Genomic DNA, 57,671 nt, shown 5'->3' on the forward strand with positions numbered 1-57,671 from the left:
TGTAGGCGATTTTAGATTTAAATTTAGTTTCTCTTTTGTTCGTTTTTATTTTACTGGTTAAGGAAAAAAACAGTTCGATTTTGGTTTTATGCTACAATCCTAACAGACGTATCACTGATTTAGATTTAGATTTTGGTTGCAATACTATTTGTTCTCCACGTTGACCACTTCTCAATAGGTTCGAATAAAAATATAAAAAAAAATCCACCTCAATATACTTTCTATTTCCTGGTGAACGCAAACCGGCTAAAATTTGATTTAATATTAATGAAGATGAATATGTTACATATTATAAAGCCGACAAAATATTTTTTTCTATCTTTATTCAAAGTTAGGAAATGACCTACGACAAAAATACACTTGGCCATACTACTTCCCAGGGTTGGGAAATGGGTGTAAGACGTACTTTCGCCCTTACACCGGAAGCCGCCTGGGAAACCCTTTTTACGCAGCCTATCCTGGGTATATGGCTGGATAAAGCCGCCCATATCGCTTTTCAGAAAAATGACACCTACACCACCGCATCCGGTATAACCATTACCGTTACCAGCGTTACAACGGTAAAAGTAATCCGGATGAAATGGCAGCAGCAAGGACAACCCAACGCCTCTACATTACAGATCCGGGTTATCCCCGCAAAGGATAAAACGACCATCAGCTTCCATCATGAATGGCTCACCGGCCAGGCAGAACGGGAAGCCATGAAAACCTATTGGACAAGGGTGCTGGACGCCATCGGACAAACACAAAAAAACAGCTAATACAGGGCTTCACCGATGATTATGGCATTTTGGGCGTGCTTAACGTCGTATTCACCCATAATAACTTATTTTTAAGCTAATTATAAGGCACTCCTATCACTGTACCCTGTAACTTTGTTAATACCAAGACCAATGAATACTACGGGAAGCAAAATTATGAATGGCTATAGTATAGTAAAAGGACCCCAGCTGCAGGAATTATTACATCAGGAAACACTGGCGGATATCTTCAGACATGCTGTTAAAGAACATGCACATCATACGGCACTGATCTTTCAACACCAATCCCTCACCTACGCAGAAATGGATCACTGGAGCGATGCTGTGGCTGCTATGTTGCAGGCCCGCGGAATAGGCCCCGGCAGCGTAGTAGGGGTATGGTGGCCACGCGGACTGGAACTGCACGCTGCCATCCTGGGCATCGTAAAAGCCGGAGCTGCCTATGTGCCGCTGGACCGCGAAATGCCGGCGGAAAGAGTGGAAGGCGTACTCACCGAAGTGAAGGCTGCCGCCTGCTTCAGTGAAGTGTCCCTCCACCTGGATGCGGCCATCCTTTCCGTACCACCGGTACCAGACATCACCGAAACATTTACGCTGACAGCCGGTCCCTCCCCTGACAATATCGCCTACGTGCTATATACCTCCGGCAGTACCGGCAAACCCAAAGGCATCCCTATCTCCCACCGGCAGATATGCCACCTGGTAAGAGCGGAACAAACCGTGCTCAAAATTACGTCCCACGATAAGGTATACCAGGGATTCTCCGTGTCTTTCGATATGTGGTGCGAAGAAACATGGGTCAGCTATTTCGCCGGCGCTACCCTCTGGGTGGCAGATGCCACCACCGCTAAAGCGATCGATGAACTGGGTACCGTACTACGCGACGAAAAAATTACCATCCTCCATGCCGTACCCAGCCTGCTGGCCGTGATGGAAGACGATATACCTACCCTCCGCCTGATCAACGCCGGCGGAGAAGCCTGTACACCACAGGTACTGGCCCGCTGGGGCGTTCCGCCCAGGGTATTTTATAACAGCTACGGCCCTACGGAAACAACGGTCAGCGCTACTTTCGCTGCACTGAAACCCGGCGACCCGATTACGATCGGTCACCCGCTGCCTAACTACAACATGGCGGTGGTAGATGATAAACTCAACATCCTTCCGATGGGAGAAAGAGGCGAACTGGTGATCACCGGTCCGGGTGTAGGCTACGGTTATATCGACCGCCCCGAACTTACCCGTGAGAAGTTTGTACCGAAACCGGCATCTATGGACCTCCTCCCCGGCGATATGGTATACCGCACCGGCGACGCTGCGATCATCCTGCCGGATGGTAACATCGACTTCCAGGGCCGTCTCGATGATCAGATCAAACTACGTGGCTACCGGATAGAACTGGGCGAAATTGAAAACCGGCTCAACGCCATCACCGGCGTTGTAGCGGCTGCCGTAGCCGTTAAAAAAGATAATAACGAACAAGACCAGCTGGTAGGCTATGTAGTCATGGACAACGGGCAGGCCTTCGATGAAGGCTTCTTCCGGGCCGAACTGGCGAAAGTACTGCCGCCCTATATGGTACCCGGCCTCATCCTCGAACTGGACGATATGCCCCGGCTCCCCAGCGGAAAAATTAACCGGAAAGCATTACCACTCCCTGCGGCTTTCGCACAACCGGTTACACATGAGGCCATCGATGCCAACGCTCCGCTGCAGGATAGGGTGATAGCGATACTGACCAAAGTATTTCCGGACAAAACCATCACCCTGCAACAGGATTTCTTTACTGACCTGGGTGGCCACTCCCTGCTGGCTGCGGCCTTCGTTTCCCGGCTACGCCGCGAAGCCAACGTACCACAGGCATCCCTGAAAGATATCTATATCCACCGCCCGCTGCAATCCCTGGTAGATACCTGGAACGTACAGCCGCAAAACGTAAAGAAAAAAGAACGCAGCTTTAATAAAGTACCCTGGTGGCGACACCTGATCTGCTGGGCCGCACAGACTGTATCCCTGATGATCATTTTCGGTTTGTTCGCCATGCAGATATTTTTCCCTTACCTGGGATACTATTATGTAGAACAGGAAACAAGCCATGTAGGATACGCTATCATTACGGCATTGTGCATGTTTTGCCTGCTGCCGCCGGTGTTTTCTATCCTCATCGTTACTGCCAAATGGCTGATTATCGGGAAGATGAAAGCAGGCGATTACCCGCTATGGGGACAATACTATTTCCGCTGGTGGCTGGTGAAAACCATGCAACGGCTCATGCCTTCGCAGTTTCTCAACGGTACTCCGCTGTACCCTGCCTACCTGCGTTTCCTGGGCGTTAAAATAGCCTCCGACGCTCAGCTCGGAGCCGTTACCATCGGCGCGGAAGACCTGGTAACTATCGGCAGCGATGTGAGCATCAGCTCCCAGGCTGTCATTAACAACGCCTGGGTGGAAGACGGCTGGCTCAAACTGCGGGCCGTACATCTCGGCGACCACGCCTACATCGGCAGCAGCGCTGTCATTGCCGGCGATACCGTCATGGAACCCTGGAGCGAACTGCAAGACCTCAGCTACCTGCCAGCCAATAGCCGCATCGGTACCTGCGAAGTATGGTATGGCAGCCCGGCTCAACTGAAACTGAAAAAAGAAATGAGCGAAATGCCGCAGCCATTACCGGTTTCCGCGGCTACGCGCAGAAAATACAGCATCCTCTTCTCCCTGTTTCTGCTGGTATTTCCATTTACCATCCTGCTGCCGCTGCTGCCTACCATCATCACGCTCAACCAGCTGGATAATGCCGCACCGGATTATAACTTCAACTACATGATCATTACGCCGTCCCTGGCATTGAGTTATATCATCCTGTTCACGGCACAAACAGTGGCCCTGAGCCGCCTGCTGCAGTGGGGTATCAAACCCGGCACCTATCCTATTTACAGCATGTTTTATGTACGCAAATGGTTCGCGGATCAGCTGATGTCGCTCACGCTCATCGTGATCCATCCCATTTTTGCGACCGTATATATCTCCAGCCTGTTCCGCGCCCTCGGCGCCCGCATCGGCAAAAACACGGAAGTATCTACCGCCAGCAGCGTTACCCATCCTCTCCTGGAAATAGGCAACGGCGCCTTTATCGCGGACGCGGTAACACTGGGCGAATCCGATGTTCGCGGCCAGCAACTGATACTCGAAAAAACAATCATTCACGATACCAGCTTCGTGGGTAACAGCGCCCTTATCCCGCAGGGATATGAACTGCCCCCCAACATGCTGATCGGTGTGTTATCCACGCCGCCTTCCAAAGAACAGCTGGCCAACAGTACGGCACGCGACTGGTTCGGTTCCCCCGCCATCGCCCTGCCACGCCGCCAGGAAAGCCGTTTCTTTCCACCGGAACTAACGACCAACCCTTCTCCTCAACGGAAGATGGCCCGAGGCCTGGCGGAGTTTATCCGTATCCTCATCCCGGAAACAATGGTGATCTGCTGCAGTATCCTGTTCATCGCCTACTCACATGACCTGGTAACGGAACAGCCCTGGTGGGAAATACTGATCAAATTCCCGGTCTATTACCTCTTTTTCCTGGGATTGCCGGCTTTCCTCTTTACCGTGATCATGAAATGGGTGTTAACCGGTAAATACCACGCTATCCAAAATCCGATGTGGACATCGAAAGTATGGCGCAGCGAAGGTACTACCTCCACCTACGAAGCACTGTCTGTGCCATTCCTGCTCGACTTCCTCCGGGGTACCCCCTGGCTGCCGGTATTGCTCCGTTTCCTCGGCGTAAAAACAGGCTACCGCGTATGGCTCAATACCACCGATATCACCGAATTCGACATGGTGGAAATAGGAACCGATTCTGCCCTCAATGAAGACAGCGGCCCGCAAACCCACCTCTTCGAAGACCGTGTAATGAAAATAGGCGCCATCAAAATCGGGGAACGCACCAGCATCGGCGCCCGTACCATTATCCTCTACGACAGCGAAATCGGTAACGATGTAAATATCACACCACTGTCACTGGTCATGAAAGGCGAAAGACTGCAACCCGGCACCGACTGGACCGGCAGCCCTATCAGACCGGAATAACCTGATAATATGATAACAATAACGCCTATACGCATAAAAGATCATTACGAGCTCCTGGCAAACATGCTGAAGGAGCTCCATTTATCTGAACGGACGTTCTTTCCTAAAACAGCCGCCTGGGAAGATATCCGCACAGATTATATGCAACATGTGATAGAGACGCAGGAGGAATACGACGGCGCCTGCCTCCTGGCTTCCAAAGACGGAGAACCGGCCGGCTTTATCTTCGCCTATATAGAAGAACCAGACGAAAGCCGCATCGAAGACTATACGGGCAATACGCTCTATGTATCCGATGGCTACGTGGCGCCTGCGTTTCGCCGCATGGGCATCTATCGCCGGCTCAACGATGAACTCGAAGCCATGTATATCCGCAAAGGGGTACGCAGGATCGTTCGTTATACGCTCAGCAACAACCAGCGCATGCAGCAATTTCTGGCTTCGCAACAATACGAGCCTGTCAGACTGGTCTACGAAAAATGGCTTTCGCCGGATGGAAAAAACGCGATCAAACTATTTACGGATTTCGGAATTTAGGGATTTCGGGGTTGATGGGTGCGGATAATTGACGAGGATGGCTAATGTGGATAATCTAAGCGGATCATAAATTATCAGAAGCGAATAATAAAGAAGGTCGAAGCCAGACAACTGCTTCGACCTTCTTTATTATTCGCTTAAATCATCCGCACTCATCAACCCCGAAATCCGTAAATCCCTAAATCAAAAAATCCCTAAATATCAATAGCGTGGTCCTTATCCACCGGCAAACCCTTCCAAGCCCGCTGTGCCGTCCACGCTGCTGCCGGTCCGCTCCAGTAAGGATGATGCCCCGGCAACCCCAGGTCCAGGAACCCGGTGGTGCATAAATACAAACTCCCGGTAGAGGTATATACATCGGCTATCTCCGGCTGATGCCCGCAGAAACCAATCTGCAGCCAGCCATTCTTATCAAACGTACCGGCTGATTCAAAAATTCGTTTATTCACTGCCGTTAGTGCGCAACGTACCTGTGCCGGCTGTAATTCCGCCGGAAGTTTTTCTGCCAGTGCCAGCTGCGTCAAGGCCTGGAAAGCGGCATTGCGATATGGCATGGAACGGCCTACTACGGGGAAAGTCGCCTCAGGGGAAATCTGCCTTTCGAGGATAGCGCCATAACGTTGCATCCGCTTCAAGGCCAGCTCATATTGCTCTTTACTGCCTTCGTTTTTGTTGACCAGCACTTTCAGTATATCCACCAGCATCGGCTGTATTACAAAGGAATTATAGTAATCGTAATGAAAATTTGCACCATCGCCATACATACTATCCCCTTTGTACCATGCCATGATTTTTTCAATGGCGATGTCCACCGGCTTGCGGTCCCACCCGCCATCAAACTGCAGCAAGGCGATTTCGATCATAGCGGCAAACAGTACCCAGTTGTTGTTAAACGCTTTGATACTGCGTAACCCTTTTAAACCATCAATAATCTGTTGTTTGGTACGTCCGGAAGATTGCTCCCATAGCTGCTCCGGCGCTCTCAGTAACCCATGTGCCAGGAAAGCGCCGTCTACCAGTGGCTGCGAATCATACTTATGCGTGAAGTTCATAAAATCCGGAGAAGCCGGATCTACCGCCTGTGCCAGGGCTTTACGGGTAAGCCCCAGCATTTCGATACGTTTACTGCCTTCCATGGTATTGTCTGGCCCCAGCTCCAGCCAGGGGGCAAGCCCCGCCAGCGTTCTGCCAAATGCTTCCAGGTAGGTCACTTTCTGTACCGGTTTGCTGTAATGCGGCGCCACCTCGGTAGGCATATGGGCGACCAGTTTCCCCTTACTCAGGTTCTCGATAACGGGACGGCATATACGTAAAAGTAAATCCAGGTTATAGGCACGGTCATTCACAGGCGGCCGGGCAGACAAGTCAGCCAGCATACTTTTATCAGTCTTCAGCGAACCGGCTATACCAGCCATCGGAACTGCTTTCAGGAAAAAACGTCTGTCCACGGTACTCGTTATTTAGCCCACTGTTTGTAACGTAACAGCGCTTCTACAAAATAATAATCAGCATAGGTAAGCGGCACATCCACTTCTGAATTATGCGGCAGGGAACCTACGCTATGCATCAGAATAAAGTCGTTATTGGCGCCTTCTTTTGCCAGGTAGGCCGGGCTGCAAAGGCTGGTCAGCATTGTCTCCGCAGCATTCCAGTAACGTTTGCCTTCTGCTTTACCGGTATAACGGCTCAGCTCCAGCAGAGCGGATGCGGCTACAGCGCCGGCAGAAACATCGCGCGGTGCATTGGGAATATCCGGTGCATCATAATCCCAGTAAGGAATCAGGTCTGCCGGCATATGTTTGTTGTTGAGAATATAATCGGCAATATGACGCGCTTCATCCAGGTATGATTTGTCTTTGGTTTCACGGTACATCATAGTGTAACCATATAACCCCCATGCCTGCCCGCGTGACCAGGCAGAACTGTCCGCCAGGCCCTGATGTGTTTTTTTCTGCAAAACATTACCCGTAGCAGGATCATAATCTATCACGTGGTAAGAACTGTAATCCGGACGGAAATGATGTTTCATGGTGGTTGTAGCGTGGGTACGTGCAATTTTTTCAAACCGCGGATCGCCGGACTCACGACTGGCCCATGTCAGTAACTCCAGGTTCATCATATTATCGATGATAACAGGGAACTTCCAGGTACCGTGGTCCCAGGATTTAATACAGCCCACTGTTGGATTAAAGCGGGTAGACAGCGACCGGGCACTGTTCAGCAGAATACGTTTGTACGCGGTATCACCGGTGATGCGCAGCGCATTGCCATAAGGGCAATACATCATAAAGCCCAGGTCGTGCGTACGGGTATTGAACTGGTTCTTTTTGCAAAGCTCCATCCGTTTAAGCGCTTCTGCTTTCAACACCGGGTCTTTCGTGTATTCGTAGAGGTACCAGGTAGTACCGGGATAAAATCCGGATGTCCACCAGTTGGCATTGGATGTCATCAGGCTACCGTCTTTGTTCGTACTGCGGGGCAGTAAGGTATCCGGTACATGCGTCATCATCAGTTTATATTGTCTGGCGGCAAATTGCAGTGTTTCATCGGCTTTGCGGAGCAAGGCCTTATTGGCTTTACCTGTTTGTGCATACGATTGCATAAGTATCGCGGGCAACAGCAGCAGGGTAAAGAACAGGTTCTTTTTCATAATAAGTTTGTTATAGGTTGACTTATTTCTTTTTCGTGACGGGCTTAGTGGCGCCCGCGCTGGATTCTCTTGCTATCAGCTGAATAGGTATTATTTCCTGTGAATAACGCGGCGCGCCGGTTTGACGGCTGGTCACCAGTTCCATCAGGGCGGCGACTACACGCTCTCCCATCATAGCGGGGTATTGGTCTACGCTGGTGATAGGCGGTGTTACGATTTCGGTTCTCGGGTCATTGGAATAACCCACAATTTTCAAGTCTTCCGGTACCCGCAGGTTGATCTTCCGGCAGTACTCCATGATGGTAATGGCGGTGGTATCATTCGAGGCGAAGATACCATCCGGGTAAGGCTTTTGAGCGAAAATTTTCTCGCAGGTCTGCCAGGCGTTATCGCGGGTAAGTTCCTGGTAAAAAATCCTGCTTTTACGGAAAGGCAGTTTATGTTGCTGTAAGGCGCTCTTATAACCGGCCACCCTTTCCAGGTAAAGATTACAGGTCAGCGGCCCGGAGATATGCACGATGTCCCTGCAACCTCTTTCTATCAGGTGACTGGTGGCGGTAAATCCTCCCAGGTAGTCATCTCCCTTAATCACCTTCACGTTATAATCTTTCGGCACACGGTCAAAAAATACCAGGGGAATATGATTGTCCCTGAAAACGTCAAAATGGGAGAAGTCGGTGGTATACAGCGTAGTGCTGACTACCAGGCCATCTACACGGGCAGAATACAGGGTATTGACCAGGGCTACTTCCTGTTCATAGGAGTCGTTGGACTGGCAGATGATCAGGTTGTAGCCATGTTCCTGTAATTTATTCTGGATAATGGTACTAATGGCAGCAGGAAAAAACATCGAGATACGCGGAACAATCAGGCCAATGGTTTTGCTTTTATTGTTGCGCAAACCGGCTGCCAGCGCGTTAGGGCGGTACCCCAGCTTGCGGGCCATCTTTTTCACTTTGTCTTTCGTACGGGCACTGATGTTAGGATTGTCGTTCAGGGCGCGGGATACAGTAGATACCGATAATTTCAGTTCTTCTGCAATATCAACGATTGTTTTTTCTGTACGTTTACTCATGTAATAACCATTAACGGTAAATATGATTGTTATCTGCCCATCCAGCCGCCGTCTACTGTGAGTATGGTACCATGTACATAGTCTGCAGCTTTGGAAGCCAGAAATATAACGGGACCGGCAAAATCTTCCGGTTCGCCCCAGCGTCCTGCGGGTATCCGTTCGAGTATGGAGGTACTGCGTTTATCATCGGCCCTCAGGGCAGCAGTATTGTCTGTAGCGATATAGCCGGGAGCGATAGCGTTAACGTTCACTCCCTTACCGGCCCACTCGTTGGCGAAGGCTTTCACCAGCGAGCCTACAGCCCCTTTACTGGCGGCGTATCCCGGTACATTGATCCCACCCTGGAAGGTGAGCAATGAGGCTGTAAAGATAATCTTTCCCGAGCCTCTTTCAATCATCCCTTTACCGATTTCACGGGTAAGGATAAACTGGGCATTCAGGTTGATGTTGATCACCTCGTCCCAGTACTCGTCCGGGTGCTCTGCTGCCGGCTTACGGAGGATAGTACCGGCATTGTTCACCAATATATCAATCCCTTTCACCTCCTGCTGTACTTTGCTGATAAAGGCATACAACGATTCGCGGTTGGAGAAATCACTCTGATACGCCTTGAAACGGCGGCCCAGCGCTGTCACCTCTTTTTCCACCTCGCTGCCCTGTAATTCGAGGGAGGCAGACACTCCAATGATATCCGCCCCGGCGGAGGCCAGCGCCACCGCCATGGCTTTTCCGATGCCACGCTTACAACCAGTGACAAGCGCGGTTTTTCCTTTCAGTTGAAACAGGTCCATATAGTCAGTTTATTGAATCGTTACTTTAAGTGGTGCTTTAACACGTTGTGCAAATTCTTCCAGGTATTTAAACCATTCTTCCGCATTGGTAATACGGCCTCCTTTACTCCAGGCGGCGCCGGCATAATATACGTAAGGCTGTTGACTGCCGGCTGTACCAGGACTCAGCAAATGCACGTTGTCGGTTTTCATGCCGGGTACCGCTGCGGGAAATACACAGGCTACGCCCAATGTACCGTCTTCTCCATGCTGTGGCTCCCAGTAACCCATCACGCCATTCTTCTCGTCCAGTAATATTGCGCCGGGTTCCTTCCGTTTTACAATACCTGTCACCACCGGCAATTGATCACCTTTGAAACTGTATTGCACCTGCATTTTGTTCAGCTGTGAACCGGCATCCAGGGAGATGGTCTTGGTAACGGACACGGGTATGTTCCCCGCCTGCCACGTATCATAGGTGAGTGCAAAAGTGGTACGCAACGGCCCGTTGTCCAGGCGTTTCCAGTGACGGTAGTTCTTCGGGAAATAAATGGTGTCCTTGCCGGCAGGCGCGTTATCACCGGCGCCCAGGGTCAGGCCTACACTGTAATAATCAAGCCCCTGGCCGTTATCATGGTGGTAGTTATCTAACTTATACCAGTTGTCGATCACCATATCGGTGGTACGTTTAGCCCATACGTCAATACCATAGGCCATTTCCTTGGGTGTTTTTTCCAATGCGGGGCCATACATACGGTAAGCCATACGATCGTTCTCCCAGGCATAATCGTCTTTTCTTTCCGGCACAAAACGGCCATAGGCTTTGGCTTTAACAGCTTCGGGCTTGCCCGCTTTCACGCCCAGCTGGCGGCTGCCGGCGGGTGTTACGTCTACCTGCAATAATACTGCTTTGGGCGACTTACCGCCTTCATACAGCAGCTGATAAGGGATTTCCTGGTCAGATAACAGATCTGTTACCTTAAAGGATTTCCGGGTTTCTTTATCCAGTTTGGCCACAAACTGATCGTAAGGAATCTCAACAATCTCTCCTTCGCGGTTCAGTCCTGTGGAATTGGTAATAGTGATATCACCCGGGCTGTTCTGGCGCAGGTTATATTTGATCAACTCCGAACCGGCTAACAGGAACGCGCCCACGCCATATACTTCTGAATCATCGGCGGTAGCTTTACCCGGTGCGGCGGCCACGACCTGCACAAATCCCAGTTTACCGTTGGGCTGTACACAACTAACCAGGGCTTCCCATCCTTTATGGATAACAGGCAGGAAATCTTTCTCCGGTAAAATACCGTTGTTCACTCCCCACATGAGCGCATACACGTAAAAACCGGTACCGCTGGTTTCTTTGGAAGGATAGTTGTCGGGGTCCAGCAAACTGGCGTGCCAGGTGCCGTCCTCCGTTTGCAGTGCGGCTATACGATAGGCCATCTTTTTGAACAGGTCCACGAAACGGGCCCTGTTGGCGTAATTGGCCGGCATGTTATCCAGCAAACGGGCCAAACCACCCATTACCCAACCATTGCCACGGCTCCAGAATACTTTGGCGCCGTTTTTTTCTTTCTGGTCAAAGTAACGGGCATCGCGGTAGTACAGGCTGTCGTTTTTATCGAACAGGAAATCGGTGGTTTTCCACCACAGCTTGTCGGCTGTTTCCAGGTAGCGGGGATCGCCGGTAGCGGTGGATAAATACCCCAACGCCGGCGGGCCCATAAACAGGGCATCGCACCAGGCCCATTCCCGGTGATGGATACCGTTTTTCCAGTCCAGCGGCTCAGTATGCGGCGCTGCCACAATACTGTCTGCCAGTTTCCTGAATTTATCAATCATGACGGGGTCCTTGTAGTAGGGATACAGTTGTGCATACAGCTGACCAATGCAGTATTCATCTGCAAAAAAACGGTCCGGTCCTGTATTCCAGTTGTTATCCCTGCCTACCTGCACCAGCCGTTGTATAAAAAACGGATTGTCAGTAACCTGGCTCAGGGCCATCATACCGGCATACATAGCGCCGTTGGTCCAGTTGGTTTGCTCATTGGCCCAGCCTGTTCGTTCAATGGATTTCCACTGCCAGGCCGCCACTCTTTCCATATAACTACGGATAAACTGCGCCGATATTGTATTCAGCGATGGCGCCACAACGGCCGTTTTCTGCGGCGCAGCACCCGCATCCGGCCCGAAGTGCAGGGCCGATAACCCCAGCAGGCTTCCTGCAATGATGTTCTTCATTTTCATGATAAATATGATGATCGGGTTTTAACGTAATTCGTTGATCTTACAGTGGTCCATATCGCCATAATCCAGGTTCTCTCCGGCCATACCCCAGATAAAAGTATAGTTGCTGGTGCCGGCGCCGGAATGCACGGACCATGGCGGAGAAATCACTGCCTGTTCGTTCTGCATCCAGATATGACGGGTCTCCTGCGGCTGTCCCATAAAATGGCAGACAGACTGCCCTTCCGGTACTTCAAAATAAAAATAAACTTCCATTCTTCTGTCATGCGTGTGTGCCGGCATGGTGTTCCATACACTGCCGGGTTTCAGCTCCGTCATGCCCATCTGCAACTGACAGGTCTCCAATACGGAGTTGACCAGCAGTTTATTGATAGTACGATGATTGGATGTTTCCAGGGCGCCCAGGGTTACCACTTCCGCTTCGTTTCTGGCCACTTTACGGGTAGGATAGCTGTGATGCGCAGGGGTGGAGTTCAGATAAAATTTAGCCGGCTGTGAGGCATCTTTACTGTGGAATACTACCTGTTGTTTGCCTTTACCCACATATAAGGCTTCTTTAAAACCAATCTCAAACTGTTCTCCGTCTACTTCCACCATACCCGGACCGCCCACATTGATCATGCCCAGCTCCCTGCGCTCCAGGAAATACGCGGCTTTCAGCAAATTAATCGTTTGCAGAACCAGACCGCCTTTTACCGGCATCGCACCTGCGGTCAGGTAACGGTCATAATGTGTGTGCACCCACGAAATACGGTCAGCCTCAAAAACTTTCTCTATTAAAAATGCCTTTCTCAACGCTTCGGTATCCATGCTTTTCACCTCTGACGGGCTGCTGGCATACCTGGATTCATACTGTGTACTCATATCGTTATGATTATCTTTTTTATATTATTAATTGCAGTTGATGTTGATTTCACCGGATGCTTCAGGAAGATGTCCGCACTCCGGCTTTGCCTGTTATGTAGCATAACGGCATGCACTAACGTGGTACTGCCTTTCCTTAAAGCAGCAATTACTACATTGTTCACCGGTAAAATTTTACTCCGCACTCATGGCCATCGCCGTTCATCTTCGCTCTTTTTCGCTCTTATCTTCCCGAATCAGCGAAATCAGCAATAATCATGGCTATCACAGTTCTAAAGTAATGCAAACGTTTGCAAAATACAAAGCTTTTAAAGAAAAAGATCGCGTTAATTTTATTGTAAAAATTACACTTATTACATTAAACCATTTCCCCTATTGGGTTTCAGGATACAGGGCAAAGAAATACATAATAAAAACAAACTATATCTTACCAGGGATACCGGCGGCGCTTGATTTCAAAATCAATATTGTTTTTACCCTGCAATGCCTTCCCCCTGGCTTTGAGCGTAATACGATATACGCCATCCCCCCAAACCGGCGACAAGCGGGCATCATCAATAGCCTGCTTTTCTATGGTGGCTTCAAACCGGGATGCATCATAGGTGATCTGCAGGTTAGCAGGATCATTGTCCAGCACTATCTTTCCGGGAGTGTCGACATGCGCAGGCAAACAGGTCATAAAATGCAGCTGGTACGGCGCTTTCCAGTATTGTAGTTCATACGCCTCGGTCAATTTCAATCGGGAATCTGCCGGCATAAAGGTAAAGGTGCGTTTTAAAGTCTTTACCATAGCGGCTTCAGGGTAAGCGGCCGCAATATCCATACTCAGCATTTGGGTATTTCCCTTCTCTGAAAAAACAACATCCTTCGCCTGAAACTTACGCCCATCCTGCTGCTGCACGCCATTAACAGTAGGACAATTATGCCACTGTGATTGCATATACCACAACTGGTAACGGTCTTTACTGAAAGTCTGTTTGGTATAAGTCCCCACCCCTACATCAATGATAGCCGGCTTTCCATCTACATACAACACAAAATTGCCGATATCATTATGATTATGGCTTTCTGCATTATGCCCTCCTTTAGCGGCGAAGAACAAACCACGCGAGCTGCCATTAACGGAACGCAGCGTTAACACCTGTAGATCGGGCAACCAGTTGGTGGCGGTGAAAGGCGCTGCAGGTGCAGTACTCAGCAAAGTCTTGCGGCTCTCCAGGTCATAAATAAATAAAGGCAGCGAACTGGTATTGATATGCGTAGTATCCTTATTGCCCAACCGGTACAGGTAGGCGGCAAATGCTTTCATTTGGGGATCTTTAAAAAGCTCTCCATAAAGCAGTACTGTATGCGGAGGAGGAATAACACTGGCGGAGGCATCGGCAAAGTTGACAAACCGCGTACTGTCAATATGCATCTTGTAAATATATGTGCCTATCCGGTGTATCAGTTCATTTTTGGTCAGATCAGCCCTGCCGCCGGAAGCCCAGCGCAACCAGTTCACAAACTCGATCAGTTTACCGCCGGCATGCCCCCAGTAACTGGGACCTTCATCACAGCCCCCGTCTTCCGGATAACCGTTCAGGAAAAAGTCCGCGCTCCGAACCGCTTTCTCGATCACCCGGCTGCGTATATCCGTATCATTTACTGCCAGCAGCGCTGTCTGTAATACATTGGTATTAATCCAGATATTCCAGTTATTCATCGGACGGCCATTGAAGCCCATCCACCAGAAGTCGGTCCGGTCAAGGAACGGAGCGATAATACGCCGGTTCAGCTCATAATTGATCCGTTTGTTGATCATGGGAGAATACCGGTCCAACTGCCTGCCCACCAGGAACTGCGCCCAGCTGATGGTTGCTGCCGTTTCCCCGGCAAACAGGTCCACGATCTGCTCTGCCGGGTCTGCCAGGCCACTGCCTGCTTTCTGTACACCTATATGTGCCGGTAATACCCAGGTGCTTTCCTCAAGGATAGCCCATAAACCATTCGCTATCTGCGGAATATATTTACCACTACCATCTGCCAGTTCACCTGCTACCAGGGTCGATAATACCTTCCGCCGCTCAAACTGCGCATTCTCAAAATTAACCCGGTTCCCGTTATCGCGGAACTGTAAGTATAAAGAGGCCGGCAAGGCGGGCCAGGTAAAAGCCATAGCCTGATCTGCTTCTCTCAGCATAGATTGACGGGTAATCGCCGGCAACTGCTGTATCACCTCCAGAATATGGGAACGTTGTTTCTCCCGCCAGCTCATATTCCTGAAGGCTGTTTCGCCATCAGCCTCGCTCCAGGCGGTGTACAGGTAGTTCCGGGGTCCTTGTTGCGCTGTTGCATATAAGCTGCAGATAAGGAAGGTTAACAGTAAAAATCCAAAGGTCCGTGGATGACGCATACGACAATATTTCGGGTAAGATATAAAAAATATGCCGCATGTTTTTTGTCAAGCCTCCTATACAACCAGCCATTTTATCAAAAACATATCAGGATACGCTCAAAAAATACCAGTACAAAAATCACCTTCATTTTTTACTATCTATGCGCCCACAACAAATGATAAATCATTCGTAACTTGCTACCATCAAACGTTCCAGCGTATCAGGCAAATAGTCAAAATGTTATCAAGGATTAACATTATAGTATTAACAGCCGGTAACGTTATTTACTACTTTAGCTTTTATGAACACTTACTTACAAATTCATCCGAATGATAATGTGCTGGTGGCCCTTCAAGATATCTCCGCCGGTACCAATATTTCATTTAACGGTCAAGACATACAGCTCCTGCAAAATATTTCTGCGAAACATAAATTCCTGATCAACGATATCGACGGCAACGCACCTATCACCATGTATGGCGTGCTGGTTGGGAAGTCCACCCGTCCGCTGAAAAAAGGAGAAAGCATCACCACGGAAAATGTGGTACACGATGCCAATGCCTTCCATGAAAAAGACGGCGCCATGCAATGGGAAGCACCCGACGTGAGCAAATGGAAAGACGCCACTTTTATGGGCTATCAGCGCGCAGACGGACAGGTAGGTACCCGTAACTACTGGCTCGTTATTCCATTGGTTTTCTGTGAAAACAGAAACGTAGGCGTGATCAAAACCGCTTTTGAAAAAGGACTGGGATTCGCACCGGCAGAGGTTTATAACGAACAGGTGCAGGACCTGGTATCGCTGTATAAAAGCGGTAACATCGAAGCCATCCGGCAATATGAAGCAGGCAATGTAACGGAAACGGCTAAACGCAATACCATTTTCCCGAATATAGATGGTATCAAGTTTCTCACCCACGAAGGCGGATGCGGTGGTACCCGTCAGGATTCCGACGCACTCTGCGCCCTCCTGGCCGGCTACATCCACCACTCCAACGTGGCGGGAGCTACCATCCTCAGCCTCGGTTGCCAGCACGCACAGGTATCTATCCTCCAGGAAGCCCTGAAAAAGCTGAACCCGCAGTTCAACAAACCCGTACTGATATACGAACAACAGAAAAGCGCTTCCGAATTCGCCATGCTGTCTGCCGCCATCAAAGACACTTTCCTGGCGCTGATAGAAGCCAATAAACAAGTGCGCCAGCCCAGCCCGTTGTCTAAACTGGTAATCGGACTGGAATGCGGCGGCTCCGACGGTTTCTCCGGTATCTCAGCCAACCCGGCAGTAGGACATACCTCCGACCTGCTAGTGGCACTGGGCGGTACTTCCATCCTCTCCGAATTCCCCGAACTGTGCGGCGTGGAACAGGAACTGATCAACCGCTGTGTAACCGAAGAAACTTCCGATAAATTTATCCGCATCATGCGGGCCTACGCCAACCAGGCAGAGTCTGTAGGTTCCGGCTTTTATATGAATCCTTCTCCCGGCAATATCAAAGACGGCCTCATTACCGATGCGATTAAATCTGCCGGCGCTGCCAAAAAAGGCGGTACTTCCCCGGTCACTGACGTACTCGACTATACGGAATACGTTACCAAACCAGGGCTCAACCTGCTGTGCACACCTGGTAACGACGTAGAATCCACTTCCGCGGAAGTAGGCTCCGGCGCCAATATCGTACTTTTCACCACCGGCCTCGGCACCCCTACCGGCAACCCGATCGCTCCGGTAGTGAAACTGGCTACCAACACCCGCCTCGCTACCCGCATGAAAGATATCATCGATATCAATACCGGTACTATCATCAGCGGCGAACACAGCATCGCTGAAATGGGCGAACAGATCCTCGATTACGTGATCAAAGCAGCCAGCGGTGAGGTACATACCAAAGCAGAACAACTGAACCAGGATGACTTTATTCCGTGGAAAAGAGGGGTGTCACTATAGCCCCCGGAGCTGAGGTGAAGACCAACATTATTTATTCACTTATTTCTGAGCATATCGTAATAGAAAGGCCGGCTGAATATTCAGCCGGCCTTCTCTTTTCTGTTTGTTAGTTGTGTAAAAACGTTATTAAAATATTTTCAATCTCCGCACCCATCTTCGCTAATCAGCAAAATCACAGTTTCACTTGTTCCATCTTCGGTGCAAAGAAATGCATCACGGTCCAGGCCAGCAAATACGCCACGCCACACATCACAAAAAGGATATTATACCCGATACCGATATTGCCCAACAGTTTGTAATGCTCCAGCATGGAACCAATGACAATAGGGAATAACGTACCGCCGATAGAACCTGCCATACCGCCAATACCTACTACAGAGCTAACAGCCCGTTTAGGGAACATATCAGAGGCGGTGGTAAAGATGGTGGCAGACCAGGCCTGGTGTGCTGCAGTAGCGAGACTGATCAATGCAATGGCCAGCCACAGGTTGTTGATATATTGTATCAGTACAATAGGCGCTACGCATAGGGCAAAGATCAGCATAGATACTTTACGCGCTTTAAAAATAGGCCAGCCGCTTTTGATCAGGTGGGAAGATAACCACCCGCCACCGATACTGCCAAAGCTGGTAACGGAATAAATAATGATGATAGGTAAACCCAGGTTGGCTTTCAGGTCTACATGGAAAATAGATTCCAGGTAGCCGGGTAACCAGAAAAGGAAAAACCACCATACCGGGTCGGTGAGCAATTTGCCAAATACAAATGCCCAGGTTTGTCTGATACCCAGCAGTCTTCCCCATTTTACCGGTTGAGGCGCCGCTTCTTCCACTTCCTGGTCGGAGTGAATATGGTCGTATTCTGCTTTACCCAGCCTCTTCTGACGGGCAGGTATTTCATAATAAATCCACCACAATACCAGCCACACAAAACCAATGGCGCCCGTCCAGAAGAAGGCGTGACGCCAGCCATGGTTGCGGGCCAGCCAATATACCATCACCGGACCCACCACTGCGGCGATATTGGAACCGCTGTTGAAAATGCCGGTAGCCAATGCCCTTTCTTTTTTGGGAAACCATTCAGCGGTAGCTTTAATCGCTGCCGGAAAGTTACCCGCTTCACTCACCCCCAGAATAGAACGTACTACGCCAAAACCCAGCGTGGAACGTACCAGGGAATGCGCCATGGCAGAAAGACTCCATACGATAATAGAAATGCTGTAGCCGTTTTTGGAACCCATTTTGTCTACCAGGCGCCCAAAAAACAATAAACCGATAGAATAGGCCGCAGAAAAAATCATGACCAGGTTACTATAGTCCTGCTCCGTCCAGTGGAATTCGCTGGAAAGATCTCCTTTCAGCAAACCCAGCACCTGCCTGTCAATATAGTTAATCGTGGTCGCTACAAAGAGAAGGGCGCATACACGCCAGCGATAGTTACCTAAAGTTGTGGAATTCATTACGGCTGATTTGGTATTTTAATAGTTGGCTTTAATTTACGGCTTACTGCCGAGAAATGCAAACGTTTGCAGAATTTTCTCTTTCAGCGATGCCCAGTCACGGCTATCGATCAGGGATTTGGAAAGCAAATTGCTGCCCATACCCACACAAACAACACCGGCATCAAACCAGGCATCCATACTTACGCGGGTAGGCTCTACACCACCGGTAGGCATAAATTTCAAATTCGGGAACAACGGCTTAATCGCTTTCACATAACCAGGACCGAGTACATTGCCGGGAAACAGTTTCACCAGCTTCGCTTCATTTTTTTCTGCGATGGCGATTTCCGTAGGCGTCATACAACCCGGTATCCACAAGATCTGCTGTGAACGGCAATAGGCGCCGGTTTCAGGATCGGTAACCGGGCATACGATGAAGTCAGCGCCCAACTGCGTATAGGCGGCGGCGGTAGCGGCGTCTTTGATAGTGCCGATACCCAGGTATAAATCAGGCATCTTGGCCCGCTTCAACTCCAGCATCTTAGCGAAATTCGGCTGCGCCTGCGCTCCCCTGCTGGTAAACTCAAATACACGCAGTCCGCCATCATAACAGGCTTGCAATACTTCACAACATACGGTTGCATCATCATGGTAAAACACAGGAATAATACCGCTCTGCTCAAATGCAGCTATTATTGTATCCGGGTGTGGTGCCTTCATTAGATCAATTTTATAATATCCTCGTAAGAGGTGGTGTTAAAATCTCCTTTCACAAAAAACTTGGAATAAGCGGCAGCAGCGGCATACGAGATAATCCCCTGATCATCCCTGCCCTGCAGCTGTGCATGGATAAGCCCCGCCATAAAACAATCGCCGCTACCTACACGGTCCACAACGGCATGGGTTTCGTATTCCTTTGAAATACTGACCTGCCCGTTATGATAGTAGAACGTATAATATTGCGCATGCGTAGTATCCTTACTGAACCGGAACGTAAAGGCAACGCGCTTACAACGTTTATGCCTTGCCGTTATCTCTTCGGCTACTTTCAGCGCCTGCTCCAGGTATACAGTTTTGGTATCCGCTTCCAGGGCCGTATTGTCCAGCGTGGTATCCAGCATGGTATGCGCTGCCCAGATATTCCCCATGATCACATCGCAATAAGCGGCCAACCCAGGCATCACTTCATGCGGTTGTTTGCCGTACTGCCATAATTTACTGCGATAGTTAAGATCGGTGGAAATAGTCATTCCTTTGCGGGTAGCGGCTTCCAGCACTTCTTGGCAGATAATGGCAGCATCGGGGTTCAGCGCGGGACTGATAGCGCTCCAATGAAACCACTCGGCATCACCCAGCAGCTCGTCCCAGTTAACGGTTCCCGGTACTATCTGGCTAAAAGAAGAATATTTACGGTCGTATACTACCTCCGCATGCTTCAGGTCACTCCCCTGCGCCAGGTAGTAAATACCGATACGGTCACCACCCCACAACATTCTGTCGGTGGCAATGCCCCGGTCGCTCAACTGCCGGAGCACATCCCGGGAAAAACCGTTTTCCGGTGTTTTACTGATATAGGCCACCGGCGTACCCCAGCAGGCCAGGGCCGCCGCTACGTTGGCTTCGGCGCCTCCTACAAAAATAGCGGAACTATTGCTGGCCAGGTCGGGAGACAGGCGCAACAATAGTTCCCCGAAAGTGATAACTTTTACAGCTTTCATTTAAAAATCAAAATATGCTTTTGCGTTGTAGTAACAAATATCCTGGACCATCTTCCCTAACCATGGAATGTCGTTGGGCAGCTCACCGTTTTCCACATCACGCCCAATGAGATTGCACAAAATACGACGAAAATATTCATGGCGGGGAAAAGATAGAAAACTCCGGGAGTCTGTCAGCATACCTACAAAACGGCTCAGCAGCCCCATATTGCTCAGGGTATTGATTTGTTTCTCCATCCCGTCTTTCTGGTCCAGGAACCACCAGCCGGAACCAAACTGGATCTTGCCGGGAACGGTACCATCCTGGAAGTTGCCGGCCATGGTGGCAAACACCTCATTCCAGGCGGGATTGAGGTTATAGATGATGGTTTTGGCCAGCTTGCTTTTCTTATCCAGTGCGTCGAAGAAAGCGCTCATGGCGGAAGCCATGTTCCAGTCCCCGATAGAGTCTACACCGGCATCGGCGCCCAGCATTTGCAACAAACGGGAGTTATTGTTACGGATAGCGCCGGCATGGAATTGCTGCGCCCAGCCACGCTCGTGATTCCACTCGCAGATCTGCAGCAACACCGCGGTTTTAAACTGCTCGCTCTCATAAGGCGTGGCCGTTTCATGATTACGGGCATTGAGGAAAATCTTATCCAGCTCGGATTGGGTATAGGCGGCAAAACTGAAGGTGGTAATGCCATGATCACTCAACCGGCCACCGGCTTCATGAAAATAGGTATGCCGCTCCTTCAGCGCCTCCAGCAGGTCCTGGTAGGAACGGATCTCACGGTTGGTCACTATGGCGAGTTTATCCACGAAGGCATTGAATACCGCCGGCGTGTCTACCGCCATGGCCTTGTCTGGCCGGAAGGTAGGCAACATACGGGTGCCAAAAGGTTGCGTGGCCACTGCTTTATGATGCTCCAATGAATCGGTAGGATCATCGGTGGTGCATATGACTTCTACTTTAAAATGCTGTAGTAACTGTTGGGTAGAGAGCTGCGGCAGCTTGTCATTCGCGGCCTCCCATATTTTTTCGGCGGTAGCCTCGCTCAGCAAATCAGTGATGCCGAAAGGATTTTTCAGCTCCATGTGCGACCAGTGGTACAACGGGTTGCGCATGGTATAAGGCGTGGTAGCGGCCCAGTGACGGAATTTGGTGAAGTCGTCGGCGCTGCCGGTAATATAGGTTTCCGCTATGCCGTTGGCCCGCATGGCGCGCCACTTGTAGTGATCTCCCCGCAGCCAGATATCGGTCAGGTTTTTAAAGACCTTATTCTGCGCAACCTCGTCCGGCGGCAGGTGGTTGTGATAGTCCAACACCGGCATCGATTGTGCGTAATCAAAATATAATCGTTTAGCCGTTTCTGTTTGCAGTAAAAAATCTTCCGTCAGAAATCCCTTCATATATTAATGATTAATTTTTTTGTTGCTGGAGTTGCATAAATTTTTTCACACCATTGGTCATCAGCGCTTCCAGGTAACCCGCCACGGTTTCAGCAAACTGCGGAATGGTAGCCAGGTCAGATTCCCAGAGCCTGTCATCGGCGCATACGCTTTCCACCAGTTGCAGCGGCGAAGCATAAGTTTCCCAATGCGCGGCAAAAATGGCGATGTTATCATCGGTGATCTGGTATTCCTCTCCATCGCGCATACCGAAGTATTTGCCGTCGTCCGTACGGGTAGGTTTCAGGAACAGCAGCATAGCGGCAAAACCAAGGCACATATGCTCCGGAACCGCTTTAAACTGATCAAAATAACGGGTGAGCGTACGCACGTTACGGGCATTCATCTTCGAGCTTTCCTGGAAGGTGATGCTGATCAGCTTATGCGCAATAAACGGATTGGCAAAACGGTCGATGACATCCTGTGCAAAGCTGCCTGCCTGCGGACAGGTTTTTTCAATGGTAGGCAGTATCTCGCGGAGGATCACTTCTTCAAAAAAGTGGCGCATGTAGTCATCCTCCATACATTCATATACGGTATTCAGCCCTGAGAGATAGGCCAGTGGTACTGCCGCAGTATGACTACCATTCAGCAACCGCAGTTTTTGTTCGCGGAAAGGCACGATGCTCGGGGCTATCAGCATCCGTTCATCAGCCTGATGAAAGCCCAGCACAGACCGTACGTGTTCATTTCCCTCAATAGCCCATAACAGGAAAGGCTCTACTTCAATCCACAATTTATCGGTATAACCGGCTTTTTCCTCCTGTTCTGCCAGGTTACGGGGTTTACCCGGTACAATCCGGTCTACCAGGGAATTACAGAAATAATTCTCTTTTTCAATCCATTGCACAAAAGCAGCCGGCATGTCGTTGAACGCCGCCAGCTTTAATACGATCTCTTTCAATAAACGTCCGTTGTCCACCACCAGTTCGGTAGGTACGATCACAAAACCGGTATTGTTGCTGCCGCGGAAGTATTCGTACCGCTCTTTCAGTACTGCCAGCAGTTTCCCGGGGAAGGATGCCGGGGCGGTATCCCCGATTTTCTCCGGTACATACTGTATCCCTACTTCCGTGGTGTTGGAAATAATAGTCTGCAAGGCCGGTTGGCGGACCGCCGCCAGTACTTCTCCCCAATCTGCATTCGATTGCAAAACCCGGCTAATAGAAGAATTGATCAGTACCTGGTCAACCAGTTCCCCCTGCGCTATCCCTTTGATATGCGTGGTATACAGGTTATCCTGACTGGAAAATTCGCTGGTATCGCCATCGGTGGATTTTACCACTACAATACGACCTTCGTAACAGCCGCTGCGGTTGCCCTGGTCTACCAGGTAATCTACCAATCCGCGCAACAGTACGCCGGTGCCAAACTGCAATATCTTCTCCGGAAAATGAAAGGATTTTTCATCAACGCCGGAATTTGTCTGATTTAATATATAATTTTTACTTAACGTGTGTAGCATCTCGTCTAAATTAGGCTAAATAGATACTTAATCCAATAAATATATAATCTTGCTGTTACAAATTGTAGTGTGTGGAGAAATATTAGCTAAAACTTGATAAAATGCTACAAGCCCCATAATCAGGCTCAATACTGCCATTTATACTATCAATAGGCGGTTGCCCGGAAAAACCGTAAATTTGCGTCCTTAAACTTAAAGAAATGAGCAAGCATGGTAAAGTGCTGGTGGCCATGAGCGGCGGTATCGATAGTACCGTTACAGCGCTGATGTTGCATGAACAGGGCTATGAAGTGGTGGGTATCACCATGAAAACCTGGGATTATGCTTCTGCCGGTTCCAGTAAAAAGGAAACCGGCTGCTGTAACCTCGATTCTTTCAATGATGCCCGCGCTGCCGCGGTGCATCACGGATTTCCGCACTTCGTGCTGGATATCCGGGATGAATTCGGGGACTTTGTCATCAACAACTTCGTAGACGAATATATTGCAGGACGCACCCCCAATCCGTGCGTGCTGTGCAATACCCACATCAAATGGCGCGCCCTTATGAAACGGGCCGATGCCATGGATTGCGACTTTATTGCAACCGGACACTACGGTCAAATCCGTCGTCACGATAACGGCCGCATGGTAATCAGCAAAGGTATCGACGAAACAAAAGATCAGAGCTACGTATTGTGGGGCATCCAACAGGATGTACTGGCCCGCACCATTCTCCCCCTGGGAAAATACCGGAAAACGGAAATCAGGCAGATGGCCTTCGACTTCGGCTACCCCGAACTGGCTAAAAAAGCAGAAAGCTATGAAATCTGCTTCGTGCCCGACAACGATTACCGCGGATTCCTGAAACGGAAAGTAGAAGGCCTGGAAGAAAGAGTCAACGGCGGCAACTTCGTGCTGGCCGACGGCACTATCGTGGGTAAACACAAAGGTTATCCTTTCTATACCATCGGTCAGCGCAAAGGCCTCGATATCGCCCTCGGACGCCCGGTATTTGTCACCGAAATCATCCCGGAAACCAATACCATCGTACTGGGTAATGAAGATGAACTGCAGAAAAACGAAATGTTTGTCAGCGGTCTCAATATGGGTAAATACGAAACCATCCCGGAAGGCATGGAAGCGATCACCAAAATCCGCTACAAAGACCCCGGCGCCCTGAGCACCCTGCACAACGAAGATGGTAAAGTGAAAGTCAACTTCTTCGAACACGTGAAAGGTATCGCCCCCGGCCAGTCAGCCGTTTTCTACGAAGGCGACGATGTGATCGGCGGTGGTATTATCCAACGCGGTCCCATCTCCCTGCACCAATAACTTTCATACACGATCATATACAAAGGACGGGAACCTATCCCGTCCTTTTTTTGTATTTTAGATAGATAAGCAACACATTGCCATGCATCCGTTACCCAACATATTTCCACTACTGCAAACCGAACGCCTGGACCTCGTAGAACTACAGCCCTGGCACGCCGCCGGCCTGCTCCACCTTTTCAGCGATCCACGGGTAACCCGGTATTACCACATCATGCCCCTTAAAACGGAAATGGACGCCGAAAGAGTGATCTCCTACTTCTATCATCGCTTTAAAGACCAGCTGGGCATCCGTTGGGGCATCACCCTCCGCGGACAATCAAAACTCATCGGCACCATCGGCTTCAATAGTTTTCCGCAACTCCACCGCGGCGTCCTCGTTTACGCCCTCGCACACCCCTACTGGGGCCAGGGCTACATGACCGAAGCCATCCTCGAAATGGTACGTTATGGCTTTCGCCAACTGGAACTCAGCCGCATCGAAGCGGAGGTGATGCCGGAGAATACATCCTCCGAAAGAGTGTTGCAGAAAAATGGCTTTCGCCAGGAAGGCACACTGAAGAAATGGATGGAATGGGAAGGACGGTTGTTTGATATTAATATGTGGGCGTTGGTGAGGGAGTAATAATTATTCTTTTAATATCGATTTCATCTCCTGTATACCAGTTATGAACCGGTTCATATGTTCCGGGCTGAGAACAGATAATAATTGAGTTGAAAGTCTGGAAGCAGCTACCTCCTCATTCATGTTAGTTGCCAAATAATATCTGACAAGATTAAATACCAAAGGCATTTTCTTATCGTCAAAATATAATAGCACTTTCCAGATAGCATTATGATATTCCGCAGAAAATAAGAATGTCATTAACATAAGAAGCATAGCTTGTTCACGTGGAGAAATACCTTTTTCCTGATAGTTACTGTCTATGAATGCCAGCAGATTACTCATGATCCTTGTGGCATCTTTCTCCGCATGTTGAATAACAGCACGTTTCACAGAAAAATAGGCAAGCGTAAAAGCAACCGCTCTGTAAAAATAAGAGGAACGCACACCTTTGTGAGATGGAGCATTATTGAGCTGATCTGCAAGCACCAATAACCGGGAATCATTTTCGAGCAGATACTTTAACATCCTATCCCGGTTTTCAGGCTTTTCAAAGTCAACATCGATTATGGTTTTTATTGCTTTTCTGAGATTTCCTTTTTCCGCTTCTTTCTCAAATGCGTTCAACAAATCCTGATCGTTAACCTTCATGCCTGAAGAGAAATAGGCGGATCCATTTTCTTCAACCAGTGGTCCTGTTTCAATTTTTATACGCTCAAAAAAAGAATAAGTCAATTCATAAATTTTGAAAGTACCATCATTCAATTTGCCGCGCTTTTCTTCCTTCACATCCTCTCTAACACTTTCCGCCAGCCCTTCTTTATCTACCCATGCCACCAAAAATTTCATCAGCCATATCACTTTATCCCTATGTATGCTCTTTCCATAACGCATCACGTACCAGATATTAAAGAAACGTTCCTCTAACTGGTAAAGGTGATTTTTGGTTTTAGTCCTGCTCCTCAACACCAGCTGACTTTTCTCTAATTGCCGTAATTGAGCAGATATGACTTTACTTTCCAGCCGAACAGTCTTCGTCAGGTCCTTTACCTCCATTGGTTCCCAATGCAGAGCCATCGCATCAATGATTTTCTGTTGTTGCGGCGGCAATTTATCCATTGTATGTTTGTATAATGGAGTCACCGCATCCAGAACCCTTTCCAGATCACTCAGCACATCGCCATGCTCATTATCCAAAAACTCCCTGAATAGTAAAACGATGGCACGAGGTATCCCATCTGATAAAGTATTCAGCGTCGTTACCCTTTCCGGAGAAGTGGTAAGAATCTGCTCTATTTTTTTCTCCTCATGATGAATCGAAGCCAACTTTCGAATCAACGTCATAGCCTCTTCATCAGTCAGACTATTCAGCCGTATAATCTTAAAAAATTCATGCAAAGGCTGATCATAGTCAACGATATAATGCACAATAACCGGCGAAGCGGCCACCAGCCGAATATGTGGCCATGTCTGCAATACTTGCCGTAAACGCCGGATTTCATTTATTTCAAACTTATCGAATAACCGGCCAATATTATCAATCAATAGCATGATCCTATCCTGTTTCCGCTGGTCCAGATACTTGATCAATATGTTGAAAGTAGCTTCCTCATAATCCCGTTCATGGATATGTGGTTCAATCTCCCCCATAATGCCTTCAAATCCGTGATTTTCCTCGAGATATGCTGCAATACGCTCCCAGAGATTTCCCAACTCCCCAATACTATACTGCTCGTCGCCAAACATGACCGGGATTACCCGTTTGGATAGTACCTGATCATCTTCCACAGCATATTTCAGGCGCAGCAACATGCTGGTCTTACCCGCTCCCCGCTGGCCCACAATCATATAATGCTGTTCCGGCACAATCATTTTATCCGTGCTGATCTCCCAAAACAGATGATCAAATATTCGGGTGCGGACAACAAATTCATCCAGAAACGCAGTTTTGTCCTTTTTGTCAGGGTTATATAAGAAGATGCTCATAAGTTAACATATATGATCCTCCCACCATCTCATAAGGATGGGAGAATTAAACAGATAATTTTGCGAAGTATCATCAAATTCAATATAGCCATCGTACATCAGATTTTCGATAATCTGCCGGAAGTCGGTTATCCCGCAAGTAGTGGCCAATGTTGCTGCAGCTGTCTTATCTAATCGCTTCCTTGAGGCTAGTAGCTTCAAGAACTCATCGGCATAAAGAAAAGCACCATTTCTAAAATGTACTTTTAACCGGGAATAATAATGGGCAAAGTGATTTTTGTGCTTTTGGCTTAACACTCCTTTTATCGCCTGGGTAATCTCCAGCCGGGTGATGACAGCTCCCGGACTACTGATTAATGCTGCTTCCTGTACAACCAATTGAATGTGGAACGGAATAAACCAGCGTACCATTTCTTTGAACGCAATATCCCCATCGGCATCCACTGTTCTGTTCTCCTGGCTCAGCAGTAAATGAAACAAATCCAACGCCTCTTCCTCAGTAAGTGGCTTCACTTCCAGCGAAGCCAAATCATTAATGGTGGCAGTGGCATTCAGGGCCGCCACTGTCTGATTCAGCCCGATAGAACCAGTATAAACAAAACGTACCTTCAACGATACAACCGGATCTAACCTGATTTCCCGGTTTTGCTGCAGAAAAGTTACAGCAGCAGCAGGATTGATACTACCTATGTTCTGAATGGTTTGAGGAAATTCATCTATCAGTAATACCAGACTGGTCTCTTCTGTTACTGCATAGGCCAGCAAAAAATGATAAAATTCTGCATGGTAATCTCTTGGAGTCAGATTATTGTTGAACTCTAACGCATTGTTCAGTATCGAAATGCTCTTAATTTTATTGAAGAAGCGGTCACTTTTGTCCTTTAGGCCGGCTGCGAATTTCACAGCAGAAGAGATAACCGGTGATCTGACGATCGCCTCCAACATCTTTTTATAGAATTCATGTGCCTCAGTTATACTCTCTGTATCAATATACACATAATGTCTGCCAGAGATCTTGTTATCCAGGAGATAACAAAGTAAGGAGGTCTTACCCACCCTTCGGGGTGCGGCTATCTGAATATTATTCCCGCTCATTAATGTACGGTCTACCAGGTCTACTTCACGCTGACGCTGGTAAAAGTTATCGTGACGGGCGGGGATACCTACGAGGTTTTTCATGACAATGGATTTTTTGTTAAGTTACTTAACAAAATTTCTATTGTCAAATAATTTAACAAAATTTCTATTGTCAAAATACAAACTATTGATTACGAAAACCTTACCGCAAACATCGTATCCGCCCCCTTGCCATACCCTGCAATCACGCCTCCCTCCTGCTGCCGCAGGTCGCTGTTTTCTTCAATATACTGCACTACCTCTTCATTCTCCTGCCGGAATACGGAACAGGTAATATAAATCAGCGCACCGCCTTTTTTCAGGAATGGGATAACGTTATGAGCTATACGTTTTTGTAACTGCTGATATTTGCTGATCTCTTCGCGTTTAAAGAAACTAACGCTTTCGGGTGTACGGCCCCAGGTACCGGAACCGCTACAGGGCGCATCGAGAATAATGCCATCGAACCGTTGCTGGCCCATCGTTTCAGGGAAACGGTCCGCAGTAAGATCTGCCACGCGGGCTTCGTAATTTTTTATACCGGCTGCCGCAAAACGTTGTTGCAGGTTTTCCAGGATAGAGCGACGAACATCGCTCACCAGGAGTTGCACGCCGGGTTGCTGGTCTTTCAGGAGAATGGATTTACCACCGCTGGCGGCGCAGCAATCCCACCAGCGCTGCTGGGGTGCGGGATGAAATAAGGCGCCCGTCTGTTGACTGGAAGCATCCTGTATTTCATACCAGCTTTTCTCCGGTAGCAGTGTTTCCACTTTGGTACCGTTGGGCAACGCTACGGTGGCGTTGTTGTCAAATACTTCATAGCTTACCGCCGCTTGTTGCAGCAGGCGCAATACCTTATCCATGCGGTTGTTGCGTACACGGATAAACAGTTTCGGCTGTTGCAAAAACGACAACCCAAAGGCTTCTGCATCAATAGCGGGGGACAATTCATCCAGCAAAGGGAAAATACGTGTAGCCGTTACCGGTAGTTCCAGTAACGCTGCCTTATCGGACAAGGATAATCCTGCCTGCTCATCCCATTCAGGTTTGAGCGCTTTCAACAGGTCGGTAGAAGTATGTTCACACAGGAAAGTGCCGGCCAGCAGGCGTTCTGTTACAGGCAGTTCATGGCCCCAGTCACCCAGGCGGTAGTAGTGATATACCAGCTGTGAAATCCAGCGACGGTCGCGGCTTCCCATATAGGGATGTTCCTTGAAGAATGTTTTCAGGAAATGATGTAATGGCAGGCTGCCCTGGTAGGCGCCGATAATCTTGGTAGCGGAAGCTACATAATTCTCCCAACGGGTCATATGCAAAGGTATCCTAAAAAAACGGGGCGAAGATTACTCTTCGCCCCGCAGTATGTTTTTTAAACGATCATTAGAGTTTCAGCAGCGCTTTCAGCGGATCTTTACCGAACAGCAGCTGTTCAGGATTTTCCAGCATTTCTTTCACTCTTACGAGGAAGCTTACAGACTCACGGCCGTCGATGATACGGTGGTCATAGCTCAGCGCAATGTACATCATCGGACGGATCACTACCTGGCCATTCACTGCCATCGGGCGGTCCTGGATTTTATGCATACCCAGGATAGCGGATTGCGGAATGTTGATGATCGGTGTGCTCATCAGGGAGCCGAATACACCGCCATTGGTGATGGTAAAGGTACCACCGGTCATTTCCGGAATGGTCAGTTTGTTCTCACGGGCTTTGGTAGCCAGTTCCAGTACTGCTTTTTCAATACCGGCCATATCCAGGCTTTCTGCATTGCGGATCACCGGTACTACCAGGCCTTTCGGAGCAGATACAGCGATGGAAACATCACAATAATCATGGTATACCAGTTCTTCGCCATCGATGTAAGCGTTAACGGACGGGAACTCCTGTAAAGCGAAACAGCAGGCTTTGGTGAAGAAGCTCATAAAGCCCAGGTTCACCTCATGCTGTTTTTTGAATATGTCTTTGTATTTCGCACGCAGCGCCATGATGTTGGTCATATCTACCTCGTTGAAGGTAGTGAGCATAGCGGTGGTGTTTTTAGCTTCTACCAGGCGGCGGGAAACTGTTTTCCGCAGGTTGCTCATTTTTTCGCGGCGTTCGTTGCGGCTGAACATTTCCTGTCCGATAGCTACACCCGGGTTTTGCAACGCGGCATATACATCGTCCTTCATGATTTTACCATGTACACCGCTACCTTTGATGGTAGACGGGTCCACCTGTTTATCGGCAATCACGGCAGCTGCTACCGGTGTAGTGCGGATATCATTCGGGATGCTGGTCACCGGCGCCTGTTGGGCCTGTGGTGCAGCAGCTTTAGCCGGCTGTGCTGCCGGTGCGGATGCAGCCGGTGCAGCCTTACCTGCCGGACGGCCAACGCCGGTATCTATTTTGCAGGCTACGTCGCCTATTTTTAAAGTATCTCCTTCTTTGGCTACCAGGATCAGTGCACCCGCTTCTTCTGCATTCAGTTCAAAAGTGGCTTTTTCCGATTCCAGTTCACAAATCACTTCGTCCCTTTCCACATACTCACCATCTTTTTTAGTCCACTTCACCAGGGTTACTTCACTGATAGACTCCCCTACTGTAGGTACTTTCATTTCAATAACCCCTTTGTTGACTGCCGGCGCCGCAGGCGCTTCAGCTGTTGCCGGAGCAGCGGTAGCGGGTGCTGCCGGAGCAGCGGTAGCGGGTGCTGCCGGAGCCGCAGGTGCTGCTTCCTGTGCAGGCGCTGCTGCTGCAGTATCAATGGTACAAGCCACATCCCCAATCTTCAGCGTGGCTCCTTCCTGTGCTGCAATCTTCAGAATACCTGCTTTTTCTGCATTCAGTTCAAAAGTGGCTTTCTCAGATTCCATTTCACACAACACTTCATCCTGCTGCACATAATCTCCGTCTTTTTTCAACCACTTTGCAATTGTGACCTCGCTAATAGATTCTCCTACCGTAGGGACTTTGATTTCGATAACCATATTTTATCAGTTGATGGTGAACCAGTGTTTAGCTGCTGACAATCTTCATCGCTAATGGCTAACAGCTGAACACTCGTTTCTGTTTATTGTTTGCTGTTTTAGTTAGATGTTAAAAGCAGTATCAATGATCTGCTGCTGCTCGCGGGCATGCACTTTGGCATAACCGGTGGCAGTAGATGCACTTGGATTACGGCTGATAACACCATAGTTGATCTGCTTCAGGTTCATCTGCAGGTAAGTGGCAGCGCCCATATTCAGCGGCTCTTCCTGTACCCAGAAGAAAGTGGCGCCTTTGTATTTGGCTTCAATCGCTTCCAGCTGCTCTACCGGCAGCGGATACAACTGTTCCAGCCTTACAATGGCTACATCTTTACGGTTCTCTTTCACCTGTTTATCGCTCAGGTCAAAATACATTTTACCGGTGCAGAGTAATACTTTTTTCACCACAGAAGCATCTGTAATGAACGGATCATCCAGCACTTCCTTAAATCCGCCGTGGGTAAACTCTTCCATCGTGGAATAGGCACCTACATGACGCAGATTGGCTTTCGGTGAGAAGTTGATCAACGGTTTGCGGAACTGCCAGGTCAGCTGACGACGCAGCGCATGGAAGAAGTTAGCTGCCGTGGTAATATTGGTGATAACCATATTTTCTTCCGCACAGGTCTGCAGGAAACGCTCCGGACGGGCATTGGAGTGGTCCGGGCCACCACCTTCATAACCATGAGGCAGTAACATCACCAGGCCATTCTGGGTCGTCCATTTCTGCTCAGCACTGCTGATATACTGGTCAATCACGGTTTGCGCGCCATTTACGAAGTCGCCATACTGCGCTTCCCAAACTACCAGGGCGTTAGGGTTGGCCATGGCATAACCATATTCAAAGCCCAGCACACCATATTCACTCAGCAGGGAGTTGTATATTCTGAATTTGCCCTGTTTATCGGACAGTTCACTTAAACGGTTATACGTTTCGTTGGTGTTTTCGTCAAACAGTACCGCATGACGATGGGAGAAAGTTCCGCGTTTTACGTCTTCCCCGCTCATCCGCACATCTTTACCTTCCGTCAGCAGGCTCGCATAAGCCAGCAGTTCGCCGGTGGCCCAGTCTACCTTACCTTCTTCCTGGTACAATTTAATTTTGTCCTGCAGCAGTTTGCTCACTTTACGCAGTGGAACAAAATTCTCCGGCCATTTCATCAGGCCATCGAACAGGCGTTTGAACTCTTCTTCTTTAATGGCAGTAACAGGAGAGCTTTCAAAATCTTCCCGGGTTGCTTTACGCAGTGCCTGCCACCATTCTTCGGGTTTCTGGTTGAAATAAGGCAGCGGATGTTGTTTTACTTCATCAAAACGTGCCTGGAGATCAGCCCAGAAAGAAGTTTCCATTTCTTTGGCCAGGGCCTGCGCATCGGATTCACCGTTGTTGAGCAGGTACTGGGTATATACCTCACGCGGATTCGGATGTTTGTCGATCAGCGCATACAGGCTGGGCTGGGTGAATTTAGGCTCATCTCCCTCATTGTGGCCATGTTTGCGGTAACAAACCATGTCGATGTAGATGTCCTCGTTAAATTCCTGACGATAACGGGCAGCCAGCTGGGATACTTTCACCACCGCTTCTGTGTCGTCGCCATTTACGTGGAATACCGGCGCCTGTACAATGGAGGCTACGCTGGTACAGTAGTCAGAAGAGCGGGCGTCGTCAAAGTCGGTGGTAAAACCGATCTGGTTGTTGATCACAAAGTGAATGGTACCACCCGTGTAGTAACCTTTCAGTTTGCTCATCTGTTCTACTTCATATACGATACCCTGACCGGCAACAGCGGCGTCGCCATGAATCAGGATAGGCAATATTTTATCATAGTCGCTGTCGTAGATCACGTCTGCCTTACTGCGGGAAAATCCGATCACGATCGGATCTACCACTTCCAGGTGGGAAGGGTTAGGCATCAGCTGCAGGTTAACCGCCTTGCCGGCAGGTGTTGTTATCTGGGAACGGAAACCGAGGTGATATTTTACGTCACCGCTGCCCATGGTCATATCCGGAACCGCCAGGCCTTCAAACTCGTTGAAGATCTGCTCATAGGTTTTACCCAGGATATTGGCCAGTACGTTCAAACGGCCACGGTGTGCCATACCGATTACGGACTCCTGTACGCCGTATTCAGCGGCAGTATTGATCATCGCGTCCAGCGCCGGAATAGTGGATTCCCCACCTTCCAGGCCAAAACGTTTCTGACCGATATATTTGGTATGCAGGAATTTTTCGAAAATAACGCCCTGGTTCAGTTTCTGCATCACGCGACGACGCTGTTCCAGTGAAAGCGGCGTGGTCATGAGCTTTTCAAACTCCTTCTCCAGCCATTTAGCCTTATCGCGGTCATTGATATAGGTATACTGAATACCAACAGAACCAGCGTAAATCTTTTTCAGATGCGCTACAATCTCCTCCAGTGTGGCATCTTTCAGACCAATCGCGGTACCTGCGTAGAACCGGGTTTTGAGATCAGCATCTCCCAGTCCATAGCTGGCCAGATCGAGGTTGGCCCTTCTGTCTTTTCTTTCACGGATAGGGTTGGTTTTGGCAATGAGATGGCCCTTTTTGCGGTATGCCATGATCAGGCGGTACACGCCCAATTCCTTGGCCTGTTGATCACCATTCACCGGCACTGAGCCGCCGCCTGCTGCCGTAGCCGCACCTGCCGCTTTACCATTTGCATTTGCGTTGGAAACCGCAAAATCAAATCCTTCAAAAAACTTCACCCAATCAGGGTCTACAGAATTGGGATCTTTGAGGAAATCCTGGTATAACGATTCAATGTAAGCAGGATGTGAGTTGGTGACAAATGAGAAGTCCTTCATTTACAACGAGTTTTGCTGATCTTCAGTTCAAATACTTTTCTGTTGGTGTCCCGATATATTAATATATGGGATTGCAAATATCGCACGTTTTTCAATACAGAGGATGGAAAAAATGAGAAAATATCATATGATTTCAACTGATTGTAAATAACATTTAATGCCTTACTTTTGACCCCGGACGGAAAACTTGTTTTTTGTTTGTTTGGTATTTGGAATATCCTTACCTTTGCCGTCCGAAACTTGAAATTTGAAAAATGGCAAATCATAAAGCAACGAAAAAAGACGTACGTCAAAGCAAAAAGCGTAATGAACGTAACCGTTACTACGGCAAAACTACCCGTAATGCCATCCGTGACCTGAAGGCAATTACCGACAAAGCGCAAGCAGAGAAAGAATTATCCGATGTGGCATCTATGATTGACAAGCTGGCTAAACGTAACGTTATCCACAAAAACAAAGCAGCAAATCTGAAAAGCAAGCTGGCTAAGAAAATAGCTTCTATCGCTTAATTACTTTTCAGTAACAAATATTTACAGCTCTTCCTTGCTAAGGAAGGGCTTTTTGTTTTTCCTATCGCCTTCATATTTTTTTTCTTCTTATGAGAAAACTATTCACAATCATAGCGCTTATGTTGATGGGAGCCTCCGCGCAAACCCAAAACTTTACTACCCGCTATGAAAAAACCGATGGCCGTGAAACAGCCACCTATGCGGAAGTAATCCAGTATTACCGGCAACTGGCCACCCGTTATCCACAATCCTTAAAAATGATCACCGTCGGTACTACCGACGCAGGTTTCCCACTCCACCTGGTCATCTGCTCCCCCACCCAAGATTTTGACTTTAACAGCCTCCACCGTAAAAACAAACGGATCATATTGATTAATAATGGTATACATCCAGGCGAACCCGACGGTATAGACGCCTCCATGATGCTGCTCCGCGATATCGCCCAGGGCAAAACCAAACTGCCGGATAATATCGTGCTCGCAGTTATCCCGGTGTATAATATCGGCGGCATGCTCAACCGTTCGGCTTACTACCGGGTAGATCAAAACGGGCCTGACGCCTTCGGCTCCCGCGGCAACGGTCAAAACCTGGACCTCAACCGCGATTTTATCAAGACCGACTCTAAAAACGCCCTCGCCTTCCAGCAGATATACCACCTCACCGACCCGGACGTGTTCATCGATAACCATGTGAGTAACGGGGCCGATTATCAGCATATCATCACCCTGCTCTCTACCCAATACAATAAACTGGGTGGCCCCATGGGAGAATTCCTGCACAATACCTTCGAACCAGGCCTCTACCAGCTGATGAAAGCCAAAGGTTACGACCTGGTACCCTACGTGAACCACTTCGACGAAACACCCGACAGCGGCTGGGTAGAGTTCTCCGACGTGCCACGCTACTCTTCCGGCTACACGACCCTTTTCCATACTTTCGGATTCGTACCGGAAACACATATGCTCAAACCTTATCCACAACGGGTAAAAGCTACCTACGCCCTGATGGAGTCCTTCATCCGCTTCACCAGTGAACACAGCGCAGCCATCAAACAACTGCGGGACCAAACCAAACAAAGTGTGCTCACTCAAAAAAGTTTCCCGCTGTCCTGGAAGTTCGACATGACAAAATACAGCCTGATCACTTTCAAGGGCTTTACCTCCGGACACAAGCCCAGCAATATCTCCGGCTTACCCCGCCTGTATTACGACCGCAACAAGCCCTACGAAAAACAGGTAAAGTTCTATAACTACGCCAACGCGGAAAATTATGTGGATAAACCACAGGCCTATGTCATCCCGCAAGGCTGGTGGACAGTGATCGACCTGTTGAAAAACAACCGCGTACAAATGCAGCGCCTGCAAAAAGACACCACTGTCTACGTAGAAGTATATCATATCGCCGATTTCAAAACCTATCCCAGGCCTTTTGAAAAACATTACCTGCATACAGATATAAAAGTCACCAGCAGCAAGGATTCTATCCATTTCCGCAGCGGTGATTATTATATCCCGATGAACCAGACGGCCAACCGTTTCCTCATGGAAACACTGGAACCTGCCGCCGGCGATTCCTATTTTGCCTGGAATTTCTTTGATGCCATCCTGGGACAGAAAGAAGGTTATTCCCCCTATGTTTTTGAAGATACCGGCGCGGAATACCTGAAAAATCATCCGGAGCTGCAAACGGCGCTGAACAAGAAAAAAGCCAGCGACACTGCTTTTGCAAACAGCGCCAGTGCACAGCTGGGCTTTATCTATAAAAACACACCGTACGCCGAACCGGAATACATGCGGTATCCGGTGTACCGGGTGTTATAATCAGCAATACCCCATGAAAAAGGGAGATGCCGCCATTGGCATCTCCCTTTTTCATGGGCACATATATGACCAACGGGCTTAACTAAATCGTTTTACTATCAAGCTCAAAATAAAACCGATCATACTGGTAATAAGGAAAAAGGAAGCTATCATACCGATTTGAAGGTATTTATCCGCGTCCGCATTTGTCAGGTGTCTCATAGCTGCCGCATAACTTAATCCAAGCGTTAAAATAGCCAGGATATTCAGCCCCAGAAAGATTTTGCTTTTCATAGTCAAACATTTTAAATATGTAAATAAAACGCAAATTGAACAGGTTTTCACCTTTAATACATTGCTTCCATAACAACATATACCATTAAAGACTCATTAAGCAGCTCAATAGGTGCAGTCTATTAACACATAAATAAAATTACAATGCGAAAAGATAGGTTGACATCTTTCCTTACAGATAAATGGGAGAAAGCAGAAGATTAAACCCGCTCCAGCACCATAATGGCATGTTGCTCGCCGTAAAAATGATTATATAGTAAAATCTTGCCGGCAGTAGCCGGAATATCTTTCAGCATAGGGAACCATTGTGCCGGAACCTGCTGTGCATGCAGTATCTGCGCGCCCAGCCACATACCGAAAGCACCGGCTGTATCATGCTCACCGCAAAGATGTTTGAACGGCAACTGTGGTATACCGGGCAACAGGGTATCCAGTTGCTGATAGTAGTGCTCGTACCGGCTATCTCCATTGCGGCCGGTCAGCACCAGGTCTGCCCCCGCTGCCATTTCGGCCAATGCAGCAGCCAGTTTCGCCTCAGCAGGTTTATACAGCATCTTAAAACCGGTCAGTGCGGCCTTACTGTTTGGGGCAGGCGTTCCCGTTAGTAAAAAGAAAGTGGCGCCTTCTCCTGCGATACTGCCAGGGGTAAGCGTTTCGTATAATGCGCGGTTATCGGTAGGCGCATCTTTCCAAAAACCAATACGGCTTTTAATATAAAAATGTTCAGCGGTAATTTCTTCAAAAGCGCCGGTCAGTGTGTTGGGCGCCCCTTCTGCCAACAGCATCATACTATCCAGCAGGGCGTTTTCAAAAGAAAAACCACGGTGTACAAAAGTGTTGTTATAGGCGGTGCCCTTTACCTGTAAAGCTATCAAACCGTTGACGGAGTTGTAGGTGGACTGGATAAAGGGAGTAGGGTTCAGCGCTGTTTCCTTGTATTGCTCTATTTCCCGGATGAACTTCTCCGTATCCTGGAGACTGCCTTTGCCGGTACCGGTCACAATAGGGCCAATCGTTTCCACGCCGCTGCCGTTGATACATTGCAGCGCGGTAGTGAGCCCTATTTTCAGGACCCGCGTCATACGGCGCAGACTGTTGGCAGGAATAAACGGTTTGTAATCAGGCTCTACACAGGCAAGCAGGTTTTTATCTGTATGCACCAGCGGCGCGGAAAAAATATCCCCCTGAAACGTAGTCTGTGGGGAAATAGCCGCCATTCCTTGTATGTAACACTTAACCTTCATATTTGCTGATCACCAGGGAGGCGTTGTTTCCTCCGAAGCCGAATGAATTTGAAATAACATTGTTCACGGAAACGCCTTCCATCAGCTCCGTTACCGGCGTAATGTTCAGCTCTTCCATTTTTTCCTTAAAGTTGAGATTGGGGAATATGATTCCCTGTTGGATGGCCAGCACGGCATAGATAGCTTCTATCGCTCCCGCTGCTGCCAGGGTGTGACCGGTAAACGGCTTGGTGGAACTAAACCGCGGTACCCCGCTGCCAAACAGCCTCTCCAGTGCTTTACCTTCAGACACGTCATTGTTGAGCGTGGCGGTACCATGTACATTGATATAATCTACTTCCCCGAGTGTTCTGCCACTCATTGCCAGGGCGCTTTTCATGGCTTCATAGGCGCCATCGCCGTCGGGGGAGGGCGATGTAGGATGAAACGCTTCATTGGCGTTGCAATAGCCGGTGAACTCCGCCAGTATACGACTGTTGTTGGCCCGGGCAAACGACTCGCTTTCCAATACAAGATAAGCGGCGCCTTCACCAAGGTTAAGGCCGGTACGCTGCTGGTCAAACGGCCGGCAGAATTGCTTATCAATATTTTTCAGGGAATTGAAACCATTCAGGGTAAAGCGTGTCAGCGCTTCTGTACCACCGCATACCATCCGGGGCAGGAACCCCTGTTTAATCATACGGGCGCCGAACATCAGGGCATTGGCAGAAGATGAACAGGCAGTGCTGATGGTGGCAATATGTTCACTGAAACCAACGATGTCGGCTATACGTTGCGTACAGTCGGCACAGTCAAGGGTATCAATATATTGCAGGAAAGTCCCGTTTTTTTCGGGGTTGATGATATCAAAGTAAACCTTTTCCGTATCGCACATGCCGCCTACGGTGCTGGCATTGATAAAGCCGGTGGGGGCTGATTGTATGTCTGCGATACCCGCCTGCCGCAACGCTTCCCGCATAGCGGCCAGTCCCAGCAGGGTAGTGCGCGTATATCCTTCCCGGGGAGTGATGCCGGCAAGGGCAAACAATGCATCATTGTTATGCTTTACTTCCGCTACCGGCAACACTTGTTTGTATATGGTATCAATATAACTGGTAAAACCAAGTCCACTGCGTTGTTGCCGCAATCGTTCCAGGTTTTCAGCCACATTATCACCTATGGCGGTGATCATTCCCATCCCTGTTATAAACACTCTTTCCGCCATATCAGCTTATACTTATGCCGGCTGTTTAGATTGGATAAAGTCGGCCATGGACTGCACAGATTGCAGGATTTTACGTCCTTCCCGGGGATCTTCCACTTTAATATGATATTGTCTTTCCAGCAACACCATCAGCTCCAGGGAGTCGATGCTGTCCAGACCAAGCCCTTCACCAAATAAAGGCGCGTTGTCGTCAATATCTTCCGGTTTGGTATCCTGCAGATTTAATGCTTCAATGATCTGCGCTTTGAGTTTGCTTTTTAATTCTTCCATAATAAAGTTGTAGGTTTATCCCGTGCTGCACGCGGGGATTCCCTTTGTGGGGAGTAAAAATACAGTTTTACTGCTGTTTAGAAAATATTTATCAGTTCATTCTTCTTTTTTCCACAAATCCGGCCACGGCGAGCATCACCCCGCCTGTCAATACCAAACGTAATACGTTTTTCCACACCAATCCAATATCTCCGTTACGTAAATAAATATCGTTGATGGCATCCAATCCCCAGCTAAGCGGGGATAAACGCCCGATTACCTGCATATTGGCCGGCATCACTTCCAGCGGTATCCAGATGCCGCCAACGGCAGACAGGATCACGATGGAAATAGCGCCGAAATTCAGGGCCTGGTTAGGTGTCTTAAATAGCGTACCGATCAGTATCCCGTAAGCGGTGGCGGCTAATCCTATCGCACTGGCTACCAGCAAGGCAGCGGCCTGATCATGCCCCATCACCAGCTTCGGCAGGTCCAGCAAAGGCATGGCATAAATACCCACCAGCATCATCAGATAAAACTGTAACAGGCAAATACCTACGAAAAACAACATCTTCCCTGCTAAAATCAACAGGTAAGAACCGGGTATCAGCTTCATTCTCAACAGGCTACCGTCTTCCCGCTCCCGGATCATATTCCCGGCTATCGGAATAACGATAAAAAACATGGCAAAAATGCTCCATGCCGGTACGTTATGCTGTACGGAATTGGATACCACGTCCAGTTGCTTACTGTTGCCGGTGGCATGTTCTTTCAGTCCCACGGCCTGTAACCGGATCGGTAAGGTATCTGCCGGCTGTGCCTGTACGTCTTTATTGCGTAATTGCTGCCGTATCCGGTCCAGCAACATATCCGTTTCTACCTGTGTCAGGAAGTTATCCAACGCCTGGTGAATAGCCCCTTTAAAGGCTTTTTTAGCGGCCGGGTCAAAATAGATGACCACATTCAGGGAATCAGCCTCTTTTTTAACAGGTAAGGATACACTCATCCCCATCCGCTGGGTAATCTCATTCACAATCCGGTTGGCATTGCTCACAATAGCCGCTGTGGAACCCGTCGGTACGATAATGCTGATTTTATAACGACCGCTGTTCACCAGCTCCCGGGCCTGCTTTTCTGTAACCGCCTGCCCTTCCAGGGTGTCTATAATATTGAACTGTCCGCCCGATGCCAGCCCTTCTCTGATATATTTACCCAAACGCCCATGATCATTATCTACGGTCAATATATCAAACTTCACGTCCTGGTAATCCTTGAAAGGCGCGTCCTGTATGAGGGCCATCACGGTTATCAGTACCACCGGCATCACAAACAGGAGCGTAAGCCCCGTTTTGTCGCGCAACAGCAGCTGCCATTCTTTTCTTATGGTAGCCAGTAATCTAAGCATAGCTTTCTTTCATTTTGTTAGTCCCGCAACGCATGCCCGGTATAGTGTAAAAAAACATCTTCCAGGTTGCGGCACTCGGGCAGCTCGTTGATCATCTGTTCGGGCTTGCCTTGTAGTATCATTTTACCTTCATCCATAATCACCACTTCATCACAAAGTGACTGCGCTTCTTCCAGCAGGTGCGAGGTATACAGGATGCTGGCGCCCTGCTCGTTGTAGCGGCGCAGGAACTGCAGGATCATGCTGCGTGACTGCACATCCACCCCTGCGGTAGGCTCATCCAGTATCAGCAAATCAGGTTCATGCAGGATAGCGGCGATAATGTTCGCCCGGCGTTTCATGCCACCTGAATATTTATGAATCTCTTTATAGGCGGCTTTTTCCAGGCCAAACACTTCCAGGTAATGCATGATCCTGTTAAACAGCGCTTTTCCCTTCAAGCCATACAGGTTACCGAAGTAAGTGAGGTTTTCCACTGCCGATAACTGTGGGTACAGGGCTATTTGTTGCGGCACAATGCCAATGATTTTTTTGATGTCTTCCCGGTGGCCAGCATCCTGCGGAAGGCCATGTATCATCACTTCCCCACTGTCTGCCCTTACCAGCCCGCACAGGATGGAGATCGTCGTCGTTTTACCGGCGCCGTTAGGACCCAGCAACCCGCCGATCTTCCCTTCCGGGAAAGTAAACGTCAACCCTTTGAGGGTGGCTTCTGCCGCGCCCTTATAGGTTTTACACAATTCTTTTACTGCTATGCTGGCCATGAGTATTTGGCTATTTTTTCATTTGACTATTTAGCTATTTGATTTACGAATTTTTTGATTTTGGAATTTTGCGAAGATGATCATGTTATGCCGGTCTTCGCGACTATAAATCCCAAAATCCGTAAATCAAATAACCCAATATCCCAATAGCTAAATTTCTAAATTTTAGCCAGTTTTTTGAAAAAGGTTTCTTCTGCTGCCGCACATTGGATCAACATCTCGCTCAGTTCTTTGTACGATACATTATCAGCCGAACGGCTTTTACATACCCTGCCGGCGGAAAAGGCAAAATTACGCCAAAGATCACCGGCCTGGGTGAGTTCTGTGGCCAGGCGGCTCAGTTCCGGCTTATTCAGCAGTACCGCCGATTCCTGCAGAAACGCGGCATATACGAAACGGAAACCTGCCCCACCGGTGCCAATCTCTTCCTGCATCCGGATAATGTTGCCCAGGTACAATGCTGATTTGCGTTCTCCTACTTTCTCCGGGTAATTTTTCACCCGGTTGGCGAGGAAACGGATACCCTTCACCCCAAACATCGGGAAAGGTATCTTCAGCATATAATGACAGGTTTGTGCAATGCCTTCTTTAATCGGTTTTTCGAAAGATGCTTTTCCGGGCACATGCACAGGATAATACATTTTCCCTTTGGGAGCCGGAAACCCTTTGGCAAAGCGGGCTTGCGCCAAACTTGCGGGGTCTATTTCCGTTACCGTGTCCATCACCGGATCACTCACCAGGTACTGATCGTCCCGTTTGCCATATACCACCAGGTTATGGGCATTAAAATGGAAACGGTAGGACGGAGGAAAATAAGGCAGGTAATAGACGCTGGACAACAGTCCCACCGGCGTTCCGCTGGATACTACATGGTCCAGTGCGGCCATCCCTTTTTCCGGAGAAGAGAATTTTGCGGTCTCCATTCTTACGCCCAGCCGTTTACACACCCGCTGGAATATGGCGCCAGGCCAGATACGATAGGTGGTGCCTGGTACGCCGTTGACTTTCACAAACGGTAAATGCGCGAAAAATATACCGGCGCCAATACCGAATGCCATCGGCTCACTGATCTTCAGACCATGATGCCCCAGCAGGTTGGAGATAACGCCGCTTTCACAGTGGGCTGTTTGCGTATGATGGAATTGATGATTGTTCATATTGTTTTGTGTTCACACAAAGTGCGCAAAGCAGCAAAGTCGCAAAGATCATCAACATAACTTCCTTTGCTACTTTGCTGCTTTGCGACTTTGCGTGATTATTTGATATGCAGTAAATCTTCTTTACTGATCTTAAATGCATCCGCATAACGTTGCAGCATTTTATCGCTCAAACGCTTGAATACCGCCGGTTTCATATGCCGTTTCACCTGCCATTGGAATTTCCCTACATAGTTGGCCAACAAGGCCAGATCCATCAGGTTCTTTTCCATGTAATAGGCGACCGGACTGATTTCGCCGGACTGTACCAGCACTTTGGCCGCTGCCACTTTTTCGTTTACTTCTTCCCAGGCTTGCGTCAGGGCAATGTTTTCCGGTTCCCACCCTGCACTCTGCACCTGCACGTAATTACCGGAGTTGTCTACCGCATACATAATCTGTTTGAATGTACCTTCATGCAGGTTATCACTATCCTGTGGTACTTCGTCTTTTTTCATGACTGCAGTTTTAGAAGTGAATGCCTATACAACGGTGATATGTGCGTAAGCATAGGAAAAACGGGCGCTTTCCGGTACCATCATCACAATTTTCTGTCCTTTCTTAAAGCGGCCGGTATTCATCAGTTCTTCCAGCATCAGGTAAGGAGAGGCAGTACCTACGTTACCTACCCAGGCCAGGTTGGTGAACCATTTTTCCAACGGAATAGGTACACCCAGACGGGTAATTTCCTCGTCGATCTTCAACCGGAAAAATTCGGAAGATAAATGTGGCAGGAAGAAGTCAATCTCATCCAGGTTGATGTGATGTTTTTCTACCAGTTCTTTCCACATCTGCGCGCCGGAAGGCACTATATTTTTACCCAACAGGCGGGTATCTTGTTTGAAAGAGAATACGCTGTGTTGCGCCCATTCATCCGGTGTCATGTCAATCCAGCCTTTGGTGCTGCCATCCGGATTTTTGATAGAACCGGCGTACATGCAGGTTTCCAGCTCATTGGCGTAAGACAGGATCTCTACCCAGTCTACCCGCAGGGACAAACCTTCTTCATTCGGTTTATCCTGGAAAAGCGCTGCACTGGCGCCATCGGACAACATCCAGCGGAGGAAGTCCTTTTCAAAAGCGATGATCGGATTTTCGTCGAGGCTCTTCAGGTTCTCAGCTTCCGGCTGAAATTTCTGCGCCAGCATCCAGGCGGAGAATTTTTCGGAACCGGAGCTTACAGCATTGGCGGTATTACCACAACGGATAGACATCCAGGCGTATTTGAAAGCCTGCATACCCGCTGCGCAAGCGCCGGTAGCTGCGATCAGTTCCACGGGCTGGCATTTCAGCAAACCATGCACCATCGCGGCATGGTTAGGCAGCAGCTGGTCGGGCGAAGTAGTTCCGCAAGCCAGTAACTGTAATTTGCTGATGGGGAATTTTTCATCAAACAATGCGCTGACAGCGTTGGCGGTCATCTCAGCGTTGGAATGAGTGGAGTTACCGTCTTTATCCAGGGAATAGTAGCGGTTCTTGATTTTGTTGTTGCCCAAAATCTTTAACCGGGCGCGGGAAGGTTTTCCATCTACCATGCCAAGGATACTCTCCATTTCATCATTTTCAACAGGCTTGTTGGGTAAGAATTTCGATAGCCTGGTAATATAAACTTCCTTCATTTGAAAATAATTCGACTTTTAAGGCCGCATGTCATCCCATAGCGTGACAACCCTATAGGCCAGCCTTCCTTCGGTGAAAAAGTGTTTTGTATATTTTTTAAACGGACGTAAATATATAATTCTAAACGGAATTACAATTATCACGCCACCCGCTGGCATTTCAGGGGGTCTACGGGCAAAGTTAGCGCAAAGAAATTCCTTTATAATATTCCACTTCCCGATTCAGCTCCTCCCGTTTAAGATTGAGCTTGATGAGCGAGGATATCAGCGTGATAGGCGTTAACACAAAAATTCCCACCAGCAATAATCCCCTGTACATCGTTACCCTTCCCTGGCGGGCAGGCGCTCCAGGCCCCCCTTTGGCACTGATAAATTTGGCCCAGAAGCGGAAAGCACTGATACCGTTATTTTCCAGCAATACAAGATTCGGTAGTAGTTCTACGGCATCCAATGACATCAGCTGCGGATGCAGCGCCGCCCATTGCCTGGTTTCCAGCGCGGTACCGATAGGTCCGGCAAACCGGTTGGCTGTAACAATCTCATTTTCCTGCACACCCGCCTGTGGTAAAAAACGGGTAGCTTCTTTTTTCCCTTTGAAAGCCCAACGCAAAATGGTGATCAGGGAAACCAGGTTAGGTGATTTATCTACCAATACGATATTTCCTACCAGGTTGGCTCCTGCTTTATGCAGATAACCTTTTACCTTCTCCTGTGCATTCAGCCACATATTACGGCTGCCCAGCAATGTCAATACCTGTTTGCCTTTCAACAAACGGGCGGCTGCTTCACTTTGCAGGAAAGCCGCTGTCGGCTGGGAAGGCGACAAAAACCAGGGCTGATAAGCCAATATAACCAGATCAAAATGTGCATTCACATCCACTTTCAATGGCCGGATACCCCTGGGCGTACCCTGTACTGTTTCCGGCATAGTATCGTAAAACTGTTGTTTTCCCCATGGAAAAGGAAACGGCGTTACCGGAACCAGTTCTTCGTAGGTAATGTCTACACTGTTTGCCAGCGGCGCCAACACATGATCAATAATCCTTTTTAATTGGCCTGTCTGGGTATAATATACCACCAGGACCTTCGGTCTTTCGTTCATAAAAGGAATAGGAGTTCAACAATTACAAACTGTAAACATACAAAAAAGGTGTATTATTTATGTCATTTAATAATAATTTGACAGATGATAGGCGGATTGCTGACTTTGGGGGGTGGGGACATGTGGTTGTTGGCTTGTGCCCCAGCCAGATACTGCCTCAGCCGGCTTGTTATGCTGCGGCAGTATCTGGACAAAAGGACTTAGATTTTTTTGAAAATCAATGTAAATAACAGCAAAACTGCTTGCCGTATGATATTCTAAATGTTAAAAATTTGTAAATATTGTGTTCCTATATTTTCCGGACAGAGCCAGAACCCGCTACTGAACTGGATACGGACGGATTTCCTTTATACTTTACATCACCGGACCCGGCAATTTTGGCGTCCAGTTTTACGCTGGCATGTACAGCAGCATCACCACTGCCGGCAATTTTTACTTCTGCCTCTTCAGACAACAGCCCATCACCTACATAATCGCCGCTGCCGGCAATAGATACCTTTACCGTCTTTGTTTCCCCCTGCAGGTTCATATCGCCGGAACCGGCAATAGACGCCCTAACCGCTGGTGCATTGATCGTTCCATTCAAATTACCGGAGCCGGACAGGCTGATTTTCATGTCGTCCTTGCTGTTAAACTTATCTACCAGTTTTATATCACCGGAGCCGGACAGGGCCACATCGTCCAATTCCGCGGTGGTCAGATATATATTGACGCCTTTACGGGTGGAAATATTGGCATCATCACGGAAACGTACCTTCAAACGGCCATCTTCGTCATTGACCATCTCTACCAGCGGCGCAATATTGTCTTCAGCCTCAATCACGGCTTTTTTCTCGGTACCCTGGGACAGGAACACGTTCATACTGCCTTCTACCTTAATTCTATGGAAGGTAGGCACACTTCTTTCCTCCTTGATCACATGACCATTGCCTTTAACACGGTTCTGACCGATACAGGAGCTGAAAAGAGCTACAAAGGCGAGGGTTACTGCCATGCAGTAGCGAGGGATTTTGGTTTGCATAAGTTTAGATTATGGGAAGAAAGATACAACAGATTTCCTATTTTCTATTTTCAGAATCCGAATTTGAAGGAAGCACTTTATCTTTGCACCACCATGACAGAAAAGATACTTATCCTCGATTTCGGTTCTCAATACACACAGCTGATCGCGCGCAGCATCCGGGAACTGAATGTTTATTGCGAAATTAAACCTTGTCTCCAGCCAATTGCCTGGGACGATTCCATCAAAGGCGTTATTTTGTCCGGCAGTCCATTCTCCGTTAACGACGAAAACGCACCTACCATCGACATCGCTGCCATCGCCGCGAAAGTGCCGGTACTCGGTATCTGCTACGGCGCCCAGCTGATGGCAAAAACCCTGGGCGGTGAAGTGGCTAAAAGCAATATCCGTGAATACGGCCGCGCTTTTATGGAGCACAATGACAAAGAGGAAAAATTATTATACGATGTATCCGGCAAAAGCCAGGTTTGGATGAGCCACTCCGATACCATCAAACGTATCCCCGAGAGCTTCCAGATCATTGCTACGACGGAAAACATCCCGGTAGCTGCCTTCAAAAGCACTACCCTGGCTGCTAACCCGCTCTTCGGCCTGCAGTTCCACCCGGAAGTGACCCACTCCCTGGAAGGCAAACAAATCCTCCGCAACTTCCTGGTACATATCTGTAACTGCCAGCAGGACTGGACTCCGGCTGCTTTTGTACACGAAACCATCGAAAAAATCAAAGCACAGGTTGGCGATAAAAGGGTTGTAATGGCCCTCAGCGGTGGTGTTGACTCTACCGTAGCGGCTGAACTGATCCACAAAGCGATCGGTAAAAACCTCTTCTGCATTTTCGTAGATAACGGCCTGTTGCGTAAAGATGAATACGAAACTGTACTGGAATCTTACAAACATATGGGCCTCAATGTAAAAGGTGTTAACGCAAAAGACCTTTTCTACGGCCAGCTGGACGGTGTATCCGATCCGGAGAAAAAACGCAAAATCATCGGTCGCCTCTTCATCGAAGTATTCCAGCACGAATCTGCTGAACTGACCGATATCTCTTTCCTCGGACAGGGCACTATCTACCCGGATGTGATCGAATCAGTATCTGTAAACGGTCCTTCTGTTACCATCAAATCCCACCACAACGTAGGCGGGCTGCCGGAAAAAATGAACATGCAGCTGGTAGAACCGCTGCGCTTCCTCTTTAAAGACGAAGTACGCCGCGTAGGCCGCGAAATCGGTATCAGCGACATTTTCCTCGGACGCCATCCTTTCCCCGGACCAGGTCTCGCTATCCGTATCCTGGGTGCTATCACCCCGGAGAAAGTAGCGATGCTGCAGGAAGCAGACGCTATCTATATCGAAGGACTGCGGGAAGCAGGCCTTTACGATAAAGTATGGCAGGCAGGTACTATCCTCCTCCCCGTACAGAGCGTGGGCGTAATGGGCGATGAACGTACCTACGAATTTACCGTGGCGCTGAGAGCAGTTACCTCTACCGATGGTATGACGGCCGACTGGGCACATCTGCCTTACGAATTCCTGGCTAAAATGTCCAACGACATCATCAACCGGGTAAAAGGTATCAATCGCGTGGTATACGACATCAGCTCCAAACCACCTGCTACCATCGAATGGGAATAGGATTTTCCTGAAAAATACAAGAGCAAAGGCGCAAGGGATCTATATCTTTTTGCGCCTTTGCTTTCTTATTTTACATTGTGTGCAATACCCCGGAATGATTTTTGTAAATTAGCGCCCATTATGAACCAATTGATATCTGTTAAAAACCTGCTGGCCTGCCTGGCTTTGTCGGTACTGATCACCGCCTGTTCTTCCTCCCGGAAGAGCACCAGCCGCGTAGATGGTCCGCCGCCGTCACTGAGCAAGCCCACACCGGAAAAAAAGCCGGACAACAAAAATGAAACTGTCAAAGCAGCACCTTTCAACGTACCGGCCTTTGCCCGGGAAGTGAAAAAACCAACTTACAACATCGCGCTCTTTGCCCCCTTGTTCCTCGACTCCGTATTTGCCAACTCCAACGATATTCCCGGCCGTACCATGCCGCGCTATGTACTGCCAGGCCTCGAATTTTATGAAGGCGCCCAGCTGGCACTGGACAGCCTGCAACAACAGGGCTATAACCTGAAAGTCAATGTATACGACAGCAAAGGCCGTCAAAGTGTAGCTTCCCTGATCAACAACAAATCACTCGACGCCACCGACCTGATCATCGGATCTGTGAATAACCCGGAACTGAAAGAACTGGCCGATTTCGCCAAAAGGAAAGAAATCAACTTTGTATCGGCTACCCTTCCCAACGATGCCGGTATCAGCGACAATCCTTTCCTGTTCATTACCAACAGCACCCTGAAAACAAACTGTGAAGCTATCCACAACTATATACAGGAGGCTTTTGCCAATAAAAACATCGTACTGCTGCGCCGCAACAGCGCCTTTGAAACCCGCCTCGCAGCCGATTTCAAAGCATCCTACGATAAAATGAGCAACCCGAAAAAATCCAGGATCCGCGAAGCTATCTGGAATGATGGTACTACCCCGGAAGAACTTTCCAAATACCTGCTCACCGACCGGCCTAATATCATCATTGTCACCACACTCGAAGAAGCCGGTGTGAAAAGCATCCTGCGCAAACTCGCCGTAGCCAATGCTACCTATCCCATGCAGATATTCGGTATGCCCACCTGGGACGTGTTTAAGCTGAAAGATCCTGAATTTAAAAACCTGCAGGTGTTCTACCCTTCTCCTTATTTTAACGAGAAATCGGATAACTACAGCCGCTACGTAAATGACTATTTCCGCAGAACCTACAGGGCCCGTCCTTCAGACATGGCCTACAAAGGTTTTGACCTTACTTATTATTTTGTTAGGCTGTTACATAATAATGGCGTATATTTCAATGCTGCTATAGCGTCAGCACCTCCGGTGATCACCCGTTTTAATTTCCAGCCGGTGTATATCCGTGAAGGCGAACAAACACCTTCCTACTTTGAAAACAAGAACATTTTCATCATCCAGAAAGGCGATAGCGTGGATGTGAAAATGAATCGAAATCAATAAAAATTTTGCGACCTTCCAAGAGGAGGCCTTATTGAGTCTAACACGGCCATGGCAGCAGCCATGGCCTTTTTTTTGTACATTCAGGGATATGGAGCTGCTTCAATTTACCGACAAAGGCATCTGGTGCGCAGCAGGCGATTTTTACATCGACCCGTGGAAACCCGTGCAGCGCGCCGTTATTACTCATGCCCATTCCGATCACGCCCGCTGGGGCCATCAATCCTATCTCTCCGAACATGCCGGTATCCCCCTGCTCAAACTACGACTGGGTGCCGACATCCATATACAAGGTGTTGCCTACGGGGAAAATATTTTCCTGAATGGTGTAAAACTCTCCCTGCACCCCGCCGGCCATATGATCGGTTCCGCCCAGGTGAGAGTGGAATACAACGGAGAGGTATGGGTAGCCAGCGGCGACTACAAACTGGAAGCAGACGGTATTTCCGTTCCGTTTGAACCGGTACGTTGCCATACTTTCATTACAGAATCTACTTTCGGGCTACCGGTCTACCGCTGGGAACCGCAGCAACAGCTCTTCTCCCGGATCACCAACTGGATATACGAAAACCAGCAGGCCGGCAAAGCTTCTGTTATCACGGCTTACAGCCTGGGCAAAGCGCAACGGCTGCTCTACCATCTGCAGGATAAAGTTTCCCGCATCATGGGCCATGGCGCTATTACCAATGTCAATGAACTACTGCTATCACAAGGCTATCCACTTCCTACGCTCGAAAGAGTAACGCCCGATATACCAAAAGCTGCTTTTAAAAATGCGGTCATTATTGCACCGCCTTCGGCAGATGATTCCGCCTGGATGCGTCGCTTTACACCTTATTCACTGGGCGTATGCAGCGGCTGGATGCAGGTAAGGGGCCATATGCGCAGACGCAATGCTGACGCCGGTTTCGCCTTATCGGACCATGCAGACTGGAATGGACTGCTGCAAGCGGTCACCGCTACCGGCGCCTCAAAAGTATACGCCACACACGGTTTTAGCAGCGTATTCGCCCGCTACCTGGGAGAAAAAGGCATCGATGCGCAGGAAGTCACCACCGCCTATGGCGATGAAGAAACCATTATTAACCCGGAAACATAATACCGTGCAACAGTTCGCCCAACTCGTTCAACTGCTGAGCAACAGTACCAAAACCAACGAAAAACTGGATGCGCTCAGCCAGTATTTCGCCACCGCCCCTGATAAAGATAAAACCTGGGTGCTGGCCCTGTTTTCGGGCCGGAGGCCCAAACGAACGGTCAACAGCACCCAGCTTAAAAACTGGTGTATACAAGCCACCGGGCTGCCGGAATGGCTGTTCAACGAATGTTACCTTACGGTAGGTGACCTGGCCGAAACCATCGCGCTGTTATTACCGCCCCATACTCATCCGGCCAGCTTCCCCCTGTATCACTGGCTGCAACAGCTACAACAGCTTGAAAAGGCCACTGAAGCGGAAAAACAGGCGTTTATCCTCCAGGCCTGGGATGCGCTGGACGATAGCGAACGTTTTGTGTTCAACAAACTGATCACCGGTGGTTTCCGCATCGGCGTATCACAGAAAATGATGGTCAACGCACTCGCTAAAACATACGATATCCCCGCAGCTACACTCTCTCACATGATCAGCGGTAACTGGGACCCTGCGCAGGTGACCATCGAAGCACTCCTGCATCAGAGCACCAGCGGCGCCGACGCTTCCCGCCCCTACCCCTTCTACCTGGCATATGCACTGGAAGATACGCCCGCCGGCCTCGGTCCCATTGAAGCCTGGCAGGCGGAATGGAAATGGGACGGTATACGCGGACAAATCATCAAACGGGAAGGCCAGCTGTTTGTATGGTCGCGCGGCGAAGAACTGATCACGGATAAATTCCCGGAGTTCACGCCACTAACCGGTTCCCTCCCCGATGGCACTGTCATAGACGGTGAAATACTCACCTATGCCAATGGCAGCCCCCTGCCTTTTCAAACGCTGCAAACACGCATCGGCAGAAAAAATGTAACCCGCAAACAGCTGCAGGAAGCGCCGGTGGCATTTCTCAGCTACGACCTGTTAGAATGGGAAGGCGCCGATATCCGGGAAAAACCGCTGATAGAAAGGAGGTCGATACTAACGCAACTGATCGATCTCCAGCAACAGCCTGCCCTGCTGCTGTCCCCCGAAGTAAACGCTGCCTCCTGGGATGAACTGGCACTAATCCGGGAAGGAGCACGTGCGCAGATAAGCGAAGGCCTGATGCTGAAAAAGAAAAGTGCGCCCTACCAGGTAGGCCGCAAACGAGGCGATTGGTGGAAATGGAAAATAGATCCTTATACCATCGATGCGGTGATGATATACGCACAAAAAGGACACGGCAGAAGATCCAATCTCTATACTGACTACACCTTTGCGGTAAAAGACGGGGATCAGCTGGTACCCTTTACCAAAGCCTATTCCGGTCTTACCGACAAAGAAATTGCAGAAGTGGATAACTGGATTAAACGGCATTCCCTGGAAAAATTCGGACCGGTGAGAACAGTGGAACCAAAGCTGGTATTTGAAATTGCCTTTGAAGGCATCGCTGCTTCCAATCGCCACAAATCAGGCGTGGCCCTGCGTTTCCCACGTATCAACCGCTGGCGCCAGGATAAGCCGGTATCGGAAATCAATACGCTGGATGATTTAAAAACACTGTTGCGGCAAAGCGGTTCTCCGGAAGATAAAGTGTAAACCCCATCAGGAAGGTACTTTTACCAAACGTCCTTCCACCGCGGTTTCGCGCAACCTGAAACTATACAGCTGCAAAACGGCGCCCAGCGCTATCAGTGCAAGTACGACCAACCCCGCGGCATAACTGTTCCAATCATAAACAGTCGCCAGCTGCATCATCAATCCCACCAACGACAAGCCCAGTCCGCCTCCCATGGCATTACAGGTACCATTGATACCGGAAGCCAGTCCATGTTGCGTTTCAGGCACCGTTTGTATAGCCAGGATCGTGATAGCCGGAAAAGTAACAGACATCCCCATGGCATTAATACACAACACCGCCAGTAAAATAAACGGGAGATGCCAGGCGGTAAAATAACTCAACGTAAAAAACAGGATACCCGCCAGCATAAAACAGCTGCCGATAATACCGGTACGGGTTATGCCCAACCGGTGAAACAAATGAGGAAGTACAAATTTGGATATCAAACCGGATAAAATACTGAAGGGGAATAATAACAATCCGGCACTGGAGGCACTGAAGCCCAGCACTTCCTGCAGGTATAAGGTCAACAGAAAAATATAAGGCAGAAAAGTGCTGCCCAGCAAAGTGGCGCCTATATTTCCGGTGATAACCCCGCTCAACCGGAACAGGTTGAAATCAACTAACGGTGACGCATGTACGCGTTCTCTTTTTACAAAATAAACACCGGCCGACAACGTCAGTATCAACAGTACGGTAAAAACAACCGGATGGGCTGCAACATGCCCCAGATCATGAATCAGCCAGGCTGAGAGCATCAGCAACAAGGTAATCAGTACGCCGCTCAACAGGTTACTGTCCCCTGTTTGCTCCGCAGGCTGATCATGCGGAATAAACCGTAAGGCCAGTAAAATAGCCGCACCAATAACCGGTACATTAATGAAGAAAACCCACTGCCAGCCCATCCAGGCACTGATCAGGCCACCAATAGCCAAACCGGTGGCGAAGCCTATACCCGCCATTGCGCCAAAGATGCCAAAAGCCCTGTTTTTCTCCGCGGGCTCAGTAAAGGTATGGCTGATAATAGCCATAGCTGCGGGAATAGCCAGCGCTACACCTAACCCCTGTAAACCACGGCACACCAATAACCAGGCAAATGACATGGAAAAACCCGCCCCCAACGATGCCAGCACAAACAGGAAAGCACCGGTAATGAATATCTTTTTTCTTCCCATGGTATCCGACAGCCGGCCGCCCAGCAGTACAAAACCTGCATACATCAATACATACACCGTTTGCACCCACTGGATAGCATCCGGCCCGAAATGAAAATACTGCTGCATCCCCGGCAAGGCCATGTTCAACACCGATACGTCCAATGCTTCAAAAAAAATTGCCATACAGGCCACCGTCAATACAATCCGCTTTTTCATAGTATGATTTTCGCTACAAAACTAAAATTTCAGAACACAAATGGAGTGCTTTTGATATTTTTGGAACAAATACACACAAAAAAAGATCTTCACAGATCATTTTTCTAAAAATAAAACAAAATGGACCATAAAAAAGAACAGGCTACCCCACCTCCATTAAACCTGGACGAAAAAGACATGGGCATACTCCGGCTGTTGCAACAGGACGCTAAAATGACGATCCGCGATATTGCCCGGCAACTCAACCTGAGCACCACCCCGGTATATGAACGTATCCGCAAAATGGAACAGGCCGGCGTTATCAGACAATACGCCGCCATCGTGGACCCCAGGAAAATCAACAAGGGAATGACGGTACTGGTGTACATCACCCTGAAAGAACACAACAAAAAAAACGGAAAAAAATTCATCCAGGAAATCATTTCCTTCCAGGAGGTGACGGAATGCCTCAACATCTCCGGGGAATTCGATTTTATGATCAAAGTACAGGTAAAGGATATGGATGAATACCGGGAGTTTTATGTGAATAAACTGGGGGAATTAGACAACCTCAGTCACACCCAGAGTATTTTTGTGATATCTGTTATAAAAGAAACACATCAGGTTGTATATTAGGGGTGGACAGTAATATCCCCTAACCTACAGTACACACCTATGTTGAAGCATTACGCCTGGTTGTATGCGCTATGCCTGGTTATCTTCGTAAAGCCAGCCAGCAGCCAGTCCGGCCAGTTTGCCCATGCCATTGGCGCGGGACTATTTACCGGCAACAATCATTTTGCGGGAGGCATCGTATATTCTCCCAGGTTTAATTTCGGCATTATTTCCGACCGGTCGGCCTTTGCGATAGGCACACAACTGGCGCTGGGCAGCAGCTTACATGCCAGCTACAACCGTAACGCCGGTGGTAATTCCACCAGCATTTTTATGGCGGATGTTCCGTTACTGGTGACTTACAACTACGGTAACTTTGCCACCAGGGCGGCTCATACCCGGCTGGGTGTCTTTACCGGCGCAGGATATGGATTTCACAATGCCGGTCGTGCCATGGAGGATATGGACGATGAAGAACCAGATAACGATCAGGTACATGTGTCCGGTATAGTATTCACCACCGGTTGCCGGTTTATGATCGGCCACACTTCCCTGGGTATTCATTTCACCTACCTGTTCAACAACAATCACTACAATACGGATATCAACGGTATCGGCAGCGCGGGACTGTCGTACAACATCCATCCGGTCCGCAAAAACATCTAAGGATTTACAGGGAGCAAATTATCGAAACCAATGTGATAGTCGAGATAACTGCCCGGTGCTTCACCGGGTGTATGCACTACCACCATACTGCATAGTGGCCGGCGGCTGCGGGCATTAGCGGTTTCAAAGGCAATGCCCAGTTTTTCATCATCGTACACTTCAATACGGCGGGCTTTATTTTTAGAGACATACACCTTTTGCAACCGTAAGCCCGGATAGGCTTTTTTGATCATCGTCATGGTACTGCCTGCTCCAACGCCTGCCGGTGTCCGGAAACGGGGAGAAGTTACCCGGATCTCTTTCACATATTGTGTATCTGCCGTCCGCATAGCGGTAAACACCGCCAGCGTACTGGCATAATCCAACGCGCCATCTTTTTTGCGGCCATACCATATGCGCCAGGTTTTCATCATAGCGGCATCGCCGGTATCCGGTTTTCCTAATGATGCCAGCTCATTGGCCGGCATCTCCAGCTTCACCTGACCAATACTTTTTCCCGGCACAATCTGCCAGGCTTCCTGCTGGGCCTTCACCACAACGGTCACAAACAATAATCCGATAAAAGTAAGTATATGACGCATATACGAAGATTTGCAGAAGCGCCGCAAAAACGTTGCCATGCTTATTCCCGGCGATCAACTTATCAGTAGCGTTAAAAAAAATCAAAAACTATACTGTAAGGATTTCCTTAACATTTACGCGGCTACTTTTACACCTGCAATGCAGTATACTGTCAACACAGCCTATATATAGTCGTATTTAAAAACAAAACACCATAAGATGAGAAAAATTCTATTTGTGCTGCTGGCAGCTATGCTGGTGGCAATGGGAACCTACGCCCAGAAAGTTAACTATGGTTTCAAGAGTGGACTGAATATCTCTACTGCGCACACAGGTTTTCAGCCGGGCGTGTATGCCGGCGGCTTTGCGGAAATCAAGTTGAATAACCACTGGACCATACAACCGGAACTGTTGTATTACCGTAACCGCGACAAGTCGCCTTACTATTTGCAGGACACTAAGCAATACAAGGAAAAAGGAACCGATTACATTGCTGTTCCGGTGATGGTTAAATATTACATCAAGCCTAAACTATACGTGGAAGGCGGCCCGGAAGTAAATCTTATTACTTCTGCCAAAGAAACCTGGGAAGGCCATGTCTCCAACGCCACACACACCTACAACCAGCTCGGCTTAAGCGGTTCGGTGGGAGTAGGCTATCAGCTTCCCCTCGGTTTTGGCGTGAACGCCCGTTACTCACTTGGCACACAATCACGCAACAGTCCTGTTGATATTTATAACAGTACGGTCAAAGTCGGGGTTAGCTACACTATCCCACGCAAATAACCGGCCTTTCCCTTGTTTGTTCTCGCAAAGCACGCAAAGATTTTTGTTTGATGTAAGATCGCAAAGAAGCGGAGATCGATATTTGTTGACCCTGTTATGGTCTTATATAATGTAATCAACATAATATCGTCAACATAATATAATCAATAAAGATTGATCTCCGCATTCTTTGCGATCTTACATCAAACAAAAATCTTTGCGCACTTTGCGAGAAAAATTTGCTTACTTTAATTCCATGAACCGTAAGCATTTTTTATCCACCCTCGTAACTGCAGGCGTAGGCCTTCCAGCCGCTAAAAGCCTGGCTGCTATGGGTATTGCCGGCACCGCCCCTGCCAAGGATTTACAAGTCCCGCCCTACCTCAAACCCGGCGATACTATCGGTATCACCTGCCCTGCCGGTTATATCAAAAAAGAGGAAATCTTACCCTCGCTGCGCATCATGGAAAGGTGGGGATTCAATATTCGTATAGGCAATACCGTGGGCGTCCGGGATTTTTCTTTTGGCGGCACAGATGCAGAAAGAACAAAAGATATGCAGACGATGCTCAGCGATCCCAATGTGAAGGCGATCATGTGTGGCCGCGGTGGATACGGCTCCGCCAGGATACTGGACCAGCTGGACTTCTCACGGTTTCAGCGTCATCCTAAATGGCTGATCGGCTTCAGCGATATCACGGCCTTTCACTGCCATGTCAACCGGCACTATGGTATTGCTACCCTGCACTCAAAAATGTGCAACAGCTTCCCCGATGATTTTAATACCGCAGAACCCATCATACAGGATACCATCATGTCTATCTACCAGGCACTCACGGGCAAAAAAATGCAATACACCGCGCCGGTAGATGCCAATAACCGCAAAGGCACTGCCCGCGGTATACTGATAGGTGGGAACCTTTCCGTGATACAAAGCATATCCGGTACCGATTCAGAGATTGACACCAACGGTAAAATTCTTTTTCTGGAAGAAGTAGGGGAATATCCCTATAGCCTGGACCGCATGCTGAATACGCTGCAGCGCTCCCATAAGTTCGATAACCTCGCCGGTCTCATCATCGGCGGCTTTAACCGGTTAAAACCAGATGATCCCGGCGAAGAATTCGGTCGCACGGTATACGATATGGTGAAAGAAAAAGTAAAGGATTTCAAGTATCCTGTTTGTTTCAATTTCCCTGTCGGGCATCAGAAAAATAACTATGCCCTCAAATGCGGGATGATGCATACGCTCACCGTGGCAGACGATAAAGTG

46 protein-coding genes (1 of these 46 only partly in view) are annotated in these 57,671 nt (G+C 48.7%); 16 read left to right on the top strand and 30 right to left on the bottom strand.

Annotated elements, in window-relative coordinates:
* Positions 1-338 precede the first annotated feature (338 nt).
* The 3 genes from ICL07_RS09645 to ICL07_RS09655 all read left to right on the top strand — a co-directional run bounded on the left by ICL07_RS09645 (position 339) and on the right by ICL07_RS09655 (position 5,387).
* The gene (locus ICL07_RS09645) at positions 339-761 is read left to right on the top strand and encodes an SRPBCC domain-containing protein (protein WP_188087700.1); all 423 of its coding nucleotides are present in this window, start codon (positions 339-341) and stop codon (positions 759-761) included.
* A 132-nt stretch (positions 762-893) separates the two neighbouring features.
* Complete coding sequence (locus tag ICL07_RS09650; RefSeq protein WP_223151793.1) at positions 894-4,850, top strand: Pls/PosA family non-ribosomal peptide synthetase; 3,957 nt, start codon at positions 894-896, stop codon at positions 4,848-4,850.
* Positions 4,851-4,859: 9 nt separating this feature from the next.
* A complete protein-coding gene (locus ICL07_RS09655; protein WP_188087701.1) occupies positions 4,860-5,387 on the top strand; it encodes a GNAT family N-acetyltransferase in 528 nt (175 codons plus the stop codon).
* Between the two features lie 194 nt (positions 5,388-5,581).
* Here ICL07_RS09655 and ICL07_RS09660 read toward each other — a convergent pair whose 3' ends face one another.
* The 7 genes from ICL07_RS09660 to ICL07_RS09690 all read right to left on the bottom strand — a co-directional run bounded on the left by ICL07_RS09660 (position 5,582) and on the right by ICL07_RS09690 (position 15,391).
* A complete protein-coding gene (locus tag ICL07_RS09660) occupies positions 5,582-6,835 on the bottom strand; it encodes a DUF2264 domain-containing protein (RefSeq protein ID WP_188087702.1) in 1,254 nt (417 codons plus the stop codon).
* An 8-nt stretch (positions 6,836-6,843) separates the two neighbouring features.
* Complete coding sequence (locus ICL07_RS09665; RefSeq protein WP_188087703.1) at positions 6,844-8,037, bottom strand: glycoside hydrolase family 88 protein; 1,194 nt, start codon at positions 8,035-8,037, stop codon at positions 6,844-6,846.
* A 22-nt stretch (positions 8,038-8,059) separates the two neighbouring features.
* Positions 8,060-9,112: a LacI family DNA-binding transcriptional regulator gene (locus ICL07_RS09670; protein ID WP_188087704.1), complete on the bottom strand. Its 1,053-nt coding sequence runs from the start codon at positions 9,110-9,112 to the stop codon at positions 8,060-8,062.
* Positions 9,113-9,141: 29 nt separating this feature from the next.
* Positions 9,142-9,903 (bottom strand): 2-dehydro-3-deoxy-D-gluconate 5-dehydrogenase KduD, encoded by a 762-nt coding sequence (gene kduD, locus ICL07_RS09675; protein ID WP_188087705.1) that lies wholly within the window; start codon positions 9,901-9,903, stop codon positions 9,142-9,144.
* Between the two features lie 9 nt (positions 9,904-9,912).
* Entirely contained in the window at positions 9,913-12,126 is a 2,214-nt protein-coding gene (locus ICL07_RS09680) for a DUF4861 family protein (protein ID WP_246484996.1), read from the bottom strand.
* Positions 12,127-12,153: 27 nt separating this feature from the next.
* A complete protein-coding gene (gene kduI, locus ICL07_RS09685) occupies positions 12,154-12,996 on the bottom strand; it encodes a 5-dehydro-4-deoxy-D-glucuronate isomerase (protein ID WP_188087707.1) in 843 nt (280 codons plus the stop codon).
* A 427-nt stretch (positions 12,997-13,423) separates the two neighbouring features.
* Positions 13,424-15,391, bottom strand: a complete 1,968-nt coding sequence (locus ICL07_RS09690; protein WP_188087708.1) for a heparinase II/III domain-containing protein — start codon at positions 15,389-15,391, stop codon at positions 13,424-13,426.
* 284 nt (positions 15,392-15,675) lie between these two features.
* Between ICL07_RS09690 and ICL07_RS09695 the strand changes: the two genes are divergently transcribed.
* Positions 15,676-17,322: a UxaA family hydrolase gene (locus ICL07_RS09695; protein WP_188087709.1), complete on the top strand. Its 1,647-nt coding sequence runs from the start codon at positions 15,676-15,678 to the stop codon at positions 17,320-17,322.
* A gap of 172 nt (positions 17,323-17,494) precedes the next feature.
* Here the strand turns inward: ICL07_RS09695 and ICL07_RS09700 are convergent, their stop codons facing one another.
* The 5 genes from ICL07_RS09700 to ICL07_RS09720 are packed head-to-tail and all read right to left on the bottom strand — an operon-like array spanning position 17,495 to position 23,380.
* The gene (locus ICL07_RS09700; RefSeq protein ID WP_188087710.1) at positions 17,495-18,781 is read right to left on the bottom strand and encodes an MFS transporter; all 1,287 of its coding nucleotides are present in this window, start codon (positions 18,779-18,781) and stop codon (positions 17,495-17,497) included.
* 36 nt (positions 18,782-18,817) lie between these two features.
* The gene (locus ICL07_RS09705) at positions 18,818-19,483 is read right to left on the bottom strand and encodes a beta/alpha barrel domain-containing protein (RefSeq protein ID WP_188087711.1); all 666 of its coding nucleotides are present in this window, start codon (positions 19,481-19,483) and stop codon (positions 18,818-18,820) included.
* Positions 19,483-20,481: a sugar kinase gene (locus ICL07_RS09710; RefSeq protein WP_188087712.1), complete on the bottom strand. Its 999-nt coding sequence runs from the start codon at positions 20,479-20,481 to the stop codon at positions 19,483-19,485. The genes ICL07_RS09705 and ICL07_RS09710 overlap by 1 nt, the downstream gene beginning before the upstream one ends.
* Positions 20,482-21,876: a glucuronate isomerase gene (uxaC, locus tag ICL07_RS09715; RefSeq protein WP_188087713.1), complete on the bottom strand. Its 1,395-nt coding sequence runs from the start codon at positions 21,874-21,876 to the stop codon at positions 20,482-20,484.
* Between the two features lie 10 nt (positions 21,877-21,886).
* Positions 21,887-23,380: a tagaturonate reductase gene (locus tag ICL07_RS09720; RefSeq protein WP_188087714.1), complete on the bottom strand. Its 1,494-nt coding sequence runs from the start codon at positions 23,378-23,380 to the stop codon at positions 21,887-21,889.
* Positions 23,381-23,580: 200 nt separating this feature from the next.
* Between ICL07_RS09720 and mnmA the strand changes: the two genes are divergently transcribed.
* Positions 23,581-24,693, top strand: a complete 1,113-nt coding sequence (gene mnmA, locus ICL07_RS09725; protein WP_188087715.1) for a tRNA 2-thiouridine(34) synthase MnmA — start codon at positions 23,581-23,583, stop codon at positions 24,691-24,693.
* An 82-nt stretch (positions 24,694-24,775) separates the two neighbouring features.
* Positions 24,776-25,318 carry a GNAT family N-acetyltransferase gene (locus tag ICL07_RS09730; RefSeq protein WP_188087716.1) on the top strand — a complete coding sequence of 181 codons (543 nt, stop codon included), beginning with the start codon at positions 24,776-24,778 and terminating at the stop codon, positions 25,316-25,318.
* Positions 25,319-25,321: 3 nt separating this feature from the next.
* Here the strand turns inward: ICL07_RS09730 and ICL07_RS09735 are convergent, their stop codons facing one another.
* The 5 genes from ICL07_RS09735 to ICL07_RS09755 all read right to left on the bottom strand — a co-directional run bounded on the left by ICL07_RS09735 (position 25,322) and on the right by ICL07_RS09755 (position 34,234).
* Positions 25,322-27,283: an NACHT domain-containing protein gene (locus ICL07_RS09735; protein WP_188087717.1), complete on the bottom strand. Its 1,962-nt coding sequence runs from the start codon at positions 27,281-27,283 to the stop codon at positions 25,322-25,324.
* Between the two features lie 3 nt (positions 27,284-27,286).
* Positions 27,287-28,462, bottom strand: coding sequence for an ATP-binding protein (locus ICL07_RS09740; RefSeq protein WP_188087718.1), 1,176 nt, complete (start codon positions 28,460-28,462; stop codon positions 27,287-27,289).
* An 89-nt stretch (positions 28,463-28,551) separates the two neighbouring features.
* Complete coding sequence (locus ICL07_RS09745) at positions 28,552-29,709, bottom strand: RsmB/NOP family class I SAM-dependent RNA methyltransferase (RefSeq protein WP_188087719.1); 1,158 nt, start codon at positions 29,707-29,709, stop codon at positions 28,552-28,554.
* Positions 29,710-29,779: 70 nt separating this feature from the next.
* Complete coding sequence (gene odhB / locus ICL07_RS09750) at positions 29,780-31,369, bottom strand: 2-oxoglutarate dehydrogenase complex dihydrolipoyllysine-residue succinyltransferase (RefSeq protein WP_188087720.1); 1,590 nt, start codon at positions 31,367-31,369, stop codon at positions 29,780-29,782.
* 102 nt (positions 31,370-31,471) lie between these two features.
* Complete coding sequence (locus tag ICL07_RS09755; protein WP_188087721.1) at positions 31,472-34,234, bottom strand: 2-oxoglutarate dehydrogenase E1 component; 2,763 nt, start codon at positions 34,232-34,234, stop codon at positions 31,472-31,474.
* 254 nt (positions 34,235-34,488) lie between these two features.
* Between ICL07_RS09755 and rpsT the strand changes: the two genes are divergently transcribed.
* Both rpsT and ICL07_RS09765 read left to right on the top strand, forming a co-directional pair.
* Entirely contained in the window at positions 34,489-34,743 is a 255-nt protein-coding gene (gene rpsT, locus ICL07_RS09760) for a 30S ribosomal protein S20 (RefSeq protein WP_188087722.1), read from the top strand.
* A gap of 89 nt (positions 34,744-34,832) precedes the next feature.
* On the top strand, positions 34,833-36,563 hold the full coding sequence (locus ICL07_RS09765) for a M14 family metallopeptidase (protein ID WP_188087723.1): 1,731 nt from the start codon (positions 34,833-34,835) through the stop codon (positions 36,561-36,563).
* Positions 36,564-36,641: 78 nt separating this feature from the next.
* Here the strand turns inward: ICL07_RS09765 and ICL07_RS09770 are convergent, their stop codons facing one another.
* From ICL07_RS09770 to ICL07_RS09820, 11 genes are all read right to left on the bottom strand, one after another.
* Positions 36,642-36,836, bottom strand: coding sequence for a hypothetical protein (locus ICL07_RS09770; protein ID WP_188087724.1), 195 nt, complete (start codon positions 36,834-36,836; stop codon positions 36,642-36,644).
* 200 nt (positions 36,837-37,036) lie between these two features.
* Positions 37,037-38,053, bottom strand: a complete 1,017-nt coding sequence (locus ICL07_RS09775; RefSeq protein ID WP_188087725.1) for a beta-ketoacyl synthase chain length factor — start codon at positions 38,051-38,053, stop codon at positions 37,037-37,039.
* 16 nt (positions 38,054-38,069) lie between these two features.
* Positions 38,070-39,284 (bottom strand): beta-ketoacyl-[acyl-carrier-protein] synthase family protein, encoded by a 1,215-nt coding sequence (locus tag ICL07_RS09780; RefSeq protein WP_188087726.1) that lies wholly within the window; start codon positions 39,282-39,284, stop codon positions 38,070-38,072.
* Between the two features lie 12 nt (positions 39,285-39,296).
* Positions 39,297-39,554, bottom strand: coding sequence for a phosphopantetheine-binding protein (locus ICL07_RS09785; RefSeq protein WP_188087727.1), 258 nt, complete (start codon positions 39,552-39,554; stop codon positions 39,297-39,299).
* Positions 39,555-39,645: 91 nt separating this feature from the next.
* Complete coding sequence (locus ICL07_RS09790; RefSeq protein ID WP_188087728.1) at positions 39,646-40,938, bottom strand: ABC transporter permease; 1,293 nt, start codon at positions 40,936-40,938, stop codon at positions 39,646-39,648.
* 17 nt (positions 40,939-40,955) lie between these two features.
* Positions 40,956-41,702, bottom strand: a complete 747-nt coding sequence (locus ICL07_RS09795) for an ABC transporter ATP-binding protein (protein ID WP_223151795.1) — start codon at positions 41,700-41,702, stop codon at positions 40,956-40,958.
* A 158-nt stretch (positions 41,703-41,860) separates the two neighbouring features.
* Positions 41,861-42,859, bottom strand: coding sequence for a BtrH-related acyltransferase DarH (gene darH, locus ICL07_RS09800; RefSeq protein WP_188087729.1), 999 nt, complete (start codon positions 42,857-42,859; stop codon positions 41,861-41,863).
* Positions 42,860-42,957: 98 nt separating this feature from the next.
* Positions 42,958-43,356 (bottom strand): flexirubin biosynthesis protein DarG, encoded by a 399-nt coding sequence (gene DarG, locus ICL07_RS09805; RefSeq protein ID WP_188087730.1) that lies wholly within the window; start codon positions 43,354-43,356, stop codon positions 42,958-42,960.
* Positions 43,357-43,380: 24 nt separating this feature from the next.
* Positions 43,381-44,517, bottom strand: a complete 1,137-nt coding sequence (gene darB / locus ICL07_RS09810) for a dialkylresorcinol biosynthesis protein DarB (protein ID WP_188087731.1) — start codon at positions 44,515-44,517, stop codon at positions 43,381-43,383.
* Between the two features lie 181 nt (positions 44,518-44,698).
* Positions 44,699-45,619: a dialkylrecorsinol condensing enzyme gene (locus tag ICL07_RS09815; RefSeq protein ID WP_188087732.1), complete on the bottom strand. Its 921-nt coding sequence runs from the start codon at positions 45,617-45,619 to the stop codon at positions 44,699-44,701.
* 289 nt (positions 45,620-45,908) lie between these two features.
* Positions 45,909-46,640 (bottom strand): head GIN domain-containing protein, encoded by a 732-nt coding sequence (locus ICL07_RS09820; RefSeq protein WP_188087733.1) that lies wholly within the window; start codon positions 46,638-46,640, stop codon positions 45,909-45,911.
* 93 nt (positions 46,641-46,733) lie between these two features.
* Between ICL07_RS09820 and guaA the strand changes: the two genes are divergently transcribed.
* From guaA to ICL07_RS09840, 4 genes are all read left to right on the top strand, one after another.
* Positions 46,734-48,272 (top strand): glutamine-hydrolyzing GMP synthase, encoded by a 1,539-nt coding sequence (guaA, locus tag ICL07_RS09825; protein WP_188087734.1) that lies wholly within the window; start codon positions 46,734-46,736, stop codon positions 48,270-48,272.
* Positions 48,273-48,392: 120 nt separating this feature from the next.
* Positions 48,393-49,709, top strand: coding sequence for an ABC transporter substrate-binding protein (locus tag ICL07_RS09830; protein WP_188087735.1), 1,317 nt, complete (start codon positions 48,393-48,395; stop codon positions 49,707-49,709).
* A gap of 88 nt (positions 49,710-49,797) precedes the next feature.
* On the top strand, positions 49,798-50,805 hold the full coding sequence (locus ICL07_RS09835) for a ligase-associated DNA damage response exonuclease (RefSeq protein ID WP_188087736.1): 1,008 nt from the start codon (positions 49,798-49,800) through the stop codon (positions 50,803-50,805).
* A complete protein-coding gene (locus ICL07_RS09840; RefSeq protein WP_246484997.1) occupies positions 50,744-52,417 on the top strand; it encodes an ATP-dependent DNA ligase in 1,674 nt (557 codons plus the stop codon). The genes ICL07_RS09835 and ICL07_RS09840 overlap by 62 nt, the downstream gene beginning before the upstream one ends.
* Before the next feature lie 6 nt (positions 52,418-52,423).
* On the opposite strand, the gene ICL07_RS09845 is transcribed toward ICL07_RS09840, so the two are convergent.
* On the bottom strand, positions 52,424-53,812 hold the full coding sequence (locus tag ICL07_RS09845) for an MFS transporter (protein ID WP_188087737.1): 1,389 nt from the start codon (positions 53,810-53,812) through the stop codon (positions 52,424-52,426).
* A gap of 120 nt (positions 53,813-53,932) precedes the next feature.
* On the opposite strand from ICL07_RS09845, the gene ICL07_RS09850 reads away from it, so the two are divergent.
* Both ICL07_RS09850 and ICL07_RS09855 read left to right on the top strand, forming a co-directional pair.
* Positions 53,933-54,427, top strand: a complete 495-nt coding sequence (locus ICL07_RS09850; RefSeq protein ID WP_188087738.1) for an Lrp/AsnC family transcriptional regulator — start codon at positions 53,933-53,935, stop codon at positions 54,425-54,427.
* A gap of 39 nt (positions 54,428-54,466) precedes the next feature.
* Positions 54,467-55,072, top strand: coding sequence for a hypothetical protein (locus ICL07_RS09855; RefSeq protein WP_188087739.1), 606 nt, complete (start codon positions 54,467-54,469; stop codon positions 55,070-55,072).
* Here ICL07_RS09855 and ICL07_RS09860 read toward each other — a convergent pair.
* Positions 55,069-55,653, bottom strand: coding sequence for a hypothetical protein (locus ICL07_RS09860; RefSeq protein ID WP_188087740.1), 585 nt, complete (start codon positions 55,651-55,653; stop codon positions 55,069-55,071). The genes ICL07_RS09855 and ICL07_RS09860 overlap by 4 nt on opposite strands.
* A 199-nt stretch (positions 55,654-55,852) precedes the next feature.
* Between ICL07_RS09860 and ICL07_RS09865 the strand changes: the two genes are divergently transcribed.
* Both ICL07_RS09865 and ICL07_RS09870 read left to right on the top strand, forming a co-directional pair.
* The gene (locus ICL07_RS09865; RefSeq protein WP_188087741.1) at positions 55,853-56,419 is read left to right on the top strand and encodes a porin family protein; all 567 of its coding nucleotides are present in this window, start codon (positions 55,853-55,855) and stop codon (positions 56,417-56,419) included.
* Between the two features lie 235 nt (positions 56,420-56,654).
* A protein-coding gene (locus ICL07_RS09870; RefSeq protein ID WP_188087742.1) for a S66 peptidase family protein crosses the window boundary here: on the top strand, positions 56,655-57,671 show its 5' portion. Its footprint extends 15 nt past the window's final position; only the first 1,017 of its 1,032 coding nucleotides appear in the window; its start codon is at positions 56,655-56,657; its stop codon lies off the right edge, out of view.

It is taken from the genome of Chitinophaga qingshengii (genome assembly GCF_014529935.1).
In the GTDB taxonomy this organism is placed as follows: domain Bacteria; phylum Bacteroidota; class Bacteroidia; order Chitinophagales; family Chitinophagaceae; genus Chitinophaga; species Chitinophaga qingshengii.

Bases quoted from the DNA above. Each gene is read 5' to 3' on its own strand.
- ICL07_RS09705 (WP_188087711.1), bottom strand. From the start codon at position 19,483: ATGAAGGCACCACACCCGGATACAATAATAGCTGCATTTGAGCAGAGC.
- ICL07_RS09765 (WP_188087723.1), top strand. From the start codon at position 34,833: ATGAGAAAACTATTCACAATCATAGCGCTTATGTTGATGGGAGCCTCC.
- ICL07_RS09865 (WP_188087741.1), top strand. From the start codon at position 55,853: ATGAGAAAAATTCTATTTGTGCTGCTGGCAGCTATGCTGGTGGCAATG.
- darB (WP_188087731.1), bottom strand. From the start codon at position 44,517: ATGAAGGAAGTTTATATTACCAGGCTATCGAAATTCTTACCCAACAAG.
- guaA (WP_188087734.1), top strand. From the start codon at position 46,734: ATGACAGAAAAGATACTTATCCTCGATTTCGGTTCTCAATACACACAG.
- uxaC (WP_188087713.1), bottom strand. From the start codon at position 21,876: ATGAAGGGATTTCTGACGGAAGATTTTTTACTGCAAACAGAAACGGCT.
- mnmA (WP_188087715.1), top strand. From the start codon at position 23,581: ATGAGCAAGCATGGTAAAGTGCTGGTGGCCATGAGCGGCGGTATCGAT.
- rpsT (WP_188087722.1), top strand. From the start codon at position 34,489: ATGGCAAATCATAAAGCAACGAAAAAAGACGTACGTCAAAGCAAAAAG.
- kduI (WP_188087707.1), bottom strand. From the start codon at position 12,996: ATGAGTACACAGTATGAATCCAGGTATGCCAGCAGCCCGTCAGAGGTG.
- ICL07_RS09720 (WP_188087714.1), bottom strand. From the start codon at position 23,380: ATGCTACACACGTTAAGTAAAAATTATATATTAAATCAGACAAATTCC.
- ICL07_RS09780 (WP_188087726.1), bottom strand. From the start codon at position 39,284: ATGGCGGAAAGAGTGTTTATAACAGGGATGGGAATGATCACCGCCATA.
- ICL07_RS09860 (WP_188087740.1), bottom strand. From the start codon at position 55,653: ATGCGTCATATACTTACTTTTATCGGATTATTGTTTGTGACCGTTGTG.
- ICL07_RS09740 (WP_188087718.1), bottom strand. From the start codon at position 28,462: ATGAAAAACCTCGTAGGTATCCCCGCCCGTCACGATAACTTTTACCAG.
- ICL07_RS09655 (WP_188087701.1), top strand. From the start codon at position 4,860: ATGATAACAATAACGCCTATACGCATAAAAGATCATTACGAGCTCCTG.
- ICL07_RS09815 (WP_188087732.1), bottom strand. From the start codon at position 45,619: ATGAACGAAAGACCGAAGGTCCTGGTGGTATATTATACCCAGACAGGC.
- odhB (WP_188087720.1), bottom strand. From the start codon at position 31,369: ATGGTTATCGAAATCAAAGTCCCTACGGTAGGAGAATCTATTAGCGAG.
- ICL07_RS09770 (WP_188087724.1), bottom strand. From the start codon at position 36,836: ATGAAAAGCAAAATCTTTCTGGGGCTGAATATCCTGGCTATTTTAACG.
- ICL07_RS09775 (WP_188087725.1), bottom strand. From the start codon at position 38,053: ATGGCGGCTATTTCCCCACAGACTACGTTTCAGGGGGATATTTTTTCC.
- ICL07_RS09645 (WP_188087700.1), top strand. From the start codon at position 339: ATGACCTACGACAAAAATACACTTGGCCATACTACTTCCCAGGGTTGG.
- ICL07_RS09850 (WP_188087738.1), top strand. From the start codon at position 53,933: ATGGACCATAAAAAAGAACAGGCTACCCCACCTCCATTAAACCTGGAC.
- ICL07_RS09785 (WP_188087727.1), bottom strand. From the start codon at position 39,554: ATGGAAGAATTAAAAAGCAAACTCAAAGCGCAGATCATTGAAGCATTA.
- ICL07_RS09680 (WP_246484996.1), bottom strand. From the start codon at position 12,126: ATGAAGAACATCATTGCAGGAAGCCTGCTGGGGTTATCGGCCCTGCAC.
- ICL07_RS09695 (WP_188087709.1), top strand. From the start codon at position 15,676: ATGAACACTTACTTACAAATTCATCCGAATGATAATGTGCTGGTGGCC.
- ICL07_RS09650 (WP_223151793.1), top strand. From the start codon at position 894: ATGAATACTACGGGAAGCAAAATTATGAATGGCTATAGTATAGTAAAA.
- ICL07_RS09845 (WP_188087737.1), bottom strand. From the start codon at position 53,812: ATGAAAAAGCGGATTGTATTGACGGTGGCCTGTATGGCAATTTTTTTT.
- ICL07_RS09745 (WP_188087719.1), bottom strand. From the start codon at position 29,709: ATGACCCGTTGGGAGAATTATGTAGCTTCCGCTACCAAGATTATCGGC.
- DarG (WP_188087730.1), bottom strand. From the start codon at position 43,356: ATGAAAAAAGACGAAGTACCACAGGATAGTGATAACCTGCATGAAGGT.
- ICL07_RS09710 (WP_188087712.1), bottom strand. From the start codon at position 20,481: ATGAAAGCTGTAAAAGTTATCACTTTCGGGGAACTATTGTTGCGCCTG.
- ICL07_RS09690 (WP_188087708.1), bottom strand. From the start codon at position 15,391: ATGCGTCATCCACGGACCTTTGGATTTTTACTGTTAACCTTCCTTATC.
- ICL07_RS09700 (WP_188087710.1), bottom strand. From the start codon at position 18,781: ATGAATTCCACAACTTTAGGTAACTATCGCTGGCGTGTATGCGCCCTT.
- ICL07_RS09790 (WP_188087728.1), bottom strand. From the start codon at position 40,938: ATGCTTAGATTACTGGCTACCATAAGAAAAGAATGGCAGCTGCTGTTG.
- ICL07_RS09820 (WP_188087733.1), bottom strand. From the start codon at position 46,640: ATGCAAACCAAAATCCCTCGCTACTGCATGGCAGTAACCCTCGCCTTT.
- ICL07_RS09855 (WP_188087739.1), top strand. From the start codon at position 54,467: ATGTTGAAGCATTACGCCTGGTTGTATGCGCTATGCCTGGTTATCTTC.
- ICL07_RS09665 (WP_188087703.1), bottom strand. From the start codon at position 8,037: ATGAAAAAGAACCTGTTCTTTACCCTGCTGCTGTTGCCCGCGATACTT.
- ICL07_RS09670 (WP_188087704.1), bottom strand. From the start codon at position 9,112: ATGAGTAAACGTACAGAAAAAACAATCGTTGATATTGCAGAAGAACTG.
- darH (WP_188087729.1), bottom strand. From the start codon at position 42,859: ATGAACAATCATCAATTCCATCATACGCAAACAGCCCACTGTGAAAGC.
- kduD (WP_188087705.1), bottom strand. From the start codon at position 9,903: ATGGACCTGTTTCAACTGAAAGGAAAAACCGCGCTTGTCACTGGTTGT.
- ICL07_RS09795 (WP_223151795.1), bottom strand. From the start codon at position 41,702: ATGGCCAGCATAGCAGTAAAAGAATTGTGTAAAACCTATAAGGGCGCG.
- ICL07_RS09755 (WP_188087721.1), bottom strand. From the start codon at position 34,234: ATGAAGGACTTCTCATTTGTCACCAACTCACATCCTGCTTACATTGAA.
- ICL07_RS09735 (WP_188087717.1), bottom strand. From the start codon at position 27,283: ATGAGCATCTTCTTATATAACCCTGACAAAAAGGACAAAACTGCGTTT.
- ICL07_RS09730 (WP_188087716.1), top strand. From the start codon at position 24,776: ATGCATCCGTTACCCAACATATTTCCACTACTGCAAACCGAACGCCTG.
- ICL07_RS09830 (WP_188087735.1), top strand. From the start codon at position 48,393: ATGAACCAATTGATATCTGTTAAAAACCTGCTGGCCTGCCTGGCTTTG.
- ICL07_RS09835 (WP_188087736.1), top strand. From the start codon at position 49,798: ATGGAGCTGCTTCAATTTACCGACAAAGGCATCTGGTGCGCAGCAGGC.
- ICL07_RS09840 (WP_246484997.1), top strand. From the start codon at position 50,744: ATGCGCAGGAAGTCACCACCGCCTATGGCGATGAAGAAACCATTATTA.